Genomic DNA, 57,103 nt, shown 5'->3' on the forward strand with positions numbered 1-57,103 from the left:
GCGCCACGGAGCATCCCGAAACCTGGCGACGCCTACGGCGGGGCCACGATCATCCGGCCCCCCGCCGGACCTGAACCTGGACCTGACACAAGCCCGCCACCGACAGGTGGTTCCGACAAAACGGGACTCCGAAAGCGTTCTATCGCTGTGGCCATCATGTCGATGGTGATCATCGTGATCGCAGTGACCATCGCCCTCAACTCCTCAAACTCGTCTAACGAGAGTTCAACTGGTCGATCAACTGCTGACGGCTCGCCAACGACCCAGGCACCAGCGCCACCGACTGAAGCCGACGTGACAACTACCACGACACCGACAGACGATGAGATTGCCGGGGGCCCTGATCGACGGTGCGTTCGAGGGCAAGTTCACCAATGTGGTCTGCTCGGCGGAAGGACTGACGACCCCAGAAGGAGGCCCTTTCGAATGCAATCCGCCTAACCAATTGATTATGACCTGCACACCAGACTGCTCGGTGCGAATCCTGGATACGACAGTGCCAGTTTCTTTTGACGGACGAACCTGGTCAGGCACGACACAAGGGCCCTCCACCTACGACAACTGCTCTGGCGGTAAGTGACGTCGTAACTGAAATTGTTCAACTACGAGTCGTCAGCGTCTTCCCGGTCACCACATCGGAGTCCCAATGGGTAGCAAGCGAGCTCGCAGGCACATTCCGTGAACACACTGTGTCCACCCCAAAACCCCCCGACTGCCCTCCCGTCATCGCTGAGTTCGAACTCTCCGAATTCAGACCAGCACCGGTTGCCTAAGGCAATATCCGGTCCACCGGGAGCCATGCATCAGAATCCGTCGTTCTGTTGGATCCATGTAATTTTCATGGATCCAACAGACAGCAGCGAATAGTATATCGATGAGGCAGCGGTGAAATCGCACTGGATCTGATCAGACCCCATCAGATCACAGCTATAAGCCGAAACATCCGTCGGCAGCAAGTCCGGCAGATTGCTCGGAGCAATTCCATCAACCAGTGACTGCCAGTCCCCGCCACCACCCCAGAGCTTGGCGAACTCGGCCATGATCTCGTCCGCTTGAGCGCTATCGCAGGGCGACCCACCGAGGACAAGCGGCGAACAGTCAGGGCAGACCTCGACGAGGGAGCAACTGGCCCGGCGTCGATCCGTGTGATCTCGTCCACTGTCAGCCGTCCAGCCTCGGCGTGGGCTCGCACTTCGGCCACCGCTGACGGGCAGCACTCGGCGTCGGAATCTACGAGGGCGCGAACTGTCACCACCAGACTCATACCCTCCACCCTCAACTCTGTTACGCCCTCGCGTCCCGGAGCCGCCATTCCTTCGACATTCCAATTGGAGGCCTGCTCATCCAATGTCAGGTCCCCAGCGCCGTAAAAGGCTCCCCCCGGAGAGAACAACACGATCACATTGGGCCATCCGACTCCACCAGCGGAACAGGAAGCCACGGCGGCCGTCAGCGTCCCCACTTCCGCCCCTGGTAGACCCGAGACGAATCCTGGTGCCCCGCTCTCCAGCCCCTGGAGAAGTTCAAAGAACCCCTGACCCTCGGCAATCTCGGTGTGCTTCCCATCCACCAACGTCGTCGGCGGGTGACCGCACAAACTGGGTATGGATGCCGAAGCGATCAGATCCCAGCCCGGAGCAGTAGCAGGGGGAGTATCTGACGGCGGTAGAGACGCGGTAGGGGCATCCAATGGCCTCGGCATCATCGATTCGGTCGGCTCGCCGGCAGATACCTCTCCGTCGCCAGCGTGTGTGCCCGTTGGTGACTGGCCAGAAGCGGGCTAGCCGGTTGATCATCGGCACCACCAACCGCCAAGGCTACGCCGACCAGAGCCAAGGCAATGAACACGCTAACAAGCGGCACCCACGACCGAGCTGGCGGAGGGATAGCCGGTCCTGCGCTCGACGAGACCGTCCTTTCCGCAGCACCTCCTTTGCTGGATTCGAACTCGGACATGGTTCCAGTTGTGGCGTGAGATGGAGCACCCGACAGGCTGATAGCGGGCTTACTGGGTGCGCTATGGGGCCGTGACGCATCCACAGCACCACCGTCCGCCGAGCTGGACAGCCCCGAAGGCCTCAGGCTGCCCTTGAGCTCAGAGGGCGCCCCTACACCGCCTCTCGGCGAGGTCATCGGCCCCGAAGGCCTCAGAGTCCCTTTGATTCGAGAGGCCGTCCCCTCGCCATCCATCCGATCCGACATGAGCCCCAGTCTTGTCGACTTGGCCGGCGAACGCTCTATGGCAATTGGCGCCAGCGAAGGGGCTATCGCCGTTCGGCTAGTCGACCCACTGTCCACCCGTTCAGTTCCGCCACCCACACGCAAGGGAGTTCTCCCCATTTCAGGAACCTGTAATTGCATGGTCTCATCAACTCAGCAGGAACCTCCTGCAGTCCACAAAGGAGACCAAGTGATGAAGACCACCAACCCGGCTCGCCGTACCACTCGCAAGATCCGTATCAGCTCACTGTTTGCGATCGCGTTCACCGTTCTTGCCACTCTCGGCACCTTGGCACCGGCGAGTCAGGCTGGTGCAACGGCATGGAACCCGAACGTGACGCTCAAGGGACGTGCTATCGCATGCAGCTCCAGTGCAACGTGGGTTTGGGTGGAGGCCTCCAACGGGGAGCGTGGATGGGCAACTCCAGCCCGGCGGAAACTACAACTTCAACTTCAAGCGAGTGCCCACAAGTGGAATGACGGTTACGGTCAAGTTCGGAAACAGTGTCTGCAGCAGGTCAGCTACCTTCGGCCTGAACCGACCCACGGTCGGCACGACAGCCACACGCAACGTCGTGACCATCTACTAGTTTGCTGGAACGCGCAAATTTGCCAGCCACAAACGGGCTGGCAAATTTGCGCGTCGACGGTCTTATGTCTTGGGGGTCGTCGCCCGGCCTCAGCCCAGTTCGGCGCTCCGGGTGGTGGCGGCTACCACGGCGTCGGCGAAGGCGGCGCGGACACCGGCGGCTTCCAGGGCCCGGAGGCCAGCGGCGGTGGTACCGCCTGGCGAGGTGACGTTGGCTCGCAGCTCGGCGGCGGGAGTTCCGCTGGCCAGGAGCTCGGCTGCACCCCGGAGGGTCTGCACCGCCAGTTCGGTGGCGACGGGACGGGCCAAGCCCACCAGCACGCCGGCGTCGATCAGAGCTTCGGCCACCAGGAACACATACGCCGGACCCGAACCCGACAAGCCGGTGACACCGTCGAGTTGGGCCTCGCTCACCCGCACCACCGTCCCCACCGCGCCCAGCACCTGCTCGGCCCAGTCCAGATCGGTGTCGGTGGCCGCGGAACCACCGGCTATGGCCGACGCCCCCGCTCCGACCATGGCCGGAGTGTTGGGCATGGCCCGCACCACCGCCGCCCCTGCGGGCATCTCGGCCTCCATGGTGGCCAGCCGGACACCGGCGGCGATGGACAACACCCGGGTCACGCCGGCTAGGCCCAGGGCGGCACACACCTCGGGGACCTGTTGAGGCTTGACCGCCACCACCGCTGCTGCCGGCACGGCCCGACCGACCTGGTCGACCGCGGGGGCCAGCACCAGGCCAGGGAAGGTGGCGGCCAGTTCAGCGCGGCGAGCCTCGACCGGTTCGATCACCACCACCTGGGACGGTTCGGCGAAACCGGCGGCCAACAGGCCTCCCACCAAGGCTTCGCCCATCTTGCCGCCACCGACCACCAGGAGTTCGCTCATGTCCGGCACGCTAGCGACACGACCTGGAGACGGTGGCCGCAATAGCGATCGCCATCATGCTGGTTCGGCCGGTCGGGTGCACCTTCCCCGATCCACCCGACCGGCCGCCCGGCACGATAGACGGAAACATACTGAAAGACAATGACACATCAGTAAAGGCAGGGCAGGGTGGAGCCCAACCGCCCGCTCCGGATCGACCTGAAGTACGCCCTAAGGACCCGAGCGGATAGGTCCGGTCGTCGTCGCTGCGAGGGTGATCAGACCGAGGCTTCGCCTCGGTTCAGCGATGCCGTGCTCATGGGTCGGCTCGCCTGTCGGCTCGCCTCCTAAGCCTCGATCCACCGATCGAAGTTGGGTCGTGCGAAATTCTCCCTGGTCACCCGGGTGAATCGGGCTCGATGCGGCCACCGACGGTGTTTGACCGTCTGAGGAAGCTGAAGCAGGAGGACAGGGCGGGGGTTCGGGGTCAGGCGGTGGGGAAGCGACTGGCGAAACCGATGCGCAGTGCCGGGCGGAAGCACTGCTCCACGTAGGCGTACAGCGACCCGACGATGCGGTCCAGTTCGTCATCGGTCACGGCCCACACCGGGAGCTGACCTCGCAGGTAGACGCCGTCCTCGTCACCGATGCAGAAGGCCACCCCGTTGAACTGGCGGTTTCGCCTCATCAGGTGCTCGTAGAAGCGGGCATGGTCCTCGTCTGGTGCCGGCATGACGTAGGTCTCATAGGAGATGGTCCGTTGATCGACGGTAAGCCAGACGGTGGTGACGTCTTTCTCCTCACCGGCCAGGCGCAGCCTCCACCGGCGAAGGTCGGGCTCACCTCGGTCCGCTTCCAACAACAGCGGGTTCTCGGCCCGCTGGCGGTCCAACCAGGCCTCGATCAGGTTCTCCAGCTCGGCCAACTCGGCGGCGGTGGCCACCCGCTCGCCGGGATCAGGCGGCACAGGACACCGGAACCCGGCGGGTCAGGTCGTGGTAGATGCGCCGCAGCCGGGCCGCGGCGGTGGACCACGTGTAGGTGCGGGCCCGGGTGGCGGCGGTGGCGCCCAACTCACCGGCGAAACGGGGATCGGACAGCAACCGGTGAATTGCTTCGGCGTAGGCCGACGGATCACGGTCGGGCACCAACAACCCGGTGAGACCGTGCACCACCAACGTCCTCAGTCCCCCCACCGCAGCGGCCACCACCGGAACCCCACAGGCTGCCGCCTCCAGGGCCACCAGCCCGAACGACTCGGACCGGCTGGGTACCACAACCACGTCTGCGGCCCGGTACCACGATGACAGCAGGTGGTGGGGCTGGGGATCCCGCCAGTCGATGTGGCCGGCGACCCCGCAAGCCCGGGCCAGAGCTTGGACGCGGGCCAACTCGCCTGGCCCTTCGGCCCCGCTCGGCCCGCCCACCACCACGAGGCGAGCCGTGCGGTGACCGCGGGCAACCAGGTGGGCTAGGGCTTCGATCGCCACGTCCAAACCCTTGAGCGGCTGGATTCGTCCGACGAACAACAAGGTGGGTGCCGAGGCATCCAAGCCCAGGGCTTTGCGTGCCCCGCGCTGATCACCGGGAGCGAAGAAGGCGTGATCCACCCCGGGTGGCACCACTTGAACCCGCTCGGGATCCGCTCCGTACAGGCGGCGGAGTTGGGATGCTTCTTCCAACGAGTTGGCCAGGATCACATCGGAACAGCCGATCACCTCGACCTCGGCTTCGACCCTCCGGTCGGGTTCGGGGTCTCCGGTCTCGGCTTTCACCCGAGCCAGGGTGTGGAAGGTGGACACCAGCGGCAGGCCGAGGGCGTGCTTCGCCCGGTGACCGGCCACTCCCGAAAGCCAGTAGTTGGCGTGAACCAGATCCACGGGGCGGCGTTCGAGGTGTCCGAGCAGGCCTGCGGTGAACTCGCCGACCACCTCGGGCAGAGATTCCTTGGCCAGGTCGGGTGGGCCGGCTTCCACGTGGACGACGCGGAACCCCGGTTCCACCGCCACCTCCTCGGGCAGGCCCGCCGCCCATCGCCGCACGTACACGGTGGTGTCCACTCCGGCCTGGGCGAGTGATCCGGCCAGTTCCCTCACGTACACGTTCATGCCGCCGCTGTCGCCCACGCCGGGTTGAACCAGCGGCGACGAATGGAGCGAGACGACGGCGAGATCGGTCACGTGGTCAGGAACGCCCGGCAAGGGCCTCTGATTCCTCGGTGTCGGGATCTTCGTCGTGAACGCCGTCGGCGTCGCTGTCAGATCCCTTGACAGCCTCGGTGCTCACCTCGAGACCCGGCGGCTCCTCCACTGGGCCGAAGCCAGCCGCCTGGCGCTCTGAGCGAAAGGTCTCATAGATCTGTATGAGGGTCTTCTTCTGTTCCTCGCTCAACCAGAGGTCTCGCCGGATCTCGTCGACCATGTCGGTCTCGCCCTCACGGGGTTCGAGGATCCCGGCCCGCACGTAGAGGGTCTCCGAGCTGATCTCCAAGGCTCGAGCGATCTGCTGGAGGATCTCGGCAGACGGCTTGCGCAGACCCCGCTCGATCTGGCTCAAGTAGGGGTTGGAGATCCCGGCCATCTCCGAAAGTTTGCGCAGCGAGAGGTGACCCACCCGACGCTGCTCACGGATGAACTCACCGAGATCGCGCCAGCGCTCCTCGAGTTCGGTCATGTGACCAACGGTACGTCACCGCCGCTGGCAAGCCGAAACCAAGCCGGATCAGTCTGTCCCGGCCAGCAGGTCGTCGACGGTGGTCTCACCGTCTCGGTATCGGCGGGTCAGCTCGGCCTGAAGGGCATCGATACGGTCGAACAGGGAGCGCCTCAACGTCGACACCTCCAGTTCCAGCGCGGCCAGCTGCTCGGCCGCTCGGGCCAGGTCGCCGTCTGTCACCTGGTCTGGGGTGTCCAGGGTGGCGGCCTCGGTGATGGCGTCGAGCTCCTCGACCAGACGGCCCTCCATGTCGCCCGGTTCCATCATCGACGGCATCCGACCCGGACCGGGGGCATGGATCCGGTCGGCCAAGATCTCGGGCAGCCGCTCGACCAGGTCGGCCACGTCCTGAGGCGATCCGCCGTGGCGACGACGGTCGATCTCACCGGTGGCGATGTCGTGTCGACCCTGGACGAGTCGTCGCAGGTAGGAGAGCTGGGTCTCGACGGCCTGGCACTCGGCCCGCCGTTCACGGATCACCGACAGGTCCAGACCGGCAAGGCCGCTCAGGTAGTCATCGGCGAGGATGCGGTCCAGCTCCCGGTCCATTGGGCCAACTGTAGGACCGGATCAGACGGCCCGCTGAAGGTAGAGACCGACGAGCCCGGCCCACGCCGGCGCCACGAGCAACATCGAGTCGAGCCGTCGCAAGGCCGGAGCCCGAGCGGCAGCGTTGGGGAGCATGGCCGACGCCAGCAGTTGACCGGCGGGGCAGGCCAGCGCAGCCAACAGGGCGAAGGTCCAGACGTCTCCGCCTCGAAACGGCGGTACCCCGGTGACTGCGACCAGGCAGGCCACCGCCCCGATGAACAGAGCGCCGAAGGCGGGGCCCTCGAAGCCGTTGCTGGCTCCAGACCCGACCAGGTAGTCGCTGGCGTCGTAGACCATCACGAAGACCACCAGGATGATGACGGCACCGATCTCGTAGTCGGCGAGCAGGACCATGGCCGCGCTGGCCCCGCCGCACAGACCTGCGGCCAGAACGGTGTGACCTGCGGCCGACAACACCGGCAGATCCCGGTCCTGGCGAAGCGCAGCCGCGGCCACCGAGGCAGCGACCAGGCCGAGCAGGCCAGCCCCCACCGGGGCGGTCCCGATGGTGGCGAGCATGGGCAGGGTGGATGCCCCCAAGGCGGCCACCCACCGGTCGGCTCCACCCCGCACCGCATGCCAGGCGTCGACCACTTGCATGGCGGCCAGACCCGCCACCACGGCGTAGAGGGTGGCCAGCCCGTAGGGCCGCAGCGGCCGGAAGGCCAGGGCGAGCGCCACCGACGCCGCCCACAACACCCCGACTCGAACCCTTGGACCCTGCGTGTCGTAAACCACGCCGAAGCGCTGGCGGAACGCCGTACGCGGCGACGGGGCGGGCGGCAACAACTCGGACGGATCGGGGCGCGGCCTGCGGATTGCCCGGAGGCGACCGGTGGGTGAGAGCTCATGTCCGGTGGGGACCGTCGGTCTGACCGGCGTCGACGGTGACGCGGTGCCAGCCGCGGCTGCGGTCGTGGTTCCAGCGGGGACCGGCACCGGGTCCTTGAAACGCACGCTCGAAGTCGGTGGCCCCGACCGGGAACCAGAACTGCGGGGCCCGACCCGACCTGACCTGCGTGCGTCATCGGACCGTGGAGCGAGGTCATCCAAGGTCAGCTTGGGCGGCGCCGCGTCACGGAACAGGGTTTCAGCACCCAGCTCCGCCCGTCCCGACCCTGGCCGAGACCGGGCCTTGCCCGGCCCTCGGTTCCCTGCCGACGCGGGCTGGTCCTCACTAGGTCGACGGGGTGGTCCCGCCGGGCCCGGCCGGCCTTCGTTGCTCGAAGCAGCTCGCTGGGGTCCCCGGAGCGGCTGAGCGTCGTCTCCTTGGCGGGGGCGCGGAGGAGGCTTGGGGCTCACACGCAACCGCCCGAGAGCGGAGGCAGGACCGCGACCTCGTCCTGGTCGGTCACCGGGGCGTCACCGTGGGTTTCAGCGCCGTTGAGCCAGACCTTGGCGGTAGTCATCACCTCGGTGAACTCGGGGCCATAACGCGCCTCGGCCTCGGCGAGGACGTCGGCCACCGTGGCGCCGGGCAGAACCACTCGGCCGGTGCCGGTGGCGGTGCGGGCGGCGGCGAACAGCCGGAGGACAGCCATGGCGAGTCCAACGCTACCGGGACGACCGCTGACACCCCATTTCCGGACGCTTTCGGTCGGTCGCTGCGGGACCGGTACCTTGAGCGCCGATGACTCGGATACTGCTAGTGCGCCACGGCGAATCGACATGGAACGCCGATGGCCGCTGGCAAGGTCAGGCCGACCCGCCGTTGAGTGATCTGGGCCGCAGTCAGGCGGCCGAGGCCGCCCTCAAGGTCGGCACCGTAGACGCCATCGTGACCTCCGACCTGCAAAGAGCAGCCGAGACCGGGGCCATCCTGGCCCGTCTGCTCGGAGTCGACCACGTGGCCACAGAGGCGCGCCTTCGAGAACGCGATGCGGGGCCGCTTTCGGGTCTCACCCGAACCGAGATCCACACCCGGTTCCCCGGTCTCTTGGCCGATGACCCGACCGGGTTCGTCCCCGGACCCGACGGCGGCCCGGCCTGGCCGAACGGCTGGGAGTCCGACGACGACCTGTGGGAGCGCCTGGAGGTGGCCCTGACCGCCGTGGCTCGCCTGGTGCCCGACGGCGATGTCCTGGCCGTCAGCCATGGCGGTGTGGTCTACGCCCTCGAACGTCGGCTGGGAGCAACCGGACGGCCGCGTCTGTCCAACCTCGACGCCGTGCAGTTGGACGTCACCACCGACGGACAGATAATCGTCGGCGATCGGCTGTCGCTGGTCGACCCCACCCACACGGTCCCGATCGAAGCCGACCGGATCTGAGGCTGGCTTCTCGCCGTCGTCGGCCACGGGCATCGACCGGTCCGGACCTCGCAGTTCACCCCTGGACCGGCGTGGCGGACCCATACTGGTCTGATCGACACGGACCCGACATCCTCCAACGATCAGCCCGAAGCGGTCCCACCCTCGCCGGACCGGGGCGCCGCTTCGTCGACCGGTGACGGTCCCGGGCTGCTCGGCCCCGACTCGCCCGGGGCCACCGCCCCCACCTATCCGACACTGGCCGCCGGGTTGGCAGCCCGAAGAGCCACCTGGCAGGCCTCGGCGGGCATCGGCTCGCGGGACCGGCCGTTGTTGCACCAGCTCGGGCTGGCGTCATGGTCATTGCTCGGCGTGGTGGCATTGACCACGGTGGTGGTGTTGGCACTGGCCGCCATCAGCTCTGTGGTGCTCCCGCTCCTGTTCGCCGCGGTGCTCGCCGTTCTGTTCCGTCCGGTGGCCGGACGCATGGAACGACGTGGCATCCCGGCCGCGGCGGCCGCCGGGCTGGTCGTGGCCGGCCTGGTCATCGGCTGTGTGGCCGTGGTCGGTCTGACGGTGCAGGGCATCGTGGCCCAAAGTGATCGTCTCACCGACGAGATGGAGTCGGCTCTCCTCGAGCTGAACGTCAGCGAGGAGGACATCGCCGAACTACGCCAGCAGTTCGAACAGATGGATCCGAGCGTGCGTGCCGGGCTGGCCAAGGTGGCCACCACCGGGGCCCGGGCCGTGGCCGGTTTCGCCGTCGGCGCCCTTCTGGGCGTGCTGATCATGTACTACTTGATCAAGGACGGGCCCCAGATCCGGCAGTCTCTGGTCGCTCGGGTGCCACCGGCACAGACCAAGGACCTGGATGCGTTCATAACCGACACCTGTTTCGTGCTCCGTCGCTACTGGCTGGGGCGCAGCATCGTGTCGGCCATCGTGGCCTCGGTGGTGGGTGGGGCGGCGCTGTTGCTCGGCCTTCCTCTGGTACCCACGCTCATGGTGGTCACCTTCCTCGGCGGCTTCATCCCCTACATGGGGACGGTCCTGGGTGGGGCCTTGGGTGTGGTGGTCGGGCTGGCCAGCGGCGGTATCGGCGCCGCGGTCACGATGCTGGTGGTGGCCCTGGTGGCCAACCTTGTGATCGAGAACCTGGTCGAGCCCATGGTGACCGGACGTACCTTGGCGATCCATCCGTTGGCGGTGCTGGTGGTCACCACCCTGGGTGGAATCGTCGGTGGTGTGGTCGGGCTGGTCATGGCCGTCCCGTTGGCAGTTATCGGGGTCCGAGCCCTTCCGGCTCTGCGCCGCGCCCTCGACGAACCGCCGCAGGATCAGCCCGTCCCAGTGGAAGCAGTGGCAGACACGAACCGCTAAGGGTCCTAGCCCAGAGGTCCAGTCGTCGTCGCTGCGAGGTTGATCAGACCGAGGCGTTGCCTCGGTTTGACCATGCCGGGTCGATGGGTCGGCTCGACTACTGGCTTGCTCGGTCGTGGCGGCCGCAGGTGCTGCTCACCGGGTCGGCCGCTAGCACGTCGGCATCAATGATTGCATCGCACACCGGGCACGTGCCGTAGGTGCCCTGATCCAGTCGGGTCAACGCTGCCGCCACCGCGTCCAGGTCTCGTTCGATCCCATCCAACAGTTCCAGGTCGAAGTCGTCCTGGTCGGGCCGGGTGCTGCCGGCGCCGTCTACGCCCGGTTCACTGCCGTCACCATCGGGAAGACCGGGCCCGTCTCCGGTGTGGTCGTCATCGTCACCGGCATCCAACTCGACGCCCTCGGGAAGAAAAGCCGCCAGGCCGATCTCGACATCTGCTGGCTCGACATCTGCTGGCTCGACCTCTGGCTCGACATCTGCTGGCTCGACCTCGGTGCCGTCGCGCCCCTCGATGTCGTCCTGCCCACCGGTTTGGAGGCGTTCGTTCGCCTCCGCAGGCGGCGGTGCACTCTCCTCCTCGAGGCCAGCGGGCGGCCGTCCCGGGCCAGTCATGTCACCGGTGGGGACGGCCGCCTCTGGTGCGGCTTGTGAATCTTCAGGCTGGTCGACCACGGTCCGGCACCCTACCGGCGGTCGGCCCGTTACTCAGTAGCGCTCGCTCAGGCGGCGCAGACCGGGTCAGCCGATGCCGGGCGCATCTCGGAGTACAAGAGCAGCTCCCGGGCCAAGAACGTCGTCCACTGTTCGTCGGTCGCGGCCCGGTGGGCGGCGTACAAGTTGGCGGCGTGCAGCGACTCGTTGCAGTAGGAGGCGAGTTCGGCCACCAGGCCTTCACCCCGAGCGGTGACGGTGGTCAGCGCCGTGGACGGGTAGGCCGCGGCCGGATCGAAGCGTGAAGCGATCATCGATGTCGGTACGTCACCGACCCCGACGGTCGCGGGCGCGGCTCCATCCATGGTCGGGAGGAACCCCGAAGCCCCGATGGCGGCCTGGGGGCGAGAGGTCAACGGGTCCAGCGAATCACCGGCGAAGTAGGAGACGGTTCCGACCTGGTCCCACTGGTAGGCAGCGGCGTAGGAGATGACCGCTCCAGCCGAGAAGCCACCGATGGCCAGCCGGTTGGGGTCGACGCCGAGATCGGCGGCGTTGGCCCTCACCCAGCGGATGGCGGCCAAGGCGTCGTACTGGGCGGCATAGATGTTGCGGGCGCATTGGTTACGCCGTTGGATGTAGGTCGGGTCGGTGGGCGAACCGGTGTAGTCCTGCACCCATTGGCACAGGCTCGGGGGACGGGTTCCGGTGCCGACCAGGGTGGTGTCGGTGCGGTACTCGACCGAGATGCTCACGTAACCCCGCTTGGCGTACTCCTCGCCCACACCGTTGGCCAGGCCGAACATGGAGTCGATGCCGGCGGCGAAGCCCCCGCCGTGGAACCACAAGATCACCGGTCGGTTGGTGCGACCGTCCTCGGGGTCGGCCACCCACAGACGAAGCTGCTGGTTGCCGTCAACGAGGGCGGGCCGGGGGTCTTGCATCTCCATACCGGTACCGGCGTAGAGCGTTCCGCCGTAGTGCTCGTCGATGTTGGGGGCGGCACCCCAGGTGATCGGCGCCGCCTTGGGCGTCACCGACGGGGTGATGTCGGCCTGCTGACCGAGGTACAAGCCCGTTGGGCCGGGGTTGGGGGGAAGGCAGGCGGTGGCCACCATCCCGACGGCCGCGACCGCGGCCAGCTTCGTCAATCGTCCAAGCGCTTTCATGTTGCCTCCCTGTTCGTGTCGAAGCCGATGTTCGCGACTCGACCTGAACACAGGTCGTGAACAACCTGGGAAGTACCTGAGAGCCGGATACGAATGGGTACCCGGGGAGGATCGAGCACGACCCTTGTTCGAGCGCTGGATCGAGATCTAGTCGCCGCCGCCCCCGTCACTGCCACCCACATCAGTACCACCGCTGTCAGTACCACCGCTGCCGGTGCTGTGTCCGCCCCCATCGCCGTCGGATCCAGGATCTGAGTCGCCCTGATCTGACGTCGGGTCGCCTGCGACCTCACGGTCGTCGTCTCCTGTAGTTTCCCCGGCTTCCTCGGCCGGGCGCCTCGAGTCATCGCTGTCGGCTCCGGTCGACTCTGCTGCTGGGCGAGTGCCGCCATCGGCCATGGCCCCGACCGCGTCCCCTGCGGTCGCCGTCAGCGGCTTGCGCCGCCCCCACCAGAAGGCGAACGCCGCCCCCAAAGCCACCACGATGCTCATCCAGGTGTTGACCCTCATCCCCAAGATCAGCGACGCCGGATCCGAACGCAGTGACTCGACCCAAAGCCGTCCCACCGCGTAACCGAAGACGTAGACCAGAAACAGCTCGCCCCGACGCAACACCTTGCGCCGGTCCAACCAGATGATGAACCCGGCCAGCGACAGGTTCCACAGAGCCTCGTACAGAAAGGTCGGGTGGAAGGTCTCATAGGACTCCAACCCGGCCGGTCGGTGCTCGGGATCGATCTCCAGCCCCCAAGGGAGGTCGGTCGGCCCGCCGAAAACCTCCTGGTTGAACCAGTTGCCGACGCGGCCGATGGCCTGAGCGACCGGGATGGCGGGAGCGACCACGTCGAGCAGGTCACGGATCGGCCAGCCGTGGCGCCGCACCACCCACCAGCCCACCAGTACCCCGGCCGCGATCCCACCTGGGATGCCGAGGCCACCCTGGGTGATCTTCAGGGCGTCGACCCAATCGTCGCGGTACATCTTCCAGTCGGTGGCCACGTGGTAGAGCCGAGCTCCGATCACGCCCGCCGGAACTGCCCAGATGGCGATGGTGCTGATGTCGTCGGGATCGCCACCTCTGGCCTGCCAGCGTCGAGACGAGATGGTGACCGCGGCCACCACCCCCAAGGCGATGCACAAGCCGTAGATGTGCAGCGACAGCGGGCCGATCTCCCACACGTTCACCGACGGGCTGGGAATCGACGCGCTCAGCGCTCCGAGAACGGTCAGATCAGAGTTGGCCACAGCCACCGGGCTAGCACGCCTAGGACCGCGACATGGTCAGCCTCAGGCCCGACGCCCCAGGAACGCCAGCAAGCGAGTCTGGGCATCGGCATCGGCGGAGGGTTCGAGGCCAGGACCGCAAACCCCCTCGCTGCGCAGGTCTTCACCCATGCCCTGGGCTGCGGCCATGGCCCACTCGACATCGTCGGCATCGATCACCACCGGGAGGTCGACACCATGGCCGATGTCCCAGCGGTGCACCACTAGGTCGAAGCTCAACAGCTTGTCGACGACCTGTTCCCACGGCATCGGCTCGGCCAGGCCATCGAACTGTTCGAGGGCCAATGCCGGATCTTGGAGTTGGGCGTAGATCTGGTCGCTCACGTTGAGCCAGGCTCCGACCGGGTCGCTACCCGGCGACGGGCCCGGTCCGAGCTCTCGTCCCATGAAACCGGCCACCAAGCTCTGGGTCTCGATGACGTGGCGAAGCACGTCCAGCACCGACCAGTCCTCACAAGGTGATGGGTCATTCCAGCGGTGAATGTCGACGTCGGCCACGGTGTCGGCGAACAGGTCTGCCAACCGGTGATATCGCTCGGCGATCGTTTCCGGCCGCGCTTCCAGATCGATTTCGCTCATGAGGAGATGTTCGCGCCTGGCGCCGATCCGTGCCCGCGATTGTTGGCCGATCAGCAGAGGAGCCGCGCCTCAGTCGAAGAGATGACCGGCCACCTCGGGGCGGTTGGCGTTGGCCACCAGCACGAAGCGGTGGCGGCGGCCGAAGCGGTGCACCGGCTCGAACCAGCGCACCTTGTACCGATGCCCGCCACCGGCGGTCGTGGCGTCGCCGACCGGTCCCAGGTGGGTGACGGCCAACGACCAACCCTGGTCGTCCACGCGGCGCCCGTGATCGAGGGCCAACTCCCAGGTCCGACCGTTGTCGTCGCTGGACTCGACTCGTAGCAACGGCTCGTGCCAGTGCAGATCTCCGGGGGCGACGTCGATCCACGTCTGTTCCCAGAAGCCGTCGGTGGTGGCCGTCGGGTCGGTGAACCGCGCTCCTCGTTCGAAGCCCCGCACCGGCTCGGCCGACACCGCTGATGAACCCGAACCCGCCAGCGTCGGCTTGGGTAGGAACCTCCGCACCCCGACGTCCCAGGACCGCTGCGCGCACACATCGGCGAACACCGATCGGTCCACGGTGTCGCGAGCCAGGCGCCCGGCTTGGGCGGCCACGAACTGCTGGGTGTCAGGGCCGTAGAGGGTGTGGCCGCCTTCGTAGAACTGACGGGTGTACTCCTCGGCGGTGGCCACATAGCCCCAGTAGTCGTTGACCACCGAAGACACGATCACCTTCGGGAGGTCATGATCGTCGAGGGCTCCGGGCGCATCGACCTCCCCGGCGATGTCGGGCCGACTGGTCGCCAGGGCGTCTCGGACCGCGGCCGCCACCCGACGACCGGACTCGACGGTGGTCTCGAACGGCAGCCCGACCAGCACCCGGTCCCCCACCCGCACCACCTGGAGCGGCATGACCCGGGGAAAGCCCCGCTTGGGCAACACCACGGGTTGGAGCCAACGGGAACCGATGACCCACTTCTCGCCTTGGCTGTTGGCCGTACCCCAGCGTTTGGGTGTTCCCGGCTTGAACGGGGGGATGTGGTTGACGACCGGGGTCAAGTTCTCGGTGGCCCCCGCCACCAGCGCCGCGCCCACCGCTGGCCGGTCGGGCAGTTCGGTCCCGTCGATCCGACGGTTCTGGGCCACGTCCAGGTCGATCTCACGCAAGCCGACGTCGAGTGGAATCCGATCGGAGAGGGTGTCACCGAGAGTCCGGTACAGCTCGAAGGCTTCGGCACCGACCCCGGCGCCTATCCGCTTGGCTTCGCGGTGACCAGCCAGGCTCGGACGCAGCGCGGGCGCCACGTCGGCATGGGTGCCCTCCATGGCCCCCACCACCGGTCGGGTACCGGACGTATCCTCGATCCGGTCCCCCAGTTCGCCCTTGAGGTAGGCCCACAGGTCGGCGTTGTACTCCCGGGCTTTCATGGAGATGCCGGTGCCGTGGATGGAGAACACCACCGCCGCCGTCAGGGGCTCAGTCCCCGCCCCTACCACGCGGTCCACCTCAGCAGGTGAAGCTCAGGGTTGACGGCCACCCACTTGCGTTGAGGATCCTGGCGCTTGTCGGTGACGCTGCGGTTCTGGACGTGTGGGTCCAGCGAACGATTGCGGGTCAACCCCCAGACTTCACAGGTCCCGAAGGCGGCCCGGGCCGGTCCCCGGCGACGATAGGCGTCGATGATCCCTGTCGAGATGCGCTCGACCAGGAACTGGGTCCACCCCGGGTCGAAACCGGCCTTGTTCGACGCGTGCTGGTTGTAGAAGTCCGATCCCAGGAACTGGCCCGGTCCGGCGTGGGTGTGGGTGGCACCCATCCAGATTCCCGCCAGCGGGATGTCGGTCTCCTCGGCCACCGCTTCGGCCACCAGGTGTTGGAGAATCGGCGACCCTCCCAACAGGTCGAGTTGGACGATGGCCAGTGACGACCGACCCGAACGCAGGTGGGTGATGGCGGCCCGCAACCGGGTGTGGAACCCGTTACCGGTGTGGGCGTTGGCCGAGTAACCGGCCTTGGGCATTCCCGGCGGAGGGGTGATGTCGACGAGGGCGGCGCCGGCCAGCAGCCCCTCTACCTCGGGCAACTCGACGGGAGGGCGGGGCGTGACCGAGAACCTCAGCCGATCAGAACGCATGAACTTCCGGGTTGTGGCCGGATCACCCGAGAGTGGAGACCTGGTCATGGCTGATCCTCGGTAGACGGTGAGATGTGGGCCGGAACCGCTGACGCGGTCGGCCCGGCAGGCTACCGAACGGCGCGTCTGCCGGGTCGTTCCGCGTCGTAGCGAAGCCGTCGGCCGTGTGGCCGGCGACCGAACTCCGCCGGAAGGCTCTGCCTTTCGGTGGATCCAGGATCAGACCGGGTCGCCTAGGTAGGAGGCGGTGAGGCGGTCCACATCGAGGTCGGCACGGGGGCCGTCCCATGTGACCCGACCCAGCTCCATGAGCACAACGCGGTCGGCCAGCTCGAGCCCCGCCGCCGCTTGCTCTTCCACCAACACCACCGCGGTACCGAACTGGCGCAGCTCGTCCAGCGCCTCCACCACCGTTCGGGTGGCCATCGGGGCCAGTCCCAGCGTCGGTTCGTCGGCCACGAACACCGGGGGCGGGTCGGCTAGGGCCACCGCCAGAGCCAGCTGCTGCTGTTCGCCACCCGACAGGAGGCCAGCCTCCTGGCCGGCCCGTTCGTCCAGGATCGGGAACCGGTCCTTGGCCGCCCGTCGGGCCTCGGGGGTACGCAGGCGGATGGCCAGGTTGTCGTCCACGGTGAGGCCGGGGAAGATGCCCCGGGCCTCGGGCGCCAGCACCAGACCGCCCCGCGCTCGCAGGTGGGTGGGGTGGGAGGTCACGTCGACGCCACCGAGCACGACCTGCCCGGTGCTCGCCTCGACCAGGCCGCCAGCCACCGCGCACAGGGTCGACTTGCCGGCGCCGTTGGCCCCCAACACGGCCACCACCTCGCCGGGGGCGACCGCCACCGACACGTCGTGCAATACCTCGACCTCTCCATATCCAGCGGTGATGGATCTCAGGTCCAGTGCCCAGGCCTCGGCTGGCTCGGGCCGCTCCTTGAACGACGGGGCGACCGGGCCGTGCGACGACGGCTCCGCCACCCCCGCGGCCGCGGGTCCGGCCACGCCGGCTTCCACGTCTTCGTCGCGGCCGGTGCCACTGGCTGTCGGGCCCGCTCCCACGCCGGCCTCGACCGCGACCTCGGTGGAGGTGGAAGCGAGAACAGGAGCCACGACCGGGGACCGGCGGTCTCGGCGGGCCCGCAGCGAGTGGCCGACCTCGGCCAGCACGCCGTCGGGTTGGCGGGCCAGGCCCACAGCACCGAGGCCGAACAACATGGCGGCGAACTCAGGGGCGGCCAGCACGTCACGCAACGTGTCGGGCAACCGGTCCCACGGCGCCCCCCATGAGCCACCGATCCCACCCAGCACCGGTGGCATCAGGGCGTACACCAAGCCGGCCACCACGGCCCCGCCCGGTCGACGCACTCCGAAGGTGACAGCGACCGCCAACCACACGATCCCGAGCAATGGCGGGGCGCTGGTGTTGGTGATCGGGCTGTTGACCAAGGCGAAGAACGAACCGGCGAAACCAGCCAGCGCCGCCGACACCGCGAACACGGTGAGCTTGGTTCGTACTGGGTCGATGCCGGCGGTCGCAGCGGCCGCCGGTGAGGACCGAAGGGCCAGCACCGCCCGGCCCGTGGCGGACCGTTGAAGGTTGCCGACCAACCCGACCACCAACACCACCAAAACCAACAGCACCACCATCAACGTGACCGGGTCGCCCAGGTCGACCGGACCGTAGGCCGGTTTGGGAACCGACCAGCCCCGGGTCCCGTTGCGGACACCGCCGAGCTGGAACACCAGCCGGTCACCGACCAGGGCCAAGGCCAAGGTGGCCAGGGCCAGGGCCAGCCCGCCGAGTCGCAGCGAAGGCAAGGCGACCAACAGGCCGACCAGGGTGGTCACGACCACCGCGGCGATGGTGGCCATCCAGAACGTCATGCGGCCGTTGTTCATGAGGACGGGAACCGTCGACGGCCACTGGTGGTTGACCAGCCACCCCGCCGTGAACCCTCCGACGGTCACGAAGGTGGCCTGGGCCAGATTGATCATGCCCCCGAAACCGGTGACCACCACGAACGACAAGAACACCAGGCCCAGAACCAAACCGCGGTTGATGATCCCGGTCCAGTAGGCGTCGGCCACGAAGAACCCGTAGGCCATCAGCGCCAGGCCGGCCGCGGCCCAGGGCGCCCGCTTGCGCCATGGCGCCAGGTCGCTGCGGGGGTCTTCGACCGGGGCCTCTTCGGCCACCGATCCCGCCTCGCGTCCTCGGGACGGTACGAAGAACATGAGCACGAACAACAAGATGAACGGCACCGAGGTCCGGAACCCCGACACGTCGGCCAATACGTCGGGGGCGTAGCCGTAGACCAGGTTCTGGATCACGCCGAGCCCGATGCCGGCGGCGAAGGCCATCGGCACCGAACGCAGGCGGGCCGCCACCGCGGCGGTGAAGGACGTGAACACGATCATGTGGAACGTGAGTGCGCTCAGGTCGAACATGGGGGCGATCAACACGCCGGCCAACCCGGCCAGCGCAGAGCTCAAGGACCAGACGATGCGCGATGACCGATCGGTGTCTATGCCTCGCAGACGGGCCAGGACCGGCCGGTCGACCCCGGCCCTGGTCTCCAGGCCGAGCCGGGTGCGCCGCATCAGGTACCAGAGCCCGCCGGCAGCCGCGGCCGCGGCCACCACCACCGCCAACTGGTCCGAGGTGATGGCCACACCTTGGGTCAGTTGGAAGCTCCGAGCCGGAACCGGGCCCAGCCCTGGCGGGCTGGTTCCGGATTGACCGGTGGCATCGGGCAACTCCGTTCCGAACACTCCGTTGACAATCTGGATCAACAACAGCGCCGCTGCCGGCAACGCGATCAGCACACCGATGCCACCGACCAGGCGTGCTGCTTCAGGGGCCGAGGACAGACGACGGAACAACGCGACGTCGAGCATCAGCCCGATCAACGGGGCCACCACACCGACCGCGATCAACCCGGCCACCACGATGGGGAGGCCGAGGCCTCCCTCATCGTGAGGCTGGTTGAGGACATGGAAGGTGAGGGCGGTGGTGAAGGCCACCGCCCCGTGACCCAGGTTGAACACGCCCGAGGCCTGGTAGGTGAGGACCAGGCCCGAGGCCATGATGGCGTAGAGGCCGCCGGCGACGGCGCCGGCCACCACGAGGCTGAGTAGCTCGGTCAAGGGTGGACCGTCACCCCACCTTGATGGTCTCGCCGCATGTGAGCGGGATGGTGGGCACGAACTCGGTCCCCTTCACCTCGACCAGGGCGGCGCACGGCACCGGCTCGTCGTGCTTGGCTGGCCAGGTCGACGGCCCGACCACGCCTTCCACCTCGAAGGTGAAGTCGCCGCCGTTCAGGGTGGCCAGGAACTTCTCCACGGTCAGGTCCTCGCCGGTCTCCTCGAGGGCCTTGATGAACATGTCGGTCACCCAGTAGCCCGCCGACACGGCCAGGTTCAGCTTCTGGTCGGGCTTGACCTCCTTCACGGCTTCGAGCATGGCGGCATTGGCTGGTACCTCGGGGTCCATGGAGAACTGGGTGTTGACGAACACGCCGTCATAGCCGGGGGCGCCGAGCAGGAGCGGGCTGTAGGACGGGGTGATGATGGTCCCGTCGAACCCGGCGTTCTGGAGGGCGGCGGCCAGGCTGGTACCCGACAGGGTGGCGATCAGGTAGACGATGTCGGGATCCGAGTCGAGGATCTTGGTGACGAACGGGCTGGGGTCACCAACCACGTCGGGGGGAGCGGGCAGGGAGTTGTCCTCCAACACCACCTCGAAGCCCCGGTCGGCCACCGAGGCCGACAGCAGCGCCAGGCCACCGCGACCCGAGTCGTTGTCTTCGCCGATGAAGGCCACCTTCATGTCGGAGGTGCCGAAGTGCTCCTCCAAGACGGTTCCCAAGGCGTTGGATCCCACGGTCAGGTCCGGGTTGGTGACACATCCGGTGAAGCCGAAGGCCACGGTGTTGCCGCAGAATGCCGGGTGGGTACCCCAACCGAAGGTGGGGATGTTGTTCTCCACGATGTAGTCGCCACCGCCGAATTGCCCCGACAGCACCGGCAGCATGGCGAACACCTCTTCTTGTTCCACCAGGCGCTGGGTGATCTCGGCTCCCTTGGTGGGTTCGTTGTTGTCGTTCTCGATCTCGACCACTTCGATCTTGCGGCCGTGGACGCCGCCGGCGTCGTTCACCTGCTTGAGACGGGCTTCCACGCCGACGCGGGCGTCGCCGTAGTAGGTGTCGAACACCACCCCGCCCACCTTGATGGTGGTGTCGGTGACACCCCGGGTCGTGCGGGTGGTGGGCTCGGTGGTGGTGCCGCCCCCACCGGCGGCCGTGGTGGTGGAGGCGCCTTCGTCCTTGGTGCTCTCCGAGCAACTCGCCATCAGCAACGAGGCCGATGCCATCACGGCCACCAGCGCTCTGCGACGGGAGCGGCTACGGCTCGGTGGGTTGGGACCGGTGAGCTTCATGGATTCCTCCGAGGGTCAGGGGTGGGTCTGGGGGTTGGACGGGGCAGGGTTGTAACAGTCGGTTCAGACGGTGTGCGTGCCGAGATAGGCCTCACGGACTGCGGGGTCGTGGCGAATGTCGTCGGGGGAGCCTTGGGCCAGCACCTGACCGAGGTGGAGGGCCACCACCCGGTCACAGTGGCTGAGCACAAAGGCCACGTCGTGTTCGACGAGCAGGACCGAGGTGCCGTCGTCGTCTCGCACTCCCTCCACCACGGCGGCGAACCGTTCGATGTCGGCATGGTCGAGTCCCGATGCCGGCTCGTCTAGCAACAAGAGGCTGGGACGGTCCATCAGGGCGCGTCCCAGTTCGACCAAGCGGGCCGTTCCGATGGGGAGACCGGTGGCCTGGCGCGAACCAACGCGCTCCAGACCGCAGCGGACCAGCACCTCTCGGGCGCGGTCTCGTCGTTCACGTTCTCGGCTCCGCCGGGTGGGAGCGCCCACCAGATCGGCCAACACACCGCCGCCACCGCCGTGCCACTCACCGGCCACCAACAGGTTCTCCTCGATGGTCAACCATCCGAAGACCTGCACCCGCTGGAAGGTCCGCCTGAGCCCGGCCCGGGCCCGGCGGTGAGGTGACCAGCCGGTGACGGTACGGCCGTGCAGTTCGACCTGACCGGAGTCGGGCACCCGGATCCCCGAGATCACGTCGAACAGGGTGGTCTTGCCGGCTCCGTTGGCGCCGATCAGGCCGCAGATCTCGCCCGACTTCACCGTCATCGACACCCGGTCCAGGGCCGCGATCCCACCGAAGCGCACGCCCACGTCCGCTAGACGCAGCGCGGGTACGGCGGCATCGTCGGCTGGATTGGTCAACGCGAAGTGCTCCCCTTGCCGGCACCGATCTCCCCTGACCGGTTGTGCCACAGTACCGGACCTGCCCGCCCCCGGTCCGCGGTGCGGTCTCCGGCCAAGACCACGACCAGAGACGACAGCGTTCGCTGCGCCTGGGGGGACCCACTCTGGACGACTTCGTGCCGGTCACCAACGACGGCCGCCGGAGGGAACGGGTGTCTGCCGACCAGTGGCGATCGTCGTCTCAGTCCGCGTCGCGTCGGACCAGCAGGACCGTCCCCAGGACCAGGGCGGCGATGACGTAGCCCCAAAAGATCGAGGCGTGGACGGCGTTCGCCAGTCTTGCGGCGACGACCTCGGGCCGGTCCATGTCGGTCTCGATGCCGAGCGTGCGGGCGCCGGCATCGAAGGGCACGAACCGGACGACCTGGACGGGGGCAAAGGAGACGACCATGCCCTCGACGACCAGCCACCAGACGAGCAGGCCGGAGACTGCGCCCGCGCTGTGGCGGACCACAATCCCGACTCCGAGACCGAGCAGCGCTGCTCCAACGGTGTAGAGCAGCGCCCAGAGCACCGTCGTCACCATGCCCGAGGTGTCGCCGACCTCGAGGCCGCCGGCGAGCGCGCCCACGAATCCCGCGGTAAGGCCGACTACCCCCAGGACCAGGCCGAAGCCGGTGGCCACGAGCGACTTTGCAGCCACGACGGGCCACCGTGACGGGTGGGCGGTGAGGGCGGCGGGAAGGGTGCCGTGCTGCACCTCGGTGGTGAACAGCAGGACGCCGGCGATGGCGGCGAGCACCGCGGTCAGCAGTGTCGGATAGACGAAGACGTCGGCGGCGGTGAGGACATCGTCGGTTACGAAGGCGGCGGTGGCCCAAGAGATGAGCAGCCCGATGATCGCCGAGGAGGTGACGAGGACCTGGTTGGCCCGCACGGTGGTGGCCTTGATCCGTTCGCTGCGCAGGACCGCGGCCAGATGGCCTGCCGGACGCGGGCCGCTGATGTTCGTGACCTCGTCGGCCAGTGGGAGCGATGCCTCGGTGGTGGTCATGTGGGTTTCCTCGTGCTCGGTGGTGGCATTGGCGGTGCCTGGGGTCATCCGGGAGGTCGTGTCGGTGGTCATGGGGCGGTGAACTCGGCGGCGGCCGTGGTCATCTCGAGGAGGCTGTCCTCGAGGGACAGCCCGGTCCGGGTGGTGACGGAGTCGACGGTCTCGGCGGCGATGAGCTTTCCGGCGCCGACGACGACGAGGTCGTCGGCCAACTTGGCGAGCTCGGCGATGAGGTGGCTGGACACGAGGACCGTGCCGCCGGCGTCGGCGAAGCGGCGAAGCCGGATCCGCAGCCAGCGGATACCGTCGGGGTCCAGGCCGTTGGACGGCTCGTCGAGCAGCAGGACCCGGGGGTCTCCCAGCAGGGAAGAAGCGAGTGCCAGCCGCTGGCGCATGCCGAGCGAGAACCGACCCGCCCGCTCATCGGCCACGCTCTCGAGTCCCACGTCGGCCAGCACCTCGTCTACCCGGGCGACCGGAATGGAGCTGAGGGCGGCGGCGACTCGGAGGTGGTTCCGGGCGGTGCGACCCGGGTGCATGCAGCGGGCGTCCAGGACCGCACCCACGGTCCGCGACGGGTGGGTGAGGTCCGCGAAGCGGACACCGTCGTAGCGGACCTCACCCCGGTCGGGACGGGTGAGGTCAACCATCATCCGCATGGTGGTGGACTTGCCAGCGCCGTTAGGGCCGACGAAGCCGGTGACCCTGCCGGCTCTCAACTCGAAGCTGAGGTCGTCGACCGCACGTCGCTCCCCGTAGTGCTTGGTGAGACCGGTCACGCTGATCATCGCCGGCCCCCCCGGGTTGGGGGGGGGGGGGGGGGGGGGGGGCCCCCGGGGGGGCCCGCGCGCCCGGGGGCGGGGGGGGGCCCGGCGCCCCCCCCCCCCCCCGCGGGGCGCCGCGGGGCGGCCCCCCCCGCGGGGCCCCCGGGGGGGGGGGGGGGGGGGGGGAGACCGGGGTGGTCGTCGTGATGGGCATGGTGACATCGTCGGGATCCGGCACCGACCGCACATCGGGATTCCGGTCATTTCGGCACCGTCTGTTCGGTCGGTGCAGAGATCATCCTTTTGGCCGATCCCGCTCAGCCCCGGGTCTCGTACCCTTTGCGGTGTGGCGTTGGACCGGATCCGGCCTTACTGGGCGAAACCACCGGCGGCTGATCCCCCCGGGCCAGCAGGGCGTGACTGGTTGTTCGTCGCCGCGGTGGTCGTGCTGGCGACGACGGAGGCCATCACCCGCGAGCAGTTGGTGTGGCGCGGCGCTTCGCTGGTGGTGACGGTCGGCCTCGCCTTACTGCTGCCCTGGCGCCGAGTCCGGCCGCTACCGGTGTTCGTGGTCTGCTTCGGGACGGCGAGCGCGGTGGAGGCCCTCTCGATTGTCGGAGATGTGACGTGGGATGGTCTCGACACCTCGGCGTTCATGCTCGTCCTCCCGTACGCGCTCACGCGGTGGGCGTCGGGACGAGACGTCGGGATCGGCCTCCTCGTCATGACGGTCCCCCTGACCGTGTCCGGTGTCGCTGGCCATCCTGGCGGCAACCTCGTCGGCGGTGCCCTCGTGATGCTGCTCTCGTGCACCATCGGCTTCGCCGTCCGGTACGCCGCCGACCTTCGGGCCGAGGAGGTCGCGGGACTGCGATCGCGCGAGCGGGCGGAGCTGGCCCGCGAGCTCCACGACACCGTGGCACACCACGTCTCGGCCATCGCGGTGCAGGCGCAGGCCGGTCGGGTCGTTGCCGCCACCCGGCCCGAAGCGGCGGTCGAGGCGCTGCGCGTGATCGAGGACGAGGCGACCCGTGCCCTCGACGAGATGCGGTCGATGGTGGTCGCCCTCCGTCAGGGAGACCAGGCCGATCTACGGCCGCAGCAGGGCATCCGCGACCTGCCTCAGCTCGAAAGACACGGCGGCGCAACTGGGCCCCGAGTGGCGGTGACGATCGCCGACGGACTCGACGAGATCAGGCCTTCGGTCGATGCCGCCTGCTTCCGCCTCGCCCAGGAAGCGGTCACCAACGCCCTCCGCCACGCTCGACACGCGTCGAAGGTGGAGGTGCGGGTCGACGGCGACGACGACCACGTTCGACTCACCGTCGTCGACGATGGACGAGGCAGCGGCACGTCGATGCTGTCCGCACCGGGCTTCGGGCTCGTCGGGATGACCGAGCGGGCCCAGCTCCTCGGGGGCACGTTCGACGCAGGTCCACGTCCCGGCGGTGGTTGGGCGGTCGCGGCGACGCTCCCCCGTCGAGCGGTGACGACGTGACGATCCGGGTCCTGGTCGCCGATGACCAAGACATCGTGCGCACCGGACTGCGCATGATCCTCGACGCCCAGCCCGGCATCGAGGTGGTGGCCGAGGCCGTCGACGGTCGCGATGCGCTCGAGCTCGCCCGCTCGCTGCGCCCCGACGTCTGCCTCTTTGACATCCGCATGCCCGAGCTGGACGGCATCGAGGTCACCCGCCAGCTGGCGGGGCCGGACGTCGAGGACCCGCTCGCCGTCGTGGTGATCACCACGTTCGACCTGGACGAGTACGTGCACGGGGCGCTCAAGGCCGGCGCACGCGGATTCCTCCTCAAGGACGCCGGACCCGACCTGCTCTCGCAGGCCGTGCGCTCTGCCGCCAGCGGCGACGCCCTCATCGCTCCGAGCGTGACCGCCCGGCTGCTGTCCACCTTCGCCGACGGCGGGGCATCATCCAGGGAGCCGGCGGCACAGCCGATCGAGCCGCTCACCGAACGTGAGGAACAGGTGCTCGTGACCGTCGCTCGTGGTCGAACCAACGCCGAGATCGCCGACGAGCTCTCCATCAGCCTCAGCACCGTGAAGACCCACCTCGCCAGCCTGATGAACAAGCTCGGTGCTCGCAATCGAGTCGAGCTCGCCATGTGGGCCTACGAGACCGACCGCATGCCGGGGTGACTCCTCCCGACGCACCTTGGCCGGGCCTAGTGCTGCAACAGACAACGTTTGCGCTGTTGCGAGCTTGCGAGCCACTGAGCAAACGCCGTCGAGCCCCCGCAACGAAGTGAGGACCAGGCTCGACGGAACCAGGAATCGTCCGCCGAAGGCGGCCCACGAGAACCGGGCAGCGTTCAGCGCAGGTGAGTCCCTACCCCAGCAATGGTTGCCGGTCTCGGCACTAGAACGTGTTCTCGTCGGGGCTTGTAGGGTCACCTCGTCATTTCGGGGCCGTGCGGCCTTGTCGAGCGAGAGGGTTTCACCATGGGTTTTGCCGGTCGATTCGAGGGACGCACCGCCATCGTCACCGGGGCCGCGTCGGGCATAGGGCGGGCCACCGCCCTGCGCCTGGCGTCGGAAGGGGCCAGCGTGGCCTGCTTCGACCTGGCCGAGGCCGTCCACGACACGGCCACGGCCATCACCGGCGGCGGGGGCCGGGCCCTGGCCATGACCCTCGACGTGGCCGATGAGTCCGCGGTGGCCACCGCGGTGGCCGACGCCGCCAGCGAACTGGGCCCGGCCACGGTGCTGGCCAACGTCGCCGGGGTGCTGCGCTTCGCCATCACGCATGAGGCGTCGATGGCGGACTTCGATCTGATGATGCGGGTCAACGTCCGAGGCCCGTTTGTGATGTGTCGGGCCGCCATTCCCGCCATGCTCGAAGCCGGTGGTGGCGCCATCGTCAACGTGGCGTCCTCGGCCGGCATGTTCGGGCAGGCCTACAACGCCGGGTACGGCGCCTCCAAGGGTGGGGTGGCCATGATGACCCGTTCCATCGCCTGGGAGTACGTGAAGCACAACATCCGGGTCAACGCCATCTCCCCCGGCCAGGTCGACACCCCGATGGTGTCCACCATCGACTTCCCCGAAGCCATGGACTGGAAGTTGATGCGCAAAGCGATGGGCGTCAACGGCAAGTCTCTCGCGCCCGAAGAGCCCGCCGCCCTGATCGCCTTCCTGGCCTCGGATGAGGCCACCGCCATAACCGGCGCCGTGGTCCCCATCGACCACGGCCTCACCTGCTGACCCAAGCCCAAATCTTTGGGGTCATCTGAGCGCTTCCGCTCCAACCCGGACCACTAGATCACCGGTCGGGAGGTTGTCTCCGAACGAGCGCCACCTCTACTCCAATGCCACCGGCGCGGTCGGCCAGCGTCTCGTCCTGGGTGATCAGGACACGCTCGTTGACGATCGCGGCGGCGACGATCCACTTGTCGTTGTTGCTGATGCGCCTACCCATCGGTCCGCTTATCTCACCGAAACAACCCCACGTGGCCGCATCGATGTCGAAGGTGGACAAGCGCGGGCGGCCAGATCCACCTGCCTCGCGACCGGCGGCGACGTCCAAGGTGCGTTGTCTGGCGTTCGCCTCCACCGAGCCCGATCCGAACTGTTCGACGGCGCGGTGCACACCTGCCGCCAACTCTCCGAGGGTGACGACATGGATCGCCGGCCGCTTGTCGCCACCTACTTTGAGCACGGAGGCAACGATGGCTGGCCTGTCTGCATCGAGCTCGACGAGGCCGATCACCGCCGAGGTGTCGAGGATCACTCCCATGGCTTGGGCTCGGCCGCCTCTGAGTCGAGTGCCTTCTCGCGCAGGAACTCGTCGACCCATCCCGTGTCGTGCCCCGAGAGCGAGTTCGCCCAGGCGACGAAGTCGTCAAGCGGCGACCCGTCAGGGCCGTCGACCAACACCAACTTGGCGACGACACGCCCTCGTTTGGTGATCAACGCCTCGCCGTCTCGCTCTACCGCTTCGAGAACGCCAGCCGTGTCGTTGCGTAGCTCTCTCACGCCGAAGGACTGAACCGATCCCATACTCAAATGTAGCACCTTGATGTGCGACATAGGCCTGAACCTCGCACAGACCAGACCTATCCACTCGGTCCTGAGGGCAGGGGTAGGTTCCGGGCATGGACTTCGCCTTGTCGCCCCGGGCCGAGACGCTCCGTCAGGAACTGCTCGACTTCATGGACTCCCACGTGTACCCGGCCGAGCCCGTGTACCACGAACAGATCGCGGCCTCGGGGAACCCCCACCACCACCCGCCGATCATGGAGGAACTCAAGGCCGAGGCCCGCAGCCGGGGGCTGTGGAACCTGTTCCTCCCCCACCAGACCCAGTGGACCGACGGCCTGTCCAACAGCGACTACGCGCCCCTGGCCGAGATCACCGGCCGCTCGGCCGCCATCGCCCCCCAGGCGCTGAACTGCTCGGCACCCGATACCGGGAACATGGAGGTGCTGACCATGTTCGGCACCGACGAGCAGAAGGAGCAGTGGCTGGTCCCCCTGCTCGAAGGTGAGATCCGCTCCGCCTTCGCCATGACCGAACCAGCGGTGGCCTCCAGCGATGCCACCAACATCGAGTGCCGCATCGAACGCGACGGCGACGAGTACGTGATCAACGGACGCAAGTGGTGGACGTCGGGCGCCGCCGACGAGCGCTGCCAGATCTTCATCGTGATGGGCAAGACCGACCCATCCGCCCACCGCCACCTCCAACAGTCCATGGTCCTGGTCCCCCGAGACACCCCGGGCGTGGTGATCGAACGGTCGCTGCCGGTCTTCGGCTACATCGATCAGGAAGGCCACTGCGAGGTCACCTTCACCGACGTGCGGGTGCCGGTGTCCAACCTGATCGGCATGGAAGGAGGTGGGTTCGCCATCGCCCAGGCTCGCCTCGGCCCCGGCCGCATCCACCACTGCATGCGGGCCCTCGGCGCCGCCGAACGGGCGTTGGAGCTGATGTGCCAGCGGGTGACCAACCGGGTGGCGTTCGGGCGCCCGCTGTCGGAGCAGGGGGTGATCCGGGAATGGATCGCCGACTCCCGCATGGAGATCGAACAGGCCCGCCTCCTCACGTTGAAGGCGGCGTGGCTGATGGACACCGTCGGCAACAAGGGCGCCGCCATCGAGATCTCGGCCATCAAGGTGGTGGCCCCCAACGTGGCCCTCAAGGTGATCGACCGGGCCATCCAGGCCCACGGAGGCATGGGGGTGAGCAACGACGTCCCCCTGGCCGCCATGTACGCCGGGATCCGCACCTTGCGCCTGGCCGACGGCCCCGACGAGGTCCACCGCCGCCAGGTGGCCAAGCAGGAGCTGTCGCGCTACATGCCCACCGAACTGCCGCCCGACGTAGGCCGGATCTGACCGAGAGGGTTACCTATGGGGCTCACCCGATCCAACGCTGAGGGCCGCGCCAGAGCGGTAACCCTCCCCCAGCCCACGGCCGGCGCCAAGCCGACAACCTCTGAAAGAACCGGGGCGGGCCGAAGGCCGCGCCCCGACACCGGCCGCGGGCACCGTCGCGCTATCGCCCGCCGCCAGGTTCGGCTGACCTGCCTGTTCACCGCCGTGACCGTCGCCACCACGTTGTTGACTCCGACCCCGTCAGCGGAGGCCGCTGGGATCACCACCCACGGGTGGATGGCGGTGGAGGCCATCGACTACGTCACCGAACCGGGCCTGGCCAACCTCTTGCGCGCCCACGAGGACCAGGTGCGGGCCGGGGCCATGTTCCCCGACCTCGGCTACTTCGGTACCAACACCTACGGCGAGGAGGCGCACTGGCAACGCTTCGTCGACGCCTACATAGACCTCATCGCCGCCCGCGACGACTGCGGCCCCGACCTGACCGATCCCGGCGCCCCGTGCGCGGACATGATCGCCCACGCCTTCGGAGTGGCCGGCCACGGGATGGGCGACGAGGTGTGGGACTGGCTGTTCGAACCCAACGGCCCGGACCGCAACGAGTACTACGTGAACGGCCTTCCCACCGCCAACGAGGGCGGGGCCGAGACCCAGATGGATCTGGTGGCGGTGGCCGTACACGGTGTCCCTCGCCCAGTCATGCCGCCGCTACCCGACGCCGATGCCCTGCTCCAGGTGTTCGAGGATTCCGGATTCGAAGGTGTCACCGCGGCCCAGTTCGAACTGGTGCCTCACATGAGCGCGGTGTGGGATCTCGAAACCCAATGGGCCATTGACCACCTGGCCGGGGTGCAGGCGGCCATGCCGTGGATGTCGGCCAACATGGTCACCGCGCCGGGCGGCGTGAATTTCGCGGCCCGTGCCATCGCCGGATACTGGGGATCGATGTGGGGCCGCCTGAACGGGGCGCAACCTCCAACCACCGTCTCTGTCACCTACCCCGCCACCGGCCAGGTAGCGTCCCATCCTCGGGCTGGGTCCGCTCCTACCAACCCGGCAGCTCACGAGGACGAGGCGGTGCCCAAACCCGAATCACCGCGGTGCTGACTCATTCCCGCCCGTACGCCCCCGCCACCGGCGGCCCCGGCGTGCCCGCCCAGATGGCGCCCGGCACCATGACCATCACCGATGTGGCCTCCGGTGAGGTGCTGCCGGTCCTGGCCGGTTTCCCACGCAGCGTTCCCTACGGCGGTGACGCCGGCCAGCACCTGATCGACGTGCAACCGGCTCGAGACCTCGACCGATGCTCGTGGTACGAGGTTGGTGTGGGGGTCACCGCCGCAGTCACCGATGCCCGAGGCCAGGCCGTCACCCCCTACCGCTGGCGGTTCCGCACCGAGTGCGGTCCTCAGCACCACACGATCCACGGCACGGTCACCGACCCCAGCACGATGCCCGTAGCGGGCGCGGCGGTGCTGGCCTACCGACCTGGCGACGGTTTCACCCCCACCGCGGGGGTGGTCACCGGAGCCGACGGAACCTGGGAGCTCACCGACCTGCCCGCCGGGTCCTACGGCCTGGTGGTCGTGCCCCCCGCCGGTTCGGACCTGGGCACGGCGTGGCTGGCCGGACCGCTCCACTCCACCGCTGGCGGTCCCGTGGAGGTACCGGGACGATCGCTGAGGGTGGACGCCGTGCTGGCCCGCTCCTACCCGGTGACGGGTCGAGTCACCGACCGATGGGGAGTCGGCAAGGCTGGCATCGAGGTGTTGGCCTTCGGCCCCCACGACACGTGGGTACCGTCCGGTCGTACCACCACTCTCCCGGGCGGCCAGTTCCGGCTCACCAACCTGACGCCGGGCCCCTACCGCATCGCCTTCCGGGCCACGCCAGCAGCCCCGCTCCAGTGGTACCGCCGAACCCCCACCAACCCCGGCGGCGCCACCATAGGGGTCGGGCCCCGACCCTTGACCGGGATCAACCACCAGCTCACCTGACCACCAGGGCCGGGTCCGCTTGCTCACTCGAACTCGCGGATTGCACCTTCGGAGATCTCGATCACCGCGAACATGGCTTCGTGTAGGGCTCCGTGCAGGACTCGAAAGCGGTGGACCTCGGGGTCGATCTCGTCAGCCTCCACCGGGGCCTCGTCCAGTCCCTCCACGTCGCCGGCCTCCAGCGCCTCCAGCGCCGAATCCCAGTCGGTGGCCGCGGCTTGGCGCTTGAGCCACATGTTCGGGGCCTGGACCATGGCCCGTTCCAAGTCGTTCACGATGGCCACCACCACATCGGTGGTGGTCCGCACTCCTGGTGTGGCCAACAGGTTGAGGGCCTGGAGCTTGCGCATGGCCAGGGCCGCCACCATCTGAGGATCACCCAGTTCGGTCACCGCCGAATCAACCTCGGTCAGATCGAGGGTGACCAGGGCTGGTACGTCGAACCAGCGGCGCAGGGTGGCGAACAACTCTTCGGTGACCGAGTCCAGTGCCAACAGCTCGGCCGGTTTGGGGATCGGCTCGCCGTCCCAGTCCTGGTCGATATCGTCTTCGTAGTCGTCGTCGTCGTCGAACTCGTCGCCGAAGCCGAACAGCTCGTCGTCATCGTCGTCGTCTGGATCGTCGGGGAAGCCATCCCCCATGCTCGGATGGCTCAAGGTTCGATGGTCCCGGTCGTGAGCCGCGGCTCGAACTTCATCACCACGGTGGTACCCCCTGGCGTCTCACGGAACTCGAGATCGTCGGAGAGAAGGCGGATGAGCGGGATGCCAAGGCCGTCCTCGTAATCGAGCCGGGCCGGGTCGGTGGCTTCGGGCTGGGGGGGAAGGTCATCGGGATCGAACCCGCCCCCATGGTCCTGCACGGTGAGCACGATCGAATCCGCACCCAACTCGCAGCGCAGCACGATCGGCAGGTCAGCATCACGGGCCTGGCGCCGAGCCAACTGAGCCTCGATGGCGTTGGTACAGGCCTCGGACGCAGCCAGGCGCAAATCGGCGCTGCGTTCCTCGTCGAAGGATGGATCCATGGCCACTGCGGCCCCGACCACCAGGCGGGCCACCGACACGATCTCGGGCCGAGGCGGAATAATCAACTCGACGACCTCAGCGGCGTCGTCGACAGGGTTCACGACCCCGGCACCTCATCCAGAGACGAAACGATGGTGAAGACCTGATGCAGGCCGGTGATGTCGAAGATCCTCGACACCCGGGGGTCATCCATCACCAGAACCATCTCACCATCGTGGGATCGAATCCGCTTCAGCGTGCCGATCAGCACACCCAGCCCGGTCGAATCGATGAAGTCGACCCAGGCGAGGTCGACCACCAGCCGACGACACCCATCTGCCACCAGGTCGATGAGGCGGGTCCGCAGCGCCGGGGCGGTGGCCACGTCTACCTCGCCAGCAACCGACACCACCGTCCAGCCGTCCTGCTCGGTCGCTTCCAGTCGGAAATCCATGGTGCTCCAGGGTTGCCCAGCCAGCCCCCACGCTAACCGCACCCCACCGCACCCAGACGCACCTCGGTCTGGGTGCGGTGGCCGACTGGGTGCGGTAGCCGACAGGTCCTGTCGCAACCGCTGAGAAGTCGATCAGACCGAGGAGCTGCCTGACCGCCCGACCGGCGCGGTACGATACCGAACGTCTGTTCCGTTCGTTCGGGGAACCGCTTTGTCCACCGCCGCTCTGCTTCGTCCGAACTCGTTGGACACCGAGCTGCACCATCTGCGCGCACTACTCGGGGACGGACTGGTCCACGCCCAGTTCCAAGAAGCATCGACCGGGCAAACCGCGCCCGTCCCCGCCGACCTCCCCGCGGCCCTGACCTCACGCCTGGCCGAGACCGGGATCGACCACCTCTGGGCCCACCAGGCCCAAGCCATGGAGCACATCCGCTCCGGGCGTTCCACCGTCATCGCCACCGGCACCGGCTCGGGCAAATCACTTTGCTACCAGGTCCCCATCGCCGAAGCGGTGGTGGACCGGCTCCGCCCCGGTACCGCTTTGGCCCTGTTCCCAACCAAAGCCCTAGCCCAAGATCAGCTCCGATCATTCGGGCATCTAGCCGTCGGTGGGCTCACCCCCGTCACCTACGACGGAGACACCCAGCCCGAGCAGCGGACCTGGGCCCGGGCCCACGCGAATGTGGTGCTCACCAACCCCGAGATGCTCCACTGCGGGATCCTCCCCCAGCATGCCCGCTGGTCCACGTTCCTGATGCGCCTGCGCTACGTGGTCATCGACGAGCTCCACGTGTTGCGCGGCGTCTTCGGCACCAACGTGGCCCACCTGCTGCGCCGTCTTCGACGAATCTGTGAGACCTATGGGGCCAACCCCACCTTCGTATTCACCTCGGCCACCATCGGCACCCCCGGCCATTTGGCGTCACAGCTGTGCGGAACCGACGTGTACACCGTCGACCAAGACGGTTCCCCCCGCGGCGCCCGGCTGATCGCCCTGGTCGACCCGGCCCGGGCCGGTGGCGATGGCGGGCCCCGTTCACCCAACCGCGTCACCGCCGACCTGGTGGCCGGTCTGGTGGCCCGAGACCACCGAACCCTGGCCTTTTGTCGCAGCCGAGCCGGAACCGAAGTGGTGGCCGCCGAAGTAGCCCGGCGCAATCCTCGGCTGGCCCGGCGGGTCCGCCCCTACCGAGGCGGCTACCTGGCCGCCGAACGGCGAGAGATAGAAGCCCAACTCTTCTCGGGCACCCTCGGCGGCGTGGTGGCCACCTCGGCGCTCGAGCTCGGCATCGACGTGGGCGGGCTCGACGCCGTGGTTCTCAACGGGTTCCCCGGCACCATCGCATCGATGTGGCAACAGGTCGGACGGGCCGGACGAGAGGGCCAGCCATCGGTGGCGGTACTGGTGGCCGGAGAGGACCAACTCGACCACCACTTCCTCCGCCACCCAACCGAGGTGTTCGACCGTCGGCCCGAACCGGCGGTGATCAACCCGGCCAACCCTCACGTGCTCGACCCTCACCTGGCCTGCGCCGCCTACGAGCAGCCCCTCACCCACCACGACGAACGGTGGTGGGGAGACCAACTCGGTGACGGAGTGCGCCGACTGGTCAAAGACGACACGCTGAGGATCAGGCCCCGACGGCGAGAACCCATGGCGGTGTGGGCTCGGCGTGGTCACCCCGCCAGCGAGGTGGGCATCCGTTCCACCTCGGCTCACGAAGTCCGCATCGCCTTCGCTGACGGCACCCTGATCGGCACCGTCGATCGGGCCCGAGCCCCAGAGAGTGTCCACCCCGGAGCCGTGTACTTGCACCAGGGCCGCCCTCACCGGGTGGTGGACCTGGACCTGGACGACGGTGCCGCCATCGTCGAACCCGACCCCGGCCACACCTACACCCAGGCCCGTTCCCACGTAGACCTGCGGGTCCTGCGAACCCGCTCGTCACGGCCAGTAGGGCGCATAGAGGTCGGACTGGCCGAGGTCGAGGTCACCAGCCAGGTCACCGGCTACCAGCAACGAGAGATCCTGTCAGGGGACCTACTGGCCGCCCACGACCTGACGTTGCCGCCGTCCACCCTGGTCACCACCGGTGTGTGGTGGCGGATCCCGCCGGTGGTGATCGAACGGGCCATGGTCGAGGCTCGCCAACTCGGCGGTGCACTACATGCCGCCGAGCACGCCGCCATCGGCATGTTGCCGCTGTTCGCCATCTGTGACCGTTGGGATGTGGGTGGCGTGTCCACGGCCTGGCTCGAAGACCTGAACGCCCCGGCGGTGGTGATCTATGACGGTCACCCCGGCGGAATCGGCATCGCCGAGCTCGCCTACGCAGCCACCGAAGCGCAACTGGCGGCCACGCTGGAAACGCTGGAGCAGTGTGGCTGCGATGACGGTTGCCCGTCGTGCGTCCAGTCACCCAAGTGCGGAAGCCTGAACGAGCCGCTGGACAAGCTCGCCGCCGCTCGACTGCTGCGGGCCTTCAAGTGGGGCCCTCGACTCTCATCGTGACTGCGGCCCGCACCGTTACGTCCCCCAGAAGGCCACCCACCAACGGCACATCGGTAGCTGCCCGATAAGCAACCCTCACCGTCACCACCGAACCGGGCACCGTTCCCCCGACCTGGGAGACCTCTACCCGGGTCGGGTCCAGGCCCGGTGTGTGCCGCGCCACCTCGGGCGATTCACCCACCGACGAAGCCCGTGCCCCCTCGCGGGCGGCCTGGACCACCAGCACCTGAGCCCGAGCAACCAGCGCTACCTGGATCACCAACAGGAGGGCTACGACCACCACTGGCAACGCCAAGGCCACCTCGACGGTGGCCTGGCCCTCCGATCCGGGGCGGCCCGATGGTGAGAGCCGTGGTCTGAGACCGCCCCGGATCGTCACGTCAGCCGGCCTTGGAGATGAGCTGTCCGATCACGGCATCGAACAGCTCGCCGATCTTGCCCGAACCGGTGGCCCACGCTACCAACAGCAGAGCCAGGGCCGCCGCCCCCAACAACACCAGGGCGTACTCGGCGGTGGCCTGCCCCTTCTGCCCAGGCCTGCGGCCCGGGGAGTCTGCCGGCGAGGCCGGGCGAGGGAATGACGGACGTTGGGACAGGGGTGACAGGTTCACGAGGAACACCTCCACGTATTGGGAACACGAACGGCACCCGAAGGTGCAGCCGGCCGGAACCGCCGGGAACGGCACCCGAAGGTGCATTGAGGACCCGAACGGATGGGTCGCATCCCGTCGCGGTCGATGTTGACTAGAGCCTCCTTAGGGGTCCTAGCGCATAGGTCCGGTCGTCTTCGCTGCGAGGTTGATCAGACCGAGGCTTCGCCTCGGTTTAGCCATGCCGTGCATATGGGTCGGCTCGCCTATCCACTCACCTCCTTAGGGTTGGCCGGCGATCGAACTCCGCCGGAAGGCTCCGCCTTTCGGCGGATCCAGGATCAGAGCCTCAGAGGCGGAGCGAACCAAGGGACGCCACCAGCAGAGGGACCACTGTCAGCAGCACGAAGGCTGGAAGAACGCAAGCCACCAGTGGGAACAACATGGTCACCGGTAGTCGCCGAGCCCGGGCCTCGGCTGCTCGTCGCCGCCGGTCTCGGGCCAGCACGGCCACCCGCTCCAGGGTGGGCACCAGCGGGGAACCGGTGGCAGCGCTGCCCGCCAACGCACCGGTGAGCGCCGCACCCAGCGCTCCGAGTTGGCCCCCGAGGTGGGCCAGAACCTCGGCGAGCGAACATCCACGATCGAGTCGTTCCACGCTGTCGGTCAAGGGCCTCCTGACCGCCACGGGCGATCGGGGAGCGACCATGCGCAAGCTGGCCGACACCGGATGCCCGGCCGCGGCTGCCACCAAGAACAAGTCGATGAGGTCGGGCACTGCCGCCTCCACGTTGCGCTGCTGTTCGACGCGACGGTGGCGGGCGACCCTCAACCGGGACAGACCCACCAAGCCTGCCAACCCCACTGCCACCGGCACCCCGACCGCCACGGCCACGGCTCCGACCATCGAAGTAACCACCGCAACCAGGGCCGGCGACGGTGGCGGCACCACCGGCGGAGCACCCAGCGCCGTGGCCGAGCCGGCTCTGGGTGAATGACGGTCCTCGGAACGGGCGACGGGGTCTTCCAGCCGGGCCGGCAGCTTGGCCCCCATTGCCCCCACAGCCCACCCGGCGGCGACGACGGCGCCACCGGCCAACACCGGAGCCCACTGCGAGGAGATGACGAACCCCACCATCAGGCCACGTCCCGGGTGAGGCGATCCATCCACACCGCCCCGGCGGCATCGAGCCCCAACCCGACGACGACACAGACGAGGCCCGCAGGGCTGACGAGGAACCTCCCCACCTGGTCATCGACCACACCCACCACCAAGGCGAACATCAACGGGGCCGCCACCAAGACCACAGCCGATGTTCGGGCCTGAGAGGCCAGCGCCCTGACCTCACGGGCCAGCGCGTCGCGCTCTCGCAGCGTGGCCTGCACGCCGAGCAGGGCGGCCTGCTGGCTGCCACCGGAGGCACCGGCGATGGCCACGGCATCGGCCACCAACCTGATTCCCACCGAGCCGGACCGTTGGGCCCAGTCGTCTACGGCAACCTGCACCGCCACCCCTTGACCGACTCGCGACGCGATGCGACCGAGGTCGGCGGCCAAAGGAGATGGCTGGTTGCTGGCCTGTTCCAGCGCCGCCACCAACGATGAGCCCGATGCCAATCGGAACAGGACGACGTCTATCGCCGAGGCCAGGTGATGGGCCTCGGCCCTCACGTCGGCCCGCCGGCGCAGCTGGGACCGGGCCCTGACGGCGACCATCATCACGGCCGCCACGGCCACGGCCACCACCGGATGGTTGACCGCCATCACAAGACCCGCGAGAACCCCGACCCTGGTCGCCCACCGCCATGCCACATCGACCCGCATCGTGAGACCCGACATGTCGACCGCGGTCACGAACCACGGCGGAGGCGCTACGGGATCGTGAGGGCCGCTCAGTCGGAGCACCACTGCGTGTGAACGCTGAAGGCGCACCACTCCAGCCCAGGTGACACCCGCCGCCCCGACCATGACGGCGGCCACCACCGGAAGGAGCGCGTTGGCCGTCGTCACCTGGGCGATCACCATCCACTCCAGGTGGCGGCCGACAGGCGAGGTGAACGTATTGGGTCCGCAACCGCCCTCCCCTGTTCCACCAGCATCCGCACGGAGGGTGTCACTCCCCTCGACAGGTCTGAGATCGGCTCGGCCACATCGGTGACCACCCGACGCCCGGCCTCGGACCGCACCACGTGTACCACCAGGTCGACGGCCCCCACGACCTGGGCCCGGATTGCCTCCAGGGGCAGACCGACACCGGCCATGAGTGCCAGCGTCTCCAGCCGGTGAAGGGCGTCGTGACAACCGTTGGCGTGAAGCGTGGACAGCGAACCGTTGTGGCCGGTGTTCATGGCCTGAATCAGATCGAGAGCCTCGCCACCACGCACCTCGCCGATGACGAGACGATCCGGCCTCATGCGCAACGCGTTCCGCACCAGTTCCCGGGCTGGGATCGCCGCCGCCCCCTCGACCGAGGCAACCCGAGTCTCGAGGCGGATTACATGGTCCGACGGCAGACGCAACTCGGCAGCATCTTCCACCGTGACCAGCCGCTCCGCCGGTGGCAAGAGAGCGGCCATGGCGTTCAGCAACGTGGTCTTGCCCGATCCGGTGGAACCCACCACCACCACGTTGGCGCGCGACCACACCGCCCACCGGAGCAGGCGACCGATCGGATCGGGGGCCAGGTCGGCTAGGGGCACGGCCCGAGCCCCGAACCGCCGGATGGTCACACACGGGCCGTCGACCGCCAACGGCGGGACGATCACATGCACCCGGCTGCCGTCGGGGAGGCGGCCATCGGCGACCGGGTTGAGGGGATCCACTCGGCGTCCCAGCGGAGCCAGGATCCGCTCGATGAGGAGATCCACCACCGGGCGGTCCAGCCAGACATCGGTGGGAGACAGCTCACCGTGGCGTTCCACCCAGACCGGTCCGGAGCCGTTCACCAAGATGTCGGTGACCGAGGCGTCGGCCAGGAGCACGTCGAGGGGGCCCAGGCCGTCCATCCGGGCCCGGACCCGGGTGACAGCGACGGCCACCTCGGCCGCCGACATCAGCGGGTCGACTCCACGGACCAGAGCCGCTATCTCCTCGGAGCCCGGGACGACTCCGGCCTCCCTGGTCAGCAGTTGGCCGTAGACGAGCTCATCTATCCGTGCGTCGGGAACCAGGCCCACCTCAGGCCACCTCGCCCATGACCTCTGCGAATCGACGGGGCATCCGTGACACCATCAGCCCGCAATCGACAGCACGGCCCACCGCCGGATCCACCGCCACCGATGCCACCACCGGCACCCCCAACCTGTTGGCCACGTCCACGTCGGACAGGGCTCTCGCCGACTCCCGCACCACCACCACCCCCGATGGCGAGACCAGACACCGATCGAACCGGCGCACTGCGAGGTAGCAAGCCCTGGTCACCAGTAGCGACCGGGACGCCTCCGCTGCCACCTGCAACGCCAGGCCACTCTGGCCGTCTGACACCCCGTCTATCAACGGGAGGTTTCCGCAATCCACCACCACGTCTCGCCCCGATCCAGCCAGCACCTGGATCAGCACCGACCCGCGAGCGGCGTGCAACGGTCCCGAGCCGCGGTGCAAGAGGGTCAGCCCGGAGGTGACGGGCTCCTCTAGGCGGGCCAGCGCATCGGGAGGTACCGAAGGCCCCGCCGCCAACCATTCAGCGATACCGGGGCCACCAGGCTCGGGCATCGCCAACAGGGCGGGCAGATCACCAGCCAGGTCGACCAACAGGACGTCCCGGCCGAGACGACGGCGAGCCATGGCCAGAGCCAGGCCAGCCGAGATGACGGTGGTTCCCGAACCACCCTTGAGGGACCAACAAGCGGTGACCACAGGGCCTCCCACAACGCGAACAACAGGCTCGCGGGGAAGGCGGCGTGGGGCACGCTACCCACCGATGACCTCACCCACAAGGGTTCGATCGATCACATACAGAGAAACAGCCACGGCCGGCCCCGAAGGACCGGCCGTGGGAACGGTTCAGACCGTCTTCACCTTCTTGGCCACCACGGTGGCAAGAGCGGCGAGGACGACGAGGATGAGCAGCTTCTTCATGCCCCGATCATAGGAAGCCGACCGGGACCGTGCTGGTCGGATCCGGCAAACCCGGCAAACCTGGCGAGCCCAGAGCGGACGGCCGGATCAGACCGCCAAGAGATCTCGGGCGCCGGTGTCCGACGACGGGTGGCGCAGCTTGGACATGGCCCGAGCCTCGATCTGGCGGATGCGTTCCCGAGTCAGGTTGAAGTGCTCACCCACCTCCTCGAGAGTGCGGGGCTCGCCACGGTCCAGACCGAAGCGGAGCTTGAGGATCTCCCGCTCGCGGTCGTCGAGGGGGGCCAACAACCGGGTGATCTCCTCGGGCAACAAGGCGGTGGCCGCCACCTCGAAGGGCGACTCGGCCGAACGGTCTTCGACCACGTCACCCAGTTCGGCGTCGCCGTCCTCGCGCAGTGGCTCGGACAACGAGAGAGGTTCAGCCGCGAATCGCAGTGCCTCGGTCACCTTGTCCTCGGGCATCTCGACCTCGGCCGACAGTTCGGCCAGGGTTGCAGGACGACCGAGCTTGAGCTCGAGACGGGCCCGGGCCTTTTGGAGACGGGCCAGCGTGTCTCCGGCATGGACAGGCAGACGGATGGTCCGGCCGGTGTTGGCGATACCGCGGGTGATGGCCTGGCGAATCCACCAGGTGGCATAGGTGGAGAACTTGAAGCCCTTGCGCCAGTCGAACTTCTCGACGGCGTGCATCAGACCCAGGTTGCCCTCTTGGATCAAGTCGAGCAGCGGAAGCCCCGAGGCCTGGTACTTCTTGGCGATCGAGACCACGAGACGGAGGTTGGACTGGACGAAGGTGCGCTCGGCCCGCTCGCCTTCCCGGGACAGGCGACGAAGTTCGCGCTTGCGGGCAGCGGTGAGCCCCTTTTCACCCGCCTCCAACTCGGCGCGGGCGGTGTTGCCGGCCTCGATGGCCTGAGCCAGTCGTACCTCGTCGTCTTTGGTGAGCAACGGGTACTGGCCGATGTCGGTGAGGTAGAGGCGGACGAGGTCTTCTTCGTCGCGTTCCACTCGCTCTTTGGCCATTTGGCACCTGTTCCTGGCTTGCTGGAGGGGGAGGCTGTTGCATTTCCCCGGAGGAGTCCCGAGTTGTCGGGTCCGAAGCGCGTACGATCGGGCCGACTGCGGGTCCTCTCAGGTTACTGATCGGGTCAAGTGCCCCAAACTTTCAGGAAAAATGTCCGGGTATCGAGGTGGCAGTTGGCACTCTGGGGGGCCCACGTGGTGATCTCGGGGGGACATGATGGACTCTGACACCAGCTCCACCCCTCTGACTTGGGGCTTGTTGGATGCCGAGGCACAGCATCTCGCCGATCCAGATGCATTTCCGATCCCTTCTGAGCCGGAACGCAACGCGCTCAAGCCAGGGGACCAGGTTCGGCTGATCTTCGTGCTCGAAGAAGACCCACTCGAGGGCCCAAACGCCGAACGCATGTGGGTCGAGGTGACCCAGACATCCGCCGAGGGGCTCCAGGGACGACTGACCGCACCGTCCACCGTCATCGCTGACCTACCGGCGGGGGTGGTGTTGGAGTTCGAACCCCGCCACGTCGCCGGGATCGCGCTCGGACACCACGAGGTGACGTTCGCGGTCGATCAGCGAGCGGTGGCCACCCACCGAGCCCTGGCCCAGGCCAGGCCACCGGCCTGGGTGACCCATGACGACCCAGTCGACGAGATCGACAGCGGCTGGACGCTGTACTCGGGCACCGAGACCGAAGACGACTTCGGCGACGATCCTGCTTCCACCACCCAGGCCGTGACCCTGGCCGAACTCGCCCAGCGCTACCCCGCCCTAGTCGAGGTCTTCCAGGCTGGAAGCGGGGACTGGGTGTATCGGGCCGACCACCGTCGCTACGTCCGCGCCAAGCCAGTCGAGCCCGATGCGCTCAGCGCTGGGGGACAGCCAGCATCGCCAGATCCTGAGCCAGCAGATCCCGAACCCGTCTGAGCGACGTGCCGGTCGGCCCATCGGCGGGACCAACCGCCACCGCTTCGTGGGCCACGTAGCGGTCCTCTAGCCACCTCAGCAGGCGCACAACCTCGGCCACAGAGTCCTCACCCGCCGTCAACGCCGTCCCCTCGGTGGGAGCGGCCATCTCCCAACCCGAGGGGGCGGTCACGAAGTTGGACCGGGGCATCTCCCGCAACTCGGGAAGCCGGGCATGCCACTCGTCGGCCGATTCCGCCCGGTGAGCTCGAACCCTCCACAAGCTGACCCGCACGTCAGGCTCAATCTCGGCATGGGCCATGACCGCGGTCAGAACCTCGTGCACAGCCAGTTCCGCCCAGCACGATCCCCCCAACCAGCGAGCCGCCTCGTCAATGGTCAAGCCAGCCGGAATCACCACACCCATCACCGAAAACTAGCTACTGAGCCGAGCGGATTGGTCCGGTCCTAGGAGGCGTCACCCAATTGGGATCCGAGCTCGGTCGGCAACGGAGCGGTACCGGTCCCCGACCGGCGTCCGAAGAGCTCCGCCACCACCACCCCCGTCAGGATCAGGGCCGCGCCCACAACACCTTCGGCACCTAGTTCCTCGCCGGCCAGAGAACCGAGAACCCCAGCCGACACCGGTTCGATCAGCAGGATCAACGCGGCCTGCGCCTCGGGCACCACCCGTTGCCCCCACGCCATGCACCAGAACGCGACCGCGGTGGCCCCCACCGCCGTGAAGACCACCGCGGCCCACGCGCTGGCCCCGAACCCGAAACCGCCCTCGCTGAACGCGCCCGGGACCGCACACGCCACCCCGACCGTCGCCACCTGCCAGAACGTGAACCGGAACGGGTCGTGACGGTGGGTCACGTCACCCACGATCAGCAGGTGAACGGCGAAGGCCAACGCGCACAACAAGGTGAGTAGCTCGCCCCGACCGAAGCCCGCCACCCCGCCCGACAAGAAATACAGGCCAACCACGGCCAACACCACCCCGACCGTGACCGGTCGAGCCGGAAGTCGCCGGGTCCGCACCGCGTGCAGCACCGGCACCAACACCACCAGGAGGTAGGTGATGAAGGCCGAAGCCGCCGAGGTGGTGTGGCGCAGTCCCTCGGTCTGGAACACATAGCCGGCCAACAGGCTGAGCCCGGCTAGGACCCCGTGGCGAACCTCGTCGGCACTCGACGGCCGACGACGAGCCACCACCAACAACACGGCGGCGGCAAGCAGGAACCGGGCCGAGAGAAAGGCCGTGACCGAAGCGGTCTCCACCGCGTCCTGGACCACGAGAAACGTGGAGCCGAACATGAACCCGGCTAGGGCCAGGGCAGCCACCCCCAGGCTGCGACGCTGCGGGCCCCCCGGGGCCACGCCCGGGGTCACCGGAATCCGTTGGTGATCGGGAGTCTCCGATCCTTGCCGAAGGCCTTTGCCGAAACCCGCACTCCAACCGGGCTCTGACGTCGCTTGTACTCGGCACCGTCCACCAACGCCGCCACCCGCCGAACCGTCTCGGCATCGTGACCCGCGTCGATCAGCTCGGTCACCGTGCGGTCGTGCTCGATGTAGCCCTCCAGGATCGGATCGAGCACCTCATATGGGGGCAGGCTCTGGTCGTCTCGCTGATCGGGTCGAAGCTCGGCCGACGGGGGCTTCGTGATCACGCCTTCGGGAATCACAGCCGCCCCGCCCTGGGTGTTGCGCCAACGACACAGGTCATACACCCGGGTCTTGTACACGTCCTTGAGCACCGAGTAGCCGCCCACGGTGTCGCCGTAGAGAGTGGCGTAGCCCACGGCTACCTCGGACTTGTTCCCAGTGGACAACACGATCCAGCCCAACTTGTTGGACAGAGCCATGAGGGTCAACCCGCGGATCCGGCTCTGGAGGTTCTCTTCGGTCAGATCCGGGGCCCGGTCACCGAAGCTGGGGGCCAACATCTCCAACAGCGCGGCGTGAGCCGGTTCTATGGGGATCGTCCGGAAGTCGATGCCCAGGTTGGCGGCCAAGTCCTCGGCGTCGGAGCGGGAATGGTCGCTGGAGAACCGGGATGGCATGGACACCCCGTGAACGTGGTCCGCGCCAATGGCATCGACAGCCACCACCGCCACCAACGTCGAGTCGATGCCACCGGACAACCCGATCACGACGTCGGTGAATCCGTTCTTCACCAGGTAGTCGCGGGTACCCACGACGATGGCCCGGTAGACCTCCTCGTCGGGGTCGAGGCCGGTGGCCAGCTTCGGACGGTCGAGGCGGGGCCGCGCCGACCGGTCCCGGACGGTGGGGCCATCGGATCCGTCGGATTCACCGTCGAGGCCGAGGGTGGGGATCACATCGACCGGCAACAGTTCGTCGGTGGGACGGCCTCGCGGATCCAACAGCCGCTTGCGGTACACGGGGTCGATGTCGAGGTCGACGATCATCACGTGTTCTTCGAACTGGGGTGACCGGGCCAAGACCTCGCCGTGGGGGTCGAGGATCATCGACCCGCCGTCGAACACCAGCTCGTCTTGACCTCCCACCTGGTTCACATAGACGAGGGCACAGGAGGCGTCGGCGGCACGGGTGGCCATGAGCCGCTCCCGGAACGCCAGCTTGCCCTCGGCGTAGGGGGAGGCGTTGAGGTTCACGATCAGTTCAGCGCCGCTGTCGGCCTGGTCCAAGATCGGACCCGCCGGGTTCCATGCGTCCTCGCAGATGCTGACCCCTACCCTCACCCCACCGATCGACCACAGGCCGTTGGGCTCCCAGCCGTGGGCGAAGTACCGCTGCTCGTCGAACACGGCGTAGTTCGGCAGGTTTCGCTTGTGGTACACGCCTCGCACCTGGCCGTGGGCACAGACCGCCGCCGCGTTCCACAGATCGCGGTGCACGTCCACGAACCCCACCACCGCCACGCATCCACCGGTTCGAGCCGCGACGTGATCCAGCGCAGCCGTGTTGTCGGCGATGAACCCAGGCTTGAGCAGCAGGTCCTCGGGTGGGTAACCGGTGATGGCCAACTCCGGGAAGACAGCCAAGTCACACCCGGCTGCCTCGGCCTCGTCCAGGGCTTGGAGGATCCGGGCCACGTTGTGGTCCAGGTCGCCAACACGGGTGTTGATCTGGCAGCTGGCGACGCGCAGGCGAGTCATGGATGGTGAAGCTAGCGCCGTCGACGCCACCGTCGGCCTGGCCTCGGGAGGTCGATCACCAGCTCGGGGACCGGCCAGCTCGTCTGTTCCCTCCGATACGGTCGCACCCGTGGCACGCGGACCAGCACAGGGCGAGGCAGTGACGGTGACCGCCAGCGGCCGGGAGATCATCATCACCAACCCGGACAAGGTGTTCTTCAAGACCCGCGGCGAGACCAAGCTCGACCTTGTCCACTACTACTTGGCCGTGGAAGGCCCGATCATGGCCGCGCTCGGCGGGCGGGCGACGCTGCTGCAACGATTTCCCGACGGCGCCCACGGCAAGTCGTTCTTCCAGAAGCGGGTGCCAGCCGGGGCCCCCGACTGGCTCCAGACCACCGACGTAGCCACCCCCAACGGCACCACCAGCAACGCCTTGGTGATAGCCGACCTGGCCCACCTGATTTGGGCGGTGCAGCAGGGCTGCCTCGGGTTCCACCCGTGGCCGTACCTGGCCGCTGCCCCCGACACCACCGACGAGCTGCGCATCGATCTGGACCCGTCGCCCGGTGTCACCTTCGACCAGGTTCGCGAAGCAGCGCTGGCGACAAGGGACCTCCTCGAGGAACTGGGCATTGTCTCCTTCGTCAAGACCAGCGGCAGCAAGGGGCTGCACATCTACGCCGCGCTGGAACCGCGATGGGATTCCTATGACGTCCGACGGGCCGCCGTCTCTGTCGCCCGGGCCCTTGAAGCACGCCGTCCCGACCTGATCACCGCCAGATGGTGGAAGGAGGAGCGGGGAGCGCGGGTCTTCGTGGACTTCAACCAGAACGCCCCGCACAAGACCGTGTTCGGCACCTGGTGCGTGCGCCCACGAGTGGGAGGCCAGGTGTCGTGTCCGATCACCTGGGATGAGGTACCCACCGTCGATCTCGATGGCCTCACCATGGCCACCGTGCCCGCAAAGGTCGCAACGCACGGGGACCCGTGGGCGGGAATGCACGAGGCGCCGCAATCCATCGACGAACTGGTCGACCGCTGGCATCGAGACCTGGCCGCTGGGATCCTCGACGAACCGTGGCCGCCGGTATACCCCAGGCAGCCTCACGAACCACCCCGGGTCAATCCAAGCCGGGCCCGTACCACCTGAGGTGACCGACCCGACGGGAGGCGTGCCAGGCCGGGCGGATTGGCATCAGGTCTGGCGGGCCTCGGCGAGCTTGGCGGCCCGCTCGGCCAGTGCGGGAGCATCGACCGACGACGCCAGCTCGACCAATTCGGGGTGAGGGCCACGCCACTCCAGTTCGTCGACGGCGGCCACCGTGGGCGCGTCGTACTCGATGGTGGCGATCCGCCGGAACAGCAGGGCATCGTTGAAGTTGTCCTGAAGGGTGCGGGCCAACTTCCCGGCACCTCGAACGGTCACGTCCCAGTCGTCGGCCCCCGCTGGGATGTCTTCCAGGTGGCGGTAGCGGGCCAACACGGTGGCCGCCGACTTGGCCCCCCACCCGACCAGACCGGGGAAGCCATCGGCGGTGTCTCCCACCATGGCCAGGTAGTCGGGGATCGACTCGGGGTCGACTCCGAATTTCTCTCGCACGCCGTCGACCCCGATGACGGTGCCCTTGCGCCGGTCCATCTGGTGGACCTTGCCACCGACGCACTGGCCTAGGTCCTTGTCGGGTGTGCAGATCAGCACACGGTCGACCCGATCGTCTGCGGCGGCCACCCGCGCCGCCGCGCCCAGGGCGTCATCGGCTTCGAACTCCACCATGGCGAAGACCGTCACCCCCAGGGCCCTCAGGAGGTCCTCGACCAGGTTGAACTGGCCGAGAAGGTCAGGGTCCACGCCGGACCCGTCCTTGTAGGTCGGCCACAGGTCGTTGCGGAACGATTCGATCACGTGGTCGGTGGCCACCCCGACGTGGGTGGCTCCCTCCTCCAGCATGGTCAGCACCGATCCGGCCACGCCGCGGGCCGCCGCTACCTCTCGACCGTTGGAGTCAAGGTGAGACGGCAGGGCGAAGTGGTAGCGGAACAGCTCATAGGTGCCGTCGACGAGGTGGACCTCCACCTCAGCCCCCGACCGCGATGTGGCCGACGTTGATGACCCGGATGGTGCCGTCGGGCTTTACCTCGGTGACGGTGGGGGCCACGAAGCTGGACAGGTAGATGGTGCCGTCGGGGGCCACGTCGAGGTTGTCGAAGGGAGCCCCGTCGGTGACGGTGTGCAGCGCCTCGAAGGTTCCGGCTTCGGGGTCGACGGCCAGGATCTGTCCGCTGACGTTGGCCAGGGCCAGGTAGTTGCCATCAGGGTCAGCGGCACTGGCCAGCACCGGCGGCAGGCCATCGGCCACCGTGGTGATCGAACCGTCGGCGGGATCGATGCGGATGATCGTGCCACCGACCTCACCGGCCTGAAGCCCACCGGCGGGGGCCAGGATGCGACCCTGGGCATCCAGGGCGAAGGCGTTGATGACTGGGATGCCGGTGGCTACCACCTCGGTGGTGCCGTCAGGGTCGACCCGGGTGATCGAACCTCCGTCGGCCAGTTCGCCGATCCAGATCGAGCCGTCATCTCCCACGGTGATCGGGTTGATTCCCGCCTTCAGGGTGACCAGTACCGAGTACTTGCCGTCGACGATCTTGCCAACGTCTCCGTTCAGGTAGCCGGTGCTGTACACGGTTCCGTCGGGCGCCACGGCCACGTCATCGGGGCCGGCACCCCCGGCGGGGTAACGGCCGAGGATGGTGCCGTCGTCACGGGACACCTGGAACACCGTGTCGTCGCCGATGCTGGCGATCCAGAGGGTGTCACCGTCGACGGTCAGACCGTTGATGGAGTCGGGCGCGCTCTGATCGACCGGCGGTCTCGGCAGCGTCGTCTCGGTGGTCTCGGTGGTCTCGGTGGTCGCCCCCACATCGCCGGAATCACCGGTGGCCGAGGGTTTGGATGTCGTGGGCGATGCGGCATCACCTCCGCTGTCGTCGCCGTCCCCGCCGCCGCCGCAGGCCGAGAGCGAAATGGCAATCGCGGCCACGACGGCCACCGAACGAAGGCGCAACGAGATCATGGGCGCACCCTACGGTGAACCGGCGGGCCGGTCCGGCCCACAGCCCACCGCCGATCGGTTGTCGCCTCATCCTCCAATCGAGCGGGTACAAACCTGACGCCCATGCCTACGGCAATGCCGTGGCCTTTGGGTCGGCGACCGAACTCCGCCGGAAGGCTCTGCCTTTCGGTGGATCCAGGCTTAGGTGATGCCGTGATCTACGGCCCAGCGGACCAGCTCATGACGGCGTGACAGGTGGAGCTTGGCCATGATGTTGCGCACGTGGTTCTCGACCGTCTTGGGCGAGATGAACAGGTCCTCGGCCACCGCCTTGTAGGTGTGACCCCGAGCCACCAACCCGACCACCTCCCGTTCGCGCGGCGACAGCCCCTGGGTGGCATCGCCACCCGTGCTGGACAGGCGACGGAACTCGCCGATCACCAGGGCCGCCAGTTGCGGCGAGAACACCGGCTCGCCCGCAGCCGCCCGACGGATGGCGGCCCGCAGATCGTCGGGTCGCGTCGATTTGGTGAGATACCCCACCGCACCGGCGGCGACCGCGTCGAGCAGGTCTCGCTCGGCCTCTGAGACGGTGAGGATCACGATCGGGCACTGGGCGGCACAGGCGGTGACCACGGCCATTCCCCCACCGCCCTCCATGTGGAGGTCGACCAGGGCCAGGTCAGGCTTCTCTCGGCCGATCACCTCGATGGCCTCGGCCCCGTCGGCGGCTTCGCCGACCACCGCGAACGCCTCGCCCAAGTCCGCCCTCAGGCCGCTCCGCCAGATGGCATGGTCGTCGGCGATCACCAGTCGGATGCTCACGGCACCCACAATGACACCTCTGAGCCTCGGCCCGGAGCGGACCTCACCGCCACCCGCCCGTCCACCTCGGCCAACCGGCCCCGCATGGAACGGGCCATTCCCGTGCTCTCGCTGTTGGCATCCACGTCGAACCCCGATCCGTCATCGGTCACCGTCACGTGACATCCGGCGCCGTCGGGCCCGACATCCACACACAGGTTGATCGTGGCCGGCGACGCGTGCTTCACCGCGTTGTTGACCGCTTCGACGGTGGCGCCGACCAAGGCTTCGAGGTGATCACCGGCCAGATCGGGGACCTCGATCACCACCACCTCGACTCGAACCGAATGGTGCCTCTCGGTGCGAGCAGCGATGGCGCGCAGCTCGGTCAGCAGATCGGCGGTGGCCCCGGGGCCCGAGCCGATGAAGCGGCGCAGATCCCACTCCTGTTCCCGGGCCAGATCCACCAGTGAGCGGTCGTCGCTGCGCCGCTGCACCGCGGCGAGGGTCTGGAGAACCCCGTCGTGAAGCGTGCGAGCGAACCGCTCCCGCTCTCGAGATGCGGCCACCTCGGACTCGGCTTGGGCCAGCCTCCTCGACACGAAACCGGCCACCAAACCCGCGGTGGACAGCAAGACCAGGTTCCCGGTCAAGGCCAGACCTCGCCCGTTCAGGTGATCGGTGGCGGCCACCGCCAACACGTTCAACAGCCCCAGGCCCGCGCCGGCTGCCAGGCCGAAGCCCCAGCCTCGGATCACGGCCACCAGGACCACCGCCGTGACCGGCCAGGCCGACCCGAAGCTCTGAGGATGGGGACCGTCATAGACCAGCCAGTCCGACACCACCACCAGGGCACCCACCGCCAGATCCGTCGCTCCAAACCACCACCGAAGCATCCGCTCGGGCGACGAGATCACCCATACCCCGCTAAGTCCGGTCCACACCGCCAGCACCGACAAGACGGCGAATGCCCCGGTCGGTCCGCTCATCACACCCGACCGGGCATCCACCACCGAGACCACCAGCGCCCACACCAGAACCAACAGACGCAGCACCGTGATCCCACCCACCAACTCCCGCAGACGAGGCTCGAAACCCACCGGTCCGCTCACCAGGCTGACGCTACTAAGGAGGTGCGCCGACAGGCGGACCGACCCATAAGCACGGCATGGCTAAACCGAGGCGAAGCCTCGGTCTGATCAACCTGGTCACGACGAGGACTGGACCTATCCGCTCGGGTCATGAGCTTGGATCAACCGAAAGGCAGAGCCTTCCGGTGGAGTTCGGTTGCTGACCTGGCGGCTATCCCCGCCAGCCGGAATGGGCGAGTCCCAACACCAGCAGGTGAGAGACGCACCAGCCAGAGGACGTTCATAGACTCAAACCAGGGGAGATTGAGCAACCGGGAGATCCAAATGCGCAGTCATCACTTCCTCACTGTCGTGTGCGCCATGGCGCTGCTACTCGGAGCATGCAGCGAAGCGGACTCTTCGACATCGGAAACCTCCCGGGCCCAGGAGACGACCACAACGACCACGGCACCGTCCGAAGACCTCATCGGCGACGACGAGTTCCGCTCTCAGTGCGTGAACGTCGAAGGCGAAGCGGCATTGCGTGTCGTAGAGCCGGCGTGCGCGTACCTGGCCAGCATCCTCAGCCACGACGGCAGCAAGGTCCCAGTTGCTCCCAATGCTTGGCGCATCGAACAGGGCGTAAACACCGGCATGTCGGGACCCGAGATCCAAGAGAGCATGTCCAACGACTACTTCACTACCTATGTCGAAGGACTTCGTGACATCCGCCGGTTCGTCAGCGGCAACGAAGCAATCGCCTACTACGTTCTGGACATCCGCGAAGCCCCCGGCATCGAGTCAACGATGCTCGCCGAGCGGTTCAAGGTCGAGGACGGCCTCATCACCGAGATCGAGGTTGTGTTCGCATACTGCCGAGTGCCGGTTTCGAACGCGACAGCCCCAGACGGCACGGACATGTGCCCCAAGGACGCTTCTCCCCCGCCCCCAGTCGCTTAGGAGGATCGCTGATAGGTGGACCGACCCACTACCCGCCCCTTCTTGACGATCATCAAAGGGCGACCCTGGAGGCGACTGTCTCGGCAAAGCGGGCCAAGGAGTCGATCTGGACTTGCAGATCCGAGGGGTCGCCGCCATACAGGAACCAGGGGACGACCTGGGCATCGGTGACCCCCAGATCGGCGAGGCGTCGGAAGCCGTCAACATCGAACACGTCCACTGCCAAGACGTTGACCTCGAAGCCATCGTCGGTCGACCTGCCAACGTCCACGAGGTGGGCACGCAGGCGGGCAAGATGATCGACCAGGTCGGCCTCCACGCAGTTCGCCGAGATCCACCCATCGTTTCGGACCGCTCTCGCCATGGCGACATCGCTATGACCACCGACCAGGATCGGAACTGGTTCGGTCGGCGCCGGCGAGATCATCAGCCGGTCGAAGTCGTGGTGGATGCCGTGGTGCTCAATCCAGCGCGTGCCGGCACCAGAACAGACAGCTCGCACAATCTCGATGGCCTCGTCGGTGCGGGCCCCGCGCGTCCGCTTCGAGGTGCCAGTCCACTCGAACTCCTCGGGCATCCATGACACGCCGACTCCGAACCGGAACCGGTTTGCCGACAGGGCTGCGATCGAAGCCACCTGTTTGGCCACCAGCAACGGCGACCGAAGTGGAAGCTTGTACACGTTGGTCATGAACCGCAGCCGCTCGGTCACCGCGGCCATGGCTGGGATGGCCACGAACGGGTCGACGAATGGCGTGTCGGGGGCCCACCAGCGATTTCCATCATCGCTGAACGGGTAGTCCGCACTCACCGACTCAGCGAAGAAGACCGAATCGGGCACTGCCACAGTGTCGTACCCGTGCTCCTCGGCGGCTTGGGCCAGTGGCACGAGGTGGTGCGCCGGAAGCATCGGGAACGGGACGGTAAACCGCATGCCCGCAAGCTATCGACGACCGCAGCGTTCGGCCTACGCCTGGCAGGACAACCGCTGTCCAAGCGCCGAGGAAACCGGTGTCGAACAGGGGCATCAATTGCACACAAGTCCGACCAGTGGATCCAGATTGAGGCACCCGGCGGACAACTCACGGCCCCTCCTTGACCTGCTTCACAGACCTTGACATCGAACCGTTGCCGGGGGTCGAGTTAGCGGGTCGGCTCCTGATCGAAGCTCGGCCTCGTCGGAGCCGGGGGGTCAGAAGCGATCGAGGGGTCCGCTGTGGTGACGTTGCGGCGGGTGAGGAGGCGCATGGCCACGTTCGAACGCCGCCACTCCAGCAGTGACCACCAGAACAACGGCACCGCCAGAGCCAAGGTGACCATCACCTGAACCAGAGACGCCGGCGTCAACTCATAGCCCTCGGCCTCGACCATCGCCGCCATCACCATGAAGGTGTACGACAGCAGCCGGAAGATTCCAACGGTCCCGGTGCAGGCGGCCAGGGTGGCGAAAAGGGTGCGACGGGTCGGCGACCAGATGGCGTGCGGCTCGGAGTCCTCCACCTTTCGGGCCCATGCTCCAGCCCCCGCCCCGATGGGTGTGGCCACCAACATGACGGTCAGCCAGGTGGCGATGTCGATCTCGTTGGCACCACCTTGGAGGGCCAGGTGGGCGGCCGTACCCGCCCCCAATGCACCGAGGCCTGCCCCCCAGCACTGGGCGATGTAGAGGAGGCGGTGGCGGTCCGAGGCTCGCAGTGATCGCAGAGCCACCTGGGCTGCCGAGTCGGCATCCCAGCCGGCCTGCACCAGTTGGGCACAGATCTGGTCGGGGGTGGCGCCTTCGTTTCGGCGCTGCACCAGCCAGGTCTTCATAGGGCTGTTGCCGACCAGTTGGAGGGGAGTTCCGCCCACGATCGGGTCGGGCTGGGCCGGTGCCTGGTTCGACACGACGCTCGATCCGACGGGTGGGGCCGGTGGGGGTGGGAATGATGCGGGCATGACGGGCTCCTGTTCTCGGCGGGCGCCGTGCCCGTCGTCAGGACCACCGTGCGCCAACGAACCCGTTCAGCCCATCGGGCCGATCCCCCATTCATCGCTGGGGGTACCCACCCAGGCTGGGCGTTTTGATCCGCCAGACCTCGACCCCCTCGAGGGCCATGCCCCATCGCTCTCACAACCCGAAGGTCGCAGGCTCAAATCCTGCCCCCAACCAACGAATCCGAGGGCTCGCACTCTCCACGAAGAAGACGGAACTCCTGCACGGAAGCGCCGCCGTTGACGTGGAGTCGGGTGAGGGACAAGCGCCCCGATGCCGAGATCGCGATCGCCTTCCCGCGCTTCACCACCTACGAGAATCTGGTGCAGCGGACGATGGTGTCCTTCGGCCTGCTCGGCTTCGGCGTCTACTTCGTGAATGACAACGGCTCGGTCGACCTCGTGCTTCCGCACCGTCCGGTCGGAGACGAAGTGGCGGAGCCGGCGGCAATGACCGCGCTACCGGAGGTCGGTGAGGCCCGCGGCGCTGCAGTGGGCCGCGAGGCGACGTGCCGGGCCGAGATCCTCGATGCCTTCGATCGGCTGAAGCGACGCGACGGCCGGGCCGTGTTCGCTCCGGTCGAGATCATCCAGGAGGTACTCGCCGTCACCGATCGCTACCCGGAGCACACCATCCGCACCGAGATCGTCTCTCGCATGTGTGCGGAGGCACCCGTCCACCACGCTGCTTCCTATAACGACCTCGAGCGCGTGGGCCGTGGCAGGTATCGAGTGCGACGATGACCCCCCGCCCCGGAATCCGCTAGCCCAGATCCAGCAGTGGCGACGATCGACCTAGTGTTGGAGGGGTAGGTCATCGTATCCGTTTGTAGTACACCGACTCATGTGTCTGACCCGTTCGACCTCGAGTTCCTCGACGACGAGGATCCGTTCGAGATCGACGACCAGGCCGCCCACTCTTTTCAGCGTCGGTGTGATCCGGCGATCTGGTGGGTGATGACCGCGATGCGGTTCCAGGCATTGATCGCAGCGATCGCGATCACCAGCGCCCCGAGCTGATGATCATCGAAGTGCTTGGTGGCACGTCGCCAGATGTCGTCAGGCACGGGGTCGGTGCTGTCGGCGAGGCGGGTGGCGGCCTCGGTGAGCTCGAGCGCGGCGCGTTCGGCGTTCGTGAAGTAGGGGGCATGTCGCCAGGCGGCGACGACGAACAATCGCTCGGTCGTTTCACCGGCCACCGCGGCGTCGTGGGCGTGCATGTCGACGCAATAGCCGCAGCCGTTGATCTGGCTGGCGCGCAGCTTGACAAGCTCGAGGATCGTGGAGTCGAGGGAGCTGCTGCGGAGGAACTTCTCCACTCGTAGCAGCCCGTTGTAGCCGTCGGTGGCGACGGTCGACACGTTGAGTCGTGGTTCCATGGTGTGCCTTTCTGGATGATGAGTGTCCGATTCGGGGGCGTGAGAAGGTTCGGTTGGTTCGGTAATAGGGTGAGGTCAGAGGGCGGCGAACCGTTGGCGGGTCTGCTCACGCAGGCCGGGCACGCTGCGTTCGGCGTCGGCCTGTACGTCGGCCAACGTTTGCGAGCTGAGCTGCTGGCGCCACTGGGCCTCGGCGTCGTGCATCGTCGCCGCGATCGCGCACGGTGCGGCGAAAGACGACCGTGGAGAGCGGGCACCGATCCCGCAGCGACGGATCTCGGAGCAGCGGAACGCCGGATCCTCACCCTCGACCGCGGCAACGACGTCGTACATCGTGATCGAGCCGAGGCCGCGCCGCAGCGCGAACCCGCCGTTGCCGCCCCGGGTCGACTCCAAGATCCCGGCTCGCACCAGCAGTTGGAGCTGCTTGTTGAGATACGGCGCCGGCAGCTCGAACGCGGCCGCCAACTTCACGGCGGGAACGGTGGCGTCGGGGCCAAGCCAATCAAGCAGCAGGCAAACGTGCGCTCCCCACTCGACGCCCTCACCGATCCGCATGAATCAGAGGCTAGACGTCCGATTCATCGTCGAGCAATCCCTCATCGAGGCCGCGTGCCCAGCCGCCTACTGGCGCGGCGCGAGAACATCGGGCCGTGGCGATCGAGCACAGGCCACGCCCTCCCTGTCGAGCACGGCGCGGTGGCTGGGAAAGGGGTCATAGTGCCCACTGTTCGACCAGCTCAAGGAGCGGAGGCCCTCAGGATCGTCCATCAGACAAATGTCGACCAGGGCCACGACCCGTGGGAGTGGGCAGGCTGGCCGCCACGGCTGCAGCCTCAATGGTGGGAGCAACGTGCTCGGCGATCGTCCTGGAACCTCAATGACCAAGTGATGTGCTCGCAGAACGCCTCGGCACCAGCGGCGCGCTCTACTGAGATGTCGATGGCCGATGCGGTGATCGAGTGACGGGAGCTATCTCCGAACTGCGTCGGCCGCGCTGATCCGTCGGCGGCGGGCCAGGACTGCGGTCACGCCCACGGCGCCCAGGGCGGCGCCGAACCCGATCATCGACCCCAGCGATGACCCTCGGTCCTCAGATTCGGTCACGGTGGTCCGACCCAACCCCCCCGACCCTGAACCGTCAGAGCCCGTGCCGGTGCCGGTGTCAGCATCGGTGCCACCCGGCTCCGATGCTGACCCGTCCGCCTCATCGGGCGAAGGCACAGCAGACGAGATCCCTGTCCCACCATCCGCTGGGACGGTCGTGGACCCAAGGTCGGGTTCCGAACTATCAGGCTGATCCCCACCGAGGGTCGGAGCGGGGACCCCGTCAGGAGCGGTGGAGGCCGGTGGAGCGGTGGGCGGTGGCGTGGTGGGGGGAGGTGCGGTGGGCATCGCTGATGCCGCCACGGCCTCGGTTCCCTGCGTGGCAGGGCGCGGGGCCGTGCCCCGGCTGAAGGACCATCCTTCGATGTCTCCGTCGGCCACCACCGATGCCCCTCCGCCGCCACGGGCGTACTCACCGTTGCGGAAGTAGGCCCAGTACTCCACCGACTTGCTCAGGCAGTTCGGGGGGTCGTTGCCGACCCCCAGCAGGCGACAGACCGCCCGACCTTGACCGGTGTAGGACTCATAGAGCGGATCGAGGCCGGGGATTGTGGCCGTCGCCAACTCCAGAGCGTCCAGCCCGGAGATGGTTCCGCTGAAGGAGATGCACGCCGACCACACCGGGCCTTGGCCGGGATCGACCACCACCGTGGCGCGGCTCGGGCCACCGGTGGCCGTCGCCGTGCCCCCGATGGGCCGACATCCACCGCTGGGCTCGGCCGCGGCCGGCCCCGGTGACAGTCCGACTGCGGCCGCCGACGTCGCCAGCATGGCCAGAGCCATCAGCCAGGCTCGGACCCTATGGGCGCGCCAACCAGATCTCTCGGCCCGGACCGTGTCCGGCCTGCTCGTTCTCACTCGAGGACCGCCCGTCAGGCGTGGCGGTGGAAGTACTCGGTGGACCCACCGATACCAGCCAGAATGGCCTCGACGCGCGTCGTGGTCAGACGCTGAGCCCAATAGGCGCGACCCGCTGCATCCGCGCTGCGGCCGAGCATCACCTGGTAGGCGTTGTCCACCTCTTTCTGGCGGTATTCGAGGCTGGCCACCAGGTCATCGGCGATGATGCTGACCGGCTCACCGGCGTCGAGCCGCTGAGACCAGTAGGTCTTGCCCGCGGTGTCGGGGGTACGTCCCAGCACGGCCCGGTAGGCGTTGTCCACGAAGCCGGCGGTGGTGCTACCCGAAGCGGCGTAGAACTCGGCCGACCCGGTGAGGCGGACCAGCACCCGAGAACGGGCGTCCTTGACCAGTTCCCCCGACCAGAACACCCGGCCCGAAGGATCAAGATCACGCTGGAAGGCCCGCTGGAACAGGTCCTGGGCTGCGGTCTCCCGGCCGGCCTGGCTCATCGAGATGGCATGAGCGGCCTGGGTGCGGGCCGACCCGACGGCCACGTTGGCCCCGACCTGGGCGTGGCCGATGGTCTCAGCCGACGACGACGCCGACGCCAGATCCGCGGCCAGGGCGTCGACCAGGTCGACCTGTTCGGCCCGCAGGTTCCACTGGGCGCTCACGGCCTGGAGAGCTTGGGCGGTGGCGAAGTTGTTCACACCGAACTCGTCGTTCGGGCTGGCCACTCGACCGCTCGCCAGTTGCTGCGCCGCCAGCCAGGTGTAAGGCGAGGTGTAACCAGACCCGGTGCCCAACACCTTGCCGAACGGTGCCGACCAGTCGGCGCGGGTCACGTCGACCTTGACGGCACTGAGGGCGATGACCGCCATGGAGGTGGAGTTGGGATCATCGGAACCAAAGGCCTGCCAGGCACCTGAAGCCTGCTGGCCTTGAGCGAGGAACGTCACGGCCTTGACCACGGTGGGGTCCGTGGTGTCGAGACCGGAGGCCTTGAGGGCCAGGACGGCTAGCGCGGTGGTATCCACCTCACCAGCAGCCTCGGGGTCCTGGTCGCCGCCGTAGTTCCACGAACCATCGGGCCGCTGCGCAGCACGGATCTGGGCGACCAGGCCCGCGGGAATGGTCTCGCGCAGACCTTCCAGGGCGAGGGCAGCGTAGAGGGCGCCGTTGAACTGGGCGCCGAAGTCATAGGCCCCCGACTCGAGTCGGTGCTCGTTCATGCGGGCCAGCAGGTCAACTGGATCCGCGCTGTTGTCCGACGGGTCGAAGTCGGTGGCCGACTGGCCGGTGGGAGCCACGACCAAGGCCAGGAGCTTGGCGGCCTGCG

At 67.8% G+C, this 57,103-nt stretch carries 57 protein-coding genes (1 of these 57 cut by a window edge); 13 read left to right on the forward strand and 44 right to left on the reverse strand.

Features of this window, described 5'->3' with window-relative positions; genetic code table 11:
* Positions 1-803 precede the first annotated feature (803 nt).
* From IPG97_06095 to IPG97_06130, 8 genes are all read right to left on the reverse strand, one after another.
* Positions 804-1,040 carry a hypothetical protein gene (locus tag IPG97_06095; protein ID MBK6856126.1) on the reverse strand — a complete coding sequence of 79 codons (237 nt, stop codon included), beginning with the start codon at positions 1,038-1,040 and terminating at the stop codon, positions 804-806.
* A gap of 1,859 nt (positions 1,041-2,899) precedes the next feature.
* Positions 2,900-3,697: a pyrroline-5-carboxylate reductase gene (locus tag IPG97_06100; protein ID MBK6856127.1), complete on the reverse strand. Its 798-nt coding sequence runs from the start codon at positions 3,695-3,697 to the stop codon at positions 2,900-2,902.
* Between the two features lie 466 nt (positions 3,698-4,163).
* Positions 4,164-4,643: a YbjN domain-containing protein gene (locus IPG97_06105; protein ID MBK6856128.1), complete on the reverse strand. Its 480-nt coding sequence runs from the start codon at positions 4,641-4,643 to the stop codon at positions 4,164-4,166.
* Positions 4,633-5,784 carry a glycosyltransferase gene (locus IPG97_06110; protein MBK6856129.1) on the reverse strand — a complete coding sequence of 384 codons (1,152 nt, stop codon included), beginning with the start codon at positions 5,782-5,784 and terminating at the stop codon, positions 4,633-4,635. The genes IPG97_06105 and IPG97_06110 overlap by 11 nt, the downstream gene beginning before the upstream one ends.
* Positions 5,785-5,860: 76 nt before the next feature.
* Positions 5,861-6,349: a helix-turn-helix transcriptional regulator gene (locus tag IPG97_06115; GenBank protein MBK6856130.1), complete on the reverse strand. Its 489-nt coding sequence runs from the start codon at positions 6,347-6,349 to the stop codon at positions 5,861-5,863.
* A gap of 48 nt (positions 6,350-6,397) precedes the next feature.
* Positions 6,398-6,940: an aerial mycelium formation protein gene (locus IPG97_06120; protein ID MBK6856131.1), complete on the reverse strand. Its 543-nt coding sequence runs from the start codon at positions 6,938-6,940 to the stop codon at positions 6,398-6,400.
* Positions 6,941-6,961: 21 nt separating this feature from the next.
* Positions 6,962-7,939: a hypothetical protein gene (locus tag IPG97_06125; GenBank protein ID MBK6856132.1), complete on the reverse strand. Its 978-nt coding sequence runs from the start codon at positions 7,937-7,939 to the stop codon at positions 6,962-6,964.
* 341 nt (positions 7,940-8,280) lie between these two features.
* The gene (locus IPG97_06130; protein MBK6856133.1) at positions 8,281-8,523 is read right to left on the reverse strand and encodes a MoaD/ThiS family protein; all 243 of its coding nucleotides are present in this window, start codon (positions 8,521-8,523) and stop codon (positions 8,281-8,283) included.
* 89 nt (positions 8,524-8,612) lie between these two features.
* On the opposite strand from IPG97_06130, the gene IPG97_06135 reads away from it, so the two are divergent.
* Positions 8,613-9,251 (forward strand): histidine phosphatase family protein, encoded by a 639-nt coding sequence (locus tag IPG97_06135; protein MBK6856134.1) that lies wholly within the window; start codon positions 8,613-8,615, stop codon positions 9,249-9,251.
* Between the two features lie 249 nt (positions 9,252-9,500).
* A complete protein-coding gene (locus tag IPG97_06140) occupies positions 9,501-10,610 on the forward strand; it encodes an AI-2E family transporter (GenBank protein MBK6856135.1) in 1,110 nt (369 codons plus the stop codon).
* A 97-nt stretch (positions 10,611-10,707) separates the two neighbouring features.
* Here IPG97_06140 and IPG97_06145 read toward each other — a convergent pair whose 3' ends face one another.
* From IPG97_06145 to IPG97_06195, 11 genes are all read right to left on the reverse strand, one after another.
* A complete protein-coding gene (locus tag IPG97_06145; GenBank protein MBK6856136.1) occupies positions 10,708-11,286 on the reverse strand; it encodes a hypothetical protein in 579 nt (192 codons plus the stop codon).
* Between the two features lie 47 nt (positions 11,287-11,333).
* The gene (locus IPG97_06150; protein MBK6856137.1) at positions 11,334-12,434 is read right to left on the reverse strand and encodes an alpha/beta hydrolase; all 1,101 of its coding nucleotides are present in this window, start codon (positions 12,432-12,434) and stop codon (positions 11,334-11,336) included.
* Between the two features lie 147 nt (positions 12,435-12,581).
* Positions 12,582-13,646, reverse strand: a complete 1,065-nt coding sequence (locus IPG97_06155) for a prolipoprotein diacylglyceryl transferase (protein ID MBK6856138.1) — start codon at positions 13,644-13,646, stop codon at positions 12,582-12,584.
* A gap of 75 nt (positions 13,647-13,721) precedes the next feature.
* A complete protein-coding gene (locus tag IPG97_06160) occupies positions 13,722-14,297 on the reverse strand; it encodes a TIGR03086 family protein (GenBank protein MBK6856139.1) in 576 nt (191 codons plus the stop codon).
* A 69-nt stretch (positions 14,298-14,366) separates the two neighbouring features.
* The gene (locus tag IPG97_06165) at positions 14,367-15,785 is read right to left on the reverse strand and encodes a neutral/alkaline non-lysosomal ceramidase N-terminal domain-containing protein (GenBank protein MBK6856140.1); all 1,419 of its coding nucleotides are present in this window, start codon (positions 15,783-15,785) and stop codon (positions 14,367-14,369) included.
* Positions 15,770-16,462, reverse strand: a complete 693-nt coding sequence (locus IPG97_06170; protein MBK6856141.1) for a neutral/alkaline non-lysosomal ceramidase N-terminal domain-containing protein — start codon at positions 16,460-16,462, stop codon at positions 15,770-15,772. The genes IPG97_06165 and IPG97_06170 overlap by 16 nt, the downstream gene beginning before the upstream one ends.
* A gap of 171 nt (positions 16,463-16,633) precedes the next feature.
* Positions 16,634-19,561, reverse strand: coding sequence for an ATP-binding cassette domain-containing protein (locus IPG97_06175; protein MBK6856142.1), 2,928 nt, complete (start codon positions 19,559-19,561; stop codon positions 16,634-16,636).
* Positions 19,562-19,571: 10 nt separating this feature from the next.
* Positions 19,572-20,858 (reverse strand): ABC transporter substrate-binding protein, encoded by a 1,287-nt coding sequence (locus IPG97_06180; GenBank protein MBK6856143.1) that lies wholly within the window; start codon positions 20,856-20,858, stop codon positions 19,572-19,574.
* Between the two features lie 63 nt (positions 20,859-20,921).
* Entirely contained in the window at positions 20,922-21,623 is a 702-nt protein-coding gene (locus tag IPG97_06185) for an ATP-binding cassette domain-containing protein (protein MBK6856144.1), read from the reverse strand.
* A 319-nt stretch (positions 21,624-21,942) separates the two neighbouring features.
* On the reverse strand, positions 21,943-22,827 hold the full coding sequence (locus IPG97_06190; protein ID MBK6856145.1) for an ABC transporter permease subunit: 885 nt from the start codon (positions 22,825-22,827) through the stop codon (positions 21,943-21,945).
* Positions 22,824-23,543, reverse strand: coding sequence for an ATP-binding cassette domain-containing protein (locus IPG97_06195; protein MBK6856146.1), 720 nt, complete (start codon positions 23,541-23,543; stop codon positions 22,824-22,826). The genes IPG97_06190 and IPG97_06195 overlap by 4 nt, the downstream gene beginning before the upstream one ends.
* 322 nt (positions 23,544-23,865) lie before the next feature.
* Between IPG97_06195 and IPG97_06200 the strand changes: the two genes are divergently transcribed.
* The 3 genes from IPG97_06200 to IPG97_06210 all read left to right on the forward strand — a co-directional run bounded on the left by IPG97_06200 (position 23,866) and on the right by IPG97_06210 (position 26,741).
* Positions 23,866-25,017, forward strand: coding sequence for a sensor histidine kinase (locus IPG97_06200; protein ID MBK6856147.1), 1,152 nt, complete (start codon positions 23,866-23,868; stop codon positions 25,015-25,017).
* The gene (locus IPG97_06205; protein MBK6856148.1) at positions 25,014-25,676 is read left to right on the forward strand and encodes a response regulator transcription factor; all 663 of its coding nucleotides are present in this window, start codon (positions 25,014-25,016) and stop codon (positions 25,674-25,676) included. The genes IPG97_06200 and IPG97_06205 overlap by 4 nt, the downstream gene beginning before the upstream one ends.
* A 303-nt stretch (positions 25,677-25,979) precedes the next feature.
* The gene (locus IPG97_06210; protein ID MBK6856149.1) at positions 25,980-26,741 is read left to right on the forward strand and encodes an SDR family oxidoreductase; all 762 of its coding nucleotides are present in this window, start codon (positions 25,980-25,982) and stop codon (positions 26,739-26,741) included.
* A gap of 58 nt (positions 26,742-26,799) precedes the next feature.
* Here the strand turns inward: IPG97_06210 and IPG97_06215 are convergent, their stop codons facing one another.
* Complete coding sequence (locus IPG97_06215; protein ID MBK6856150.1) at positions 26,800-27,273, reverse strand: PIN domain-containing protein; 474 nt, start codon at positions 27,271-27,273, stop codon at positions 26,800-26,802.
* Positions 27,264-27,566, reverse strand: coding sequence for a type II toxin-antitoxin system prevent-host-death family antitoxin (locus tag IPG97_06220; protein MBK6856151.1), 303 nt, complete (start codon positions 27,564-27,566; stop codon positions 27,264-27,266). Before IPG97_06220 ends, IPG97_06215 begins: the two co-directional genes overlap by 10 nt.
* Positions 27,567-27,631: 65 nt before the next feature.
* Here IPG97_06220 and IPG97_06225 point away from each other — a divergent pair, with 65 nt between their 5' ends.
* Genes IPG97_06225 through IPG97_06235 form a run of 3 tightly spaced genes read left to right on the forward strand, consistent with a single transcriptional unit; the run spans position 27,632 to position 30,870 of the window.
* Positions 27,632-28,873 carry an acyl-CoA dehydrogenase family protein gene (locus tag IPG97_06225; GenBank protein ID MBK6856152.1) on the forward strand — a complete coding sequence of 414 codons (1,242 nt, stop codon included), beginning with the start codon at positions 27,632-27,634 and terminating at the stop codon, positions 28,871-28,873.
* A gap of 15 nt (positions 28,874-28,888) precedes the next feature.
* Positions 28,889-29,980 carry a hypothetical protein gene (locus IPG97_06230; GenBank protein MBK6856153.1) on the forward strand — a complete coding sequence of 364 codons (1,092 nt, stop codon included), beginning with the start codon at positions 28,889-28,891 and terminating at the stop codon, positions 29,978-29,980.
* Positions 29,974-30,870, forward strand: coding sequence for a carboxypeptidase regulatory-like domain-containing protein (locus tag IPG97_06235; protein MBK6856154.1), 897 nt, complete (start codon positions 29,974-29,976; stop codon positions 30,868-30,870). The genes IPG97_06230 and IPG97_06235 overlap by 7 nt, the downstream gene beginning before the upstream one ends.
* Positions 30,871-30,893: 23 nt before the next feature.
* Here the strand turns inward: IPG97_06235 and IPG97_06240 are convergent, their stop codons facing one another.
* The 3 genes from IPG97_06240 to IPG97_06250 are packed head-to-tail and all read right to left on the reverse strand — an operon-like array spanning position 30,894 to position 32,331.
* Complete coding sequence (locus tag IPG97_06240; protein ID MBK6856155.1) at positions 30,894-31,526, reverse strand: hypothetical protein; 633 nt, start codon at positions 31,524-31,526, stop codon at positions 30,894-30,896.
* Positions 31,523-31,999: an ATP-binding protein gene (locus IPG97_06245; protein MBK6856156.1), complete on the reverse strand. Its 477-nt coding sequence runs from the start codon at positions 31,997-31,999 to the stop codon at positions 31,523-31,525. Before IPG97_06245 ends, IPG97_06240 begins: the two co-directional genes overlap by 4 nt.
* Positions 31,996-32,331 carry an STAS domain-containing protein gene (locus IPG97_06250; GenBank protein MBK6856157.1) on the reverse strand — a complete coding sequence of 112 codons (336 nt, stop codon included), beginning with the start codon at positions 32,329-32,331 and terminating at the stop codon, positions 31,996-31,998. Before IPG97_06250 ends, IPG97_06245 begins: the two co-directional genes overlap by 4 nt.
* A gap of 211 nt (positions 32,332-32,542) precedes the next feature.
* On the opposite strand from IPG97_06250, the gene IPG97_06255 reads away from it, so the two are divergent.
* Positions 32,543-34,846, forward strand: coding sequence for a DEAD/DEAH box helicase (locus IPG97_06255; GenBank protein ID MBK6856158.1), 2,304 nt, complete (start codon positions 32,543-32,545; stop codon positions 34,844-34,846).
* Here IPG97_06255 and IPG97_06260 read toward each other — a convergent pair.
* From IPG97_06260 to IPG97_06290, 7 genes are all read right to left on the reverse strand, one after another.
* Positions 34,818-35,225 carry a pilus assembly protein gene (locus tag IPG97_06260; GenBank protein MBK6856159.1) on the reverse strand — a complete coding sequence of 136 codons (408 nt, stop codon included), beginning with the start codon at positions 35,223-35,225 and terminating at the stop codon, positions 34,818-34,820. The genes IPG97_06255 and IPG97_06260 overlap by 29 nt on opposite strands.
* A 1-nt stretch (position 35,226) precedes the next feature.
* The gene (locus tag IPG97_06265; protein MBK6856160.1) at positions 35,227-35,457 is read right to left on the reverse strand and encodes a DUF4244 domain-containing protein; all 231 of its coding nucleotides are present in this window, start codon (positions 35,455-35,457) and stop codon (positions 35,227-35,229) included.
* Between the two features lie 328 nt (positions 35,458-35,785).
* Positions 35,786-36,574 (reverse strand): type II secretion system F family protein, encoded by a 789-nt coding sequence (locus IPG97_06270; protein MBK6856161.1) that lies wholly within the window; start codon positions 36,572-36,574, stop codon positions 35,786-35,788.
* On the reverse strand, positions 36,574-37,461 hold the full coding sequence (locus IPG97_06275; GenBank protein MBK6856162.1) for a type II secretion system F family protein: 888 nt from the start codon (positions 37,459-37,461) through the stop codon (positions 36,574-36,576). The genes IPG97_06270 and IPG97_06275 overlap by 1 nt, the downstream gene beginning before the upstream one ends.
* The gene (locus IPG97_06280) at positions 37,455-38,489 is read right to left on the reverse strand and encodes a CpaF family protein (GenBank protein ID MBK6856163.1); all 1,035 of its coding nucleotides are present in this window, start codon (positions 38,487-38,489) and stop codon (positions 37,455-37,457) included. The genes IPG97_06275 and IPG97_06280 overlap by 7 nt, the downstream gene beginning before the upstream one ends.
* A 124-nt stretch (positions 38,490-38,613) precedes the next feature.
* On the reverse strand, positions 38,614-39,291 hold the full coding sequence (locus tag IPG97_06285; protein ID MBK6856164.1) for a hypothetical protein: 678 nt from the start codon (positions 39,289-39,291) through the stop codon (positions 38,614-38,616).
* 309 nt (positions 39,292-39,600) lie between these two features.
* On the reverse strand, positions 39,601-40,539 hold the full coding sequence (locus IPG97_06290) for a sigma-70 family RNA polymerase sigma factor (protein ID MBK6856165.1): 939 nt from the start codon (positions 40,537-40,539) through the stop codon (positions 39,601-39,603).
* Between the two features lie 214 nt (positions 40,540-40,753).
* Between IPG97_06290 and IPG97_06295 the strand changes: the two genes are divergently transcribed.
* On the forward strand, positions 40,754-41,464 hold the full coding sequence (locus IPG97_06295; GenBank protein MBK6856166.1) for a DUF2185 domain-containing protein: 711 nt from the start codon (positions 40,754-40,756) through the stop codon (positions 41,462-41,464).
* On the opposite strand, the gene IPG97_06300 is transcribed toward IPG97_06295, so the two are convergent.
* Genes IPG97_06300 through IPG97_06310 form a run of 3 tightly spaced genes read right to left on the reverse strand, consistent with a single transcriptional unit; the run spans position 41,403 to position 44,592 of the window.
* Positions 41,403-41,870, reverse strand: a complete 468-nt coding sequence (locus IPG97_06300; protein ID MBK6856167.1) for a hypothetical protein — start codon at positions 41,868-41,870, stop codon at positions 41,403-41,405. The two genes, IPG97_06295 and IPG97_06300, sit on opposite strands and share 62 nt — an antisense overlap.
* Before the next feature lie 41 nt (positions 41,871-41,911).
* Complete coding sequence (locus IPG97_06305; GenBank protein MBK6856168.1) at positions 41,912-42,838, reverse strand: DMT family transporter; 927 nt, start codon at positions 42,836-42,838, stop codon at positions 41,912-41,914.
* Positions 42,835-44,592: an NAD+ synthase gene (locus IPG97_06310; GenBank protein MBK6856169.1), complete on the reverse strand. Its 1,758-nt coding sequence runs from the start codon at positions 44,590-44,592 to the stop codon at positions 42,835-42,837. Before IPG97_06310 ends, IPG97_06305 begins: the two co-directional genes overlap by 4 nt.
* On the opposite strand from IPG97_06310, the gene ligD reads away from it, so the two are divergent.
* Positions 44,591-45,724, forward strand: a complete 1,134-nt coding sequence (gene ligD, locus IPG97_06315; protein ID MBK6856170.1) for a non-homologous end-joining DNA ligase — start codon at positions 44,591-44,593, stop codon at positions 45,722-45,724. The genes IPG97_06310 and ligD overlap by 2 nt on opposite strands.
* Before the next feature lie 45 nt (positions 45,725-45,769).
* On the opposite strand, the gene IPG97_06320 is transcribed toward ligD, so the two are convergent.
* From IPG97_06320 to IPG97_06335, 4 genes are all read right to left on the reverse strand, one after another.
* Positions 45,770-46,648 carry a flap endonuclease gene (locus tag IPG97_06320; protein MBK6856171.1) on the reverse strand — a complete coding sequence of 293 codons (879 nt, stop codon included), beginning with the start codon at positions 46,646-46,648 and terminating at the stop codon, positions 45,770-45,772.
* 1 nt (position 46,649) lies between these two features.
* A complete protein-coding gene (locus tag IPG97_06325) occupies positions 46,650-47,648 on the reverse strand; it encodes a hypothetical protein (protein MBK6856172.1) in 999 nt (332 codons plus the stop codon).
* A 180-nt stretch (positions 47,649-47,828) separates the two neighbouring features.
* Positions 47,829-48,452, reverse strand: coding sequence for a response regulator transcription factor (locus tag IPG97_06330; GenBank protein ID MBK6856173.1), 624 nt, complete (start codon positions 48,450-48,452; stop codon positions 47,829-47,831).
* Positions 48,449-49,543, reverse strand: coding sequence for a hypothetical protein (locus IPG97_06335; GenBank protein MBK6856174.1), 1,095 nt, complete (start codon positions 49,541-49,543; stop codon positions 48,449-48,451). Before IPG97_06335 ends, IPG97_06330 begins: the two co-directional genes overlap by 4 nt.
* A gap of 303 nt (positions 49,544-49,846) precedes the next feature.
* Between IPG97_06335 and IPG97_06340 the strand changes: the two genes are divergently transcribed.
* The gene (locus IPG97_06340) at positions 49,847-50,461 is read left to right on the forward strand and encodes a hypothetical protein (protein ID MBK6856175.1); all 615 of its coding nucleotides are present in this window, start codon (positions 49,847-49,849) and stop codon (positions 50,459-50,461) included.
* Positions 50,462-50,513: 52 nt separating this feature from the next.
* Here the strand turns inward: IPG97_06340 and IPG97_06345 are convergent, their stop codons facing one another.
* On the reverse strand, positions 50,514-51,395 hold the full coding sequence (locus IPG97_06345) for a TIGR03619 family F420-dependent LLM class oxidoreductase (protein MBK6856176.1): 882 nt from the start codon (positions 51,393-51,395) through the stop codon (positions 50,514-50,516).
* A gap of 209 nt (positions 51,396-51,604) precedes the next feature.
* A complete protein-coding gene (locus tag IPG97_06350) occupies positions 51,605-52,399 on the reverse strand; it encodes a hypothetical protein (protein MBK6856177.1) in 795 nt (264 codons plus the stop codon).
* A gap of 291 nt (positions 52,400-52,690) precedes the next feature.
* On the opposite strand from IPG97_06350, the gene IPG97_06355 reads away from it, so the two are divergent.
* On the forward strand, positions 52,691-53,179 hold the full coding sequence (locus IPG97_06355; GenBank protein MBK6856178.1) for a hypothetical protein: 489 nt from the start codon (positions 52,691-52,693) through the stop codon (positions 53,177-53,179).
* A 179-nt stretch (positions 53,180-53,358) separates the two neighbouring features.
* On the opposite strand, the gene IPG97_06360 is transcribed toward IPG97_06355, so the two are convergent.
* The 4 genes from IPG97_06360 to IPG97_06375 form a co-directional block, all read right to left on the reverse strand.
* The gene (locus IPG97_06360; GenBank protein MBK6856179.1) at positions 53,359-53,814 is read right to left on the reverse strand and encodes a carboxymuconolactone decarboxylase family protein; all 456 of its coding nucleotides are present in this window, start codon (positions 53,812-53,814) and stop codon (positions 53,359-53,361) included.
* 75 nt (positions 53,815-53,889) lie between these two features.
* Positions 53,890-54,372, reverse strand: a complete 483-nt coding sequence (locus tag IPG97_06365; protein ID MBK6856180.1) for an Rrf2 family transcriptional regulator — start codon at positions 54,370-54,372, stop codon at positions 53,890-53,892.
* Positions 54,373-54,786: 414 nt separating this feature from the next.
* A complete protein-coding gene (locus IPG97_06370) occupies positions 54,787-55,704 on the reverse strand; it encodes a hypothetical protein (protein ID MBK6856181.1) in 918 nt (305 codons plus the stop codon).
* An 89-nt stretch (positions 55,705-55,793) separates the two neighbouring features.
* Positions 55,794-57,103: the 3' portion of a DUF4214 domain-containing protein gene (locus IPG97_06375; GenBank protein ID MBK6856182.1), read on the reverse strand. The gene runs 376 nt beyond the window's last position; 1,310 of the gene's 1,686 nt are visible here — the last part of the coding sequence; its start codon lies off the right edge, out of view — the gene reads right to left on this strand; it ends in the stop codon at positions 55,794-55,796.

This window comes from Microthrixaceae bacterium (assembly GCA_016702505.1).
In the GTDB taxonomy this organism is placed as follows: Bacteria; Actinomycetota; Acidimicrobiia; order Acidimicrobiales; family Iamiaceae; genus Aquihabitans.

Excerpts from the sequence above, each read along its gene's own strand:
- IPG97_06095 (MBK6856126.1), bottom strand. The coding sequence starts at position 1,040 with ATGGCCGAGTTCGCCAAGCTCTGGGGTGGTGGCGGGGACTGGCAGTCA.
- IPG97_06100 (MBK6856127.1), bottom strand. The coding sequence starts at position 3,697 with ATGAGCGAACTCCTGGTGGTCGGTGGCGGCAAGATGGGCGAAGCCTTG.
- IPG97_06110 (MBK6856129.1), bottom strand. The coding sequence starts at position 5,784 with ATGAACGTGTACGTGAGGGAACTGGCCGGATCACTCGCCCAGGCCGGA.
- IPG97_06115 (MBK6856130.1), bottom strand. The coding sequence starts at position 6,349 with ATGACCGAACTCGAGGAGCGCTGGCGCGATCTCGGTGAGTTCATCCGT.
- IPG97_06120 (MBK6856131.1), bottom strand. The coding sequence starts at position 6,940 with ATGGACCGGGAGCTGGACCGCATCCTCGCCGATGACTACCTGAGCGGC.
- IPG97_06130 (MBK6856133.1), bottom strand. The coding sequence starts at position 8,523 with ATGGCTGTCCTCCGGCTGTTCGCCGCCGCCCGCACCGCCACCGGCACC.
- IPG97_06135 (MBK6856134.1), top strand. The coding sequence starts at position 8,613 with ATGACTCGGATACTGCTAGTGCGCCACGGCGAATCGACATGGAACGCC.
- IPG97_06150 (MBK6856137.1), bottom strand. The coding sequence starts at position 12,434 with ATGAAAGCGCTTGGACGATTGACGAAGCTGGCCGCGGTCGCGGCCGTC.
- IPG97_06160 (MBK6856139.1), bottom strand. The coding sequence starts at position 14,297 with ATGAGCGAAATCGATCTGGAAGCGCGGCCGGAAACGATCGCCGAGCGA.
- IPG97_06170 (MBK6856141.1), bottom strand. The coding sequence starts at position 16,462 with ATGACCAGGTCTCCACTCTCGGGTGATCCGGCCACAACCCGGAAGTTC.
- IPG97_06180 (MBK6856143.1), bottom strand. The coding sequence starts at position 20,858 with ATGAAGCTCACCGGTCCCAACCCACCGAGCCGTAGCCGCTCCCGTCGC.
- IPG97_06185 (MBK6856144.1), bottom strand. The coding sequence starts at position 21,623 with ATGACGGTGAAGTCGGGCGAGATCTGCGGCCTGATCGGCGCCAACGGA.
- IPG97_06190 (MBK6856145.1), bottom strand. The coding sequence starts at position 22,827 with ATGACCACCGACACGACCTCCCGGATGACCCCAGGCACCGCCAATGCC.
- IPG97_06195 (MBK6856146.1), bottom strand. The coding sequence starts at position 23,543 with ATGATCAGCGTGACCGGTCTCACCAAGCACTACGGGGAGCGACGTGCG.
- IPG97_06210 (MBK6856149.1), top strand. The coding sequence starts at position 25,980 with ATGGGTTTTGCCGGTCGATTCGAGGGACGCACCGCCATCGTCACCGGG.
- IPG97_06215 (MBK6856150.1), bottom strand. The coding sequence starts at position 27,273 with ATGGGAGTGATCCTCGACACCTCGGCGGTGATCGGCCTCGTCGAGCTC.
- IPG97_06220 (MBK6856151.1), bottom strand. The coding sequence starts at position 27,566 with ATGTCGCACATCAAGGTGCTACATTTGAGTATGGGATCGGTTCAGTCC.
- IPG97_06225 (MBK6856152.1), top strand. The coding sequence starts at position 27,632 with ATGGACTTCGCCTTGTCGCCCCGGGCCGAGACGCTCCGTCAGGAACTG.
- IPG97_06230 (MBK6856153.1), top strand. The coding sequence starts at position 28,889 with ATGGGGCTCACCCGATCCAACGCTGAGGGCCGCGCCAGAGCGGTAACC.
- IPG97_06250 (MBK6856157.1), bottom strand. The coding sequence starts at position 32,331 with ATGGATTTCCGACTGGAAGCGACCGAGCAGGACGGCTGGACGGTGGTG.
- IPG97_06270 (MBK6856161.1), bottom strand. The coding sequence starts at position 36,574 with ATGGTGGGGTTCGTCATCTCCTCGCAGTGGGCTCCGGTGTTGGCCGGT.
- IPG97_06275 (MBK6856162.1), bottom strand. The coding sequence starts at position 37,461 with ATGGTGATCGCCCAGGTGACGACGGCCAACGCGCTCCTTCCGGTGGTG.
- IPG97_06280 (MBK6856163.1), bottom strand. The coding sequence starts at position 38,489 with ATGTCGGCGGCCGAGGTGGCCGTCGCTGTCACCCGGGTCCGGGCCCGG.
- IPG97_06290 (MBK6856165.1), bottom strand. The coding sequence starts at position 40,539 with ATGGCCAAAGAGCGAGTGGAACGCGACGAAGAAGACCTCGTCCGCCTC.
- IPG97_06295 (MBK6856166.1), top strand. The coding sequence starts at position 40,754 with ATGATGGACTCTGACACCAGCTCCACCCCTCTGACTTGGGGCTTGTTG.
- IPG97_06300 (MBK6856167.1), bottom strand. The coding sequence starts at position 41,870 with ATGGGTGTGGTGATTCCGGCTGGCTTGACCATTGACGAGGCGGCTCGC.
- ligD (MBK6856170.1), top strand. The coding sequence starts at position 44,591 with ATGGATGGTGAAGCTAGCGCCGTCGACGCCACCGTCGGCCTGGCCTCG.
- IPG97_06310 (MBK6856169.1), bottom strand. The coding sequence starts at position 44,592 with ATGACTCGCCTGCGCGTCGCCAGCTGCCAGATCAACACCCGTGTTGGC.
- IPG97_06325 (MBK6856172.1), bottom strand. The coding sequence starts at position 47,648 with ATGATCTCGTTGCGCCTTCGTTCGGTGGCCGTCGTGGCCGCGATTGCC.
- IPG97_06340 (MBK6856175.1), top strand. The coding sequence starts at position 49,847 with ATGCGCAGTCATCACTTCCTCACTGTCGTGTGCGCCATGGCGCTGCTA.
- IPG97_06345 (MBK6856176.1), bottom strand. The coding sequence starts at position 51,395 with ATGCGGTTTACCGTCCCGTTCCCGATGCTTCCGGCGCACCACCTCGTG.
- IPG97_06350 (MBK6856177.1), bottom strand. The coding sequence starts at position 52,399 with ATGCCCGCATCATTCCCACCCCCACCGGCCCCACCCGTCGGATCGAGC.
- IPG97_06360 (MBK6856179.1), bottom strand. The coding sequence starts at position 53,814 with ATGGAACCACGACTCAACGTGTCGACCGTCGCCACCGACGGCTACAAC.
- IPG97_06365 (MBK6856180.1), bottom strand. The coding sequence starts at position 54,372 with ATGCGGATCGGTGAGGGCGTCGAGTGGGGAGCGCACGTTTGCCTGCTG.
- IPG97_06370 (MBK6856181.1), bottom strand. The coding sequence starts at position 55,704 with ATGGCTCTGGCCATGCTGGCGACGTCGGCGGCCGCAGTCGGACTGTCA.